Below are 56,152 nucleotides of genomic sequence, written 5' to 3'. Positions count from 1 at the left end.
TTCTTCGGCACCTCGCAGCTGAGCCAGTTCATGGATCAGAACAACCCGCTGGCGGGTCTGACCCATAAGCGTCGTCTCTCCGCGCTGGGACCTGGTGGCCTCTCTCGTGACCGCGCCGCGATGGAAGTCCGTGACGTGCACCCCTCGCACTACGGCCGCATGTGCCCGATCGAGACCCCGGAAGGCCCGAACATCGGCCTGATCGGTTCTCTGGCCTCCTATGCCCGCATCAACCCGTTCGGCTTCATCGAGACCCCGTACCGCAAGGTCGTCGACGGTGTCGTGACCGATGAGACGCAGTACCTGACCGCCGATGACGAACTCGACTTCAACATCGCTCAGGCCAACGCGCCGCTGACCGAAGACCAGCGCTTCGCCGAGGTCGAGGTCCTGGCCCGTCCGAAGGGCGGCGGCGGTGAGGCCGAGCTGGTCCAGGACGACCAGATCGACTTCATGGACGTCTCCGCACGCCAGATGGTGTCCGTGGCGTCGGCCCTGATCCCGTTCCTCGAGCACGACGATGCCAACCGTGCCCTCATGGGTGCGAACATGCAGCGTCAGGCCGTGCCGCTGGTGATGGCCGAATCGCCCGTCGTGGGCACCGGCATGGAATACCGTGCCGCCGTCGACGCCGGTGACGTCATCACCGCCGAGAAGCCCGGTGTCATCACCGAGGTCTCGGCCGACTTCGTCACGGTCCTCGCCGACGACGGAACCCAGCTGACCTACAAAGCGTCGAAGTTCAAGCGTTCGAACCACGGCACCTCGTACAACCAGCGCATCCTCGTCGACGAAGGCGATCGTGTCGAAGCCGGCACCGTCCTCGCCGACGGCCCGTCCACCGAGAACGGTGAGATGGCTCTGGGCAAGAACCTCCTCGTCGCGTTCATGTCCTGGGAAGGCTACAACTACGAGGATGCGATCATCCTCTCCCAGCGCCTCGTCCAGGACGATGTGCTGTCCTCGATCCACATCGAGGAGCACGAGGTCGACGCCCGCGACACCAAGCTCGGCGCCGAAGAGATCACCCGGGACATCCCGAACATCTCGCCCGATGCGCTGGCCGACCTCGACGATCGCGGCATCATCCGCATCGGCGCCGAGGTCACCGACGGTGACATCCTCGTCGGCAAGGTCACCCCGAAGGGTGAGACCGAGCTGACTCCCGAAGAGCGCCTGCTGCGCGCGATCTTCGGTGAGAAGTCCCGTGAGGTCCGCGACACCTCGCTGCGCGTTCCGCACGGTGAGATCGGCACCGTCATCGGAGTCCGCGTCTTCGACCGTGAGGATGACGACGAGCTCTCGCCCGGTGTCAACCAGATGGTCCGCGTCTACGTGGCTCAGCGCCGCAAGATCACCATCGGTGACAAGATGGCCGGCCGTCACGGCAACAAGGGCGTCATCTCGACGATCCTGCCGGTCGAGGACATGCCGTTCCTCGCCGACGGCACTCCCGTCGACGTCATCCTCAACCCGCACGGTGTTCCCCGTCGTATGAACATCGGGCAGGTCTTCGAAGTCCACCTCGGATGGATCTCGAAGCAGGGTTGGAAGATCGAAGGCAACCCCGAGTGGGCAGCCGAACTGCCGGAAGCGGCCCGCGAGGCTGAGGCCGGCACGAACCTGGCCACCCCCGTCTTCGACGGTGCACACGAGCAGGAGCTGCGCGGACTGCTGGATTCGACCACCCCGAACCGCGATGGGGACCGCCTCATCGATTCCTCGGGCAAGGCACAGCTGTTCGACGGACGCTCCGGCGAGCCGTTCCCGTACCCGATCTCGGTCGGCTACATGTACATGCTCAAGCTCCACCACCTCGTCGACGACAAGATCCACGCGCGTTCGACCGGACCGTACTCGATGATCACCCAGCAGCCGCTCGGTGGTAAGGCGCAGTTCGGTGGTCAGCGCTTCGGTGAGATGGAAGTCTGGGCCCTCGAGGCCTATGGCGCCGCCTACACGCTGCAGGAGCTTCTGACGATCAAGTCCGATGACATCCCGGGCCGTGTGAAGGTCTACGAAGCCATCGTCAAGGGTGAGAACCTGCCCGACCCGGGAATTCCCGAGTCGTTCAAGGTCCTCATCAAGGAGATGCAGTCCCTGTGCCTCAACGTCGAAGTTCTCTCTTCCGACGGCGGACATGTCGAGATGGGCGAATCGGAGGACGAGGTCTACCGTGCCGCCGAGGAACTCGGCATCGACCTCTCGCGCCGCGAAGCACAGACCGTAGAAGAAGTCTGAGGACTTTCACTTCAACCGACACAACTTTTTGGTGAACGATTCGTTCATCGCCAGGAAAGAGGATTTACGTGCCTGACGTCAATTTCTTTGATGAACTGCGCATCGGTCTTGCCACCGCAGAGAATATCCGCGGCTGGTCACACGGTGAGGTGAAAAAGCCTGAGACCATCAACTACCGCACCCTGAAGCCGGAGAAGGACGGACTCTTCTGCGAGAAGATCTTCGGGCCGACCCGCGACTGGGAGTGCGCCTGCGGAAAGTACAAGCGCGTCCGCTTCAAGGGCATCATCTGCGAACGCTGCGGCGTCGAGGTGACCCGTGCCAAGGTGCGTCGTGAGCGCATGGGCCACATCGAGCTCGCCGCTGCCGTGACCCATATCTGGTACTTCAAGGGTGTGCCCTCCCGTCTGGGATACCTGCTGGATCTGGCCCCGAAAGACCTGGAGAAGGTCATCTACTTCGCGGCCTACATGATCACCTCCGTCGACGAGGACTCCCGTCACCGTGATCTGCCCAGCCTGCAGAACAAGATCGACGTCGAGAAGCAGCAGATCGGCACCCGCCGTGACGCCGACATCGATCGTCGTGCCAAGAAGCTCGAAGAGGATCTCGCCGCACTCGAGGCCGACGGCGGCACAGCCCAGGCCAAGAAGAAGCTGCGCGACACCGCCGAGAAGGAAATGGACAAGCTGCGCAAGAACGCCGACCGCGAGGTCGACCGTATCGAGCAGGTGTGGGACCGTTTCAAGAACCTCAAGGTCAACGACCTCGAAGGCGACGAGAGCCTGTACCGCGAGATGTTCCACCGTTTCGGGCTCTACTTCACCGGAGCCATGGGCGCCGAGGCGATCCAGAAGCGCCTCATCGACTTCGACCTCGAGTCCGAAGCCGAGAAGCTGCGTGAGCTCATCGCCACCGGCAAGGGGCAGCGCAAGACCCGTGCGCTCAAGCGCCTCAAGGTCGTCAACGCGTTCCTGACCACCGACAACAACCCCGAGGGCATGGTCCTCGACGTCGTTCCGGTGATCCCTCCGGAACTGCGCCCGATGGTGCAGCTCGACGGCGGCCGGTTCGCCACCTCGGACCTCAACGACCTCTACCGTCGTGTCATCAACCGCAACAACCGTCTCAAGCGTCTGCTCGACCTCGGTGCTCCCGAGATCATCGTCAACAACGAGAAGCGGATGCTGCAGGAAGCTGTGGACTCGCTGTTCGACAACGGGCGTCGCGGACGTCCGGTGACCGGTCCGGGCAACCGCCCGCTGAAGTCGCTGTCGGACATGCTCAAGGGCAAGCAGGGACGTTTCCGTCAGAACCTGCTCGGTAAGCGTGTGGACTACTCGGGCCGTTCGGTCATCGTCGTCGGCCCGCAGCTGCACCTGCACCAGTGCGGTCTGCCCAAGACCATGGCTCTCGAACTGTTCAAACCGTTCGTGATGAAGCGCCTGGTCGATCTCAACCATGCACAGAACATCAAGTCGGCCAAGCGCATGGTCGAGCGCCAGCACCCGCAGGTGTGGGACGTCCTCGAAGAGGTCATCACCGAACATCCTGTGCTGCTCAACCGCGCACCGACTCTGCACCGTCTGGGCATCCAGGCGTTCGAACCCCAGCTCATCGAGGGTAAGGCGATCCAGCTGCACCCGCTCGTGTGCTCGGCGTTCAACGCTGACTTCGATGGTGACCAGATGGCTGTGCACCTGCCGCTGAGCCCCGAGGCGCAGGCCGAGGCCCGCGTCCTCATGCTCTCGGCCAACAACATCCTCAAGCCTTCGGACGGCAAGCCCGTGACGATGCCTTCGCAGGATATGATCATCGGTCTGTTCCACCTCACCTCCGAGCGCAAGGGACTGGCCGGCGAGGGACGTTCGTTCTCCGGTATGGGCGAAGCCATCATGGCATTCGACCGTGGGGAGCTCGACCTCGGTTCGCCGATCACCATCCGCCTGGAGGACGTGGTTCCCGGTGCGGACATCGAGGTGCCCGAAGGCTGGGAGGCCGGGGATCCGCTGGACGTGCAGACGACTCTGGGTCGGGCACAGTTCAATGAGTACCTGCCCGCCGACTACTCGTTCGTCAACTCGACGATCGACAAGAAAGCGCTGAGCCGGATCGTCAACCACCTCGCCGAGGAGTACCCGAAGGTCGAGGTCGCCCACACGCTGGACAACTTTAAGGCCGGCGGCTTCTACTGGGCCACCCGTTCGGGCATCACCATCGCGATGTCCGACGTCGTCTCGCCCGAGGCGAAGACGGAGATCCTCAACGAGGCCGAGGCCATCGACACGAAGGTTCAGCAGCAGTACGAACTCGGTGCGCTCACCGACGACGAGCGCCGCAACGAGCTCGTCAAGCTGTGGACCGAGACGACCGAGAAGGTCGACCAGGTCATGCGCACGAACTTCCCTGAGGAGAACTCGGTGCTGCGTCTGGTCGAGTCCGGAGCATCCGGTAACTGGATGCAGGTGCGTCAGCTGGCCGGTATGCGTGGTCTGGTGACGAACCCGAAGGGTGAGATCATCCCGCGTCCGATCGTGTCGAACTATCGCGAGGGCCTGGCAGTGCTCGAGTACTTCATCGCCTCGCACGGTGCTCGTAAGGGTCTGGCCGACACGGCTCTGCGTACTGCTGACTCCGGTTACCTGACCCGTCGTCTCGTCGACGTGTCGCAGGACGTCATCGTGCGCACCGCGGAAGCCGACTCGAACAAGGGCATCACCCTGCCGGTTGCCGAACGCGATCACGAGGGCAACCTCGTCCCGCACGAATTCGCGGAGACCAGCGTCTACGGTCGACTCACCGTCAACGACGTCACCGACGCCGATGGCAATGTCATCGTCCCGGCGAAGTCCGATGTCACCGCCGCCACTGTCGACGCCCTCGTGGCGGCCGGCATCGAGGAGCTCAAGGTCCATTCGGTGCTGACCGCGGACTCCGATACACAGATCTCCGCCGAGCACTACGGTCGCTCGATGGCGACCGGCAAGCTCGTCGACATCGGCGAGGCCATCGGCACCGTCGCTGCCCAGTCGATCGGTGAGCCGGGAACCCAGCTGACGATGCGTACGTTCCACACCGGTGGTGCGGCGGCCTCCTCGGGTGATATCACCCAGGGTCTGCCGCGTGTGACCGAGCTCTTCGAAGCTCGCACACCGAAGGGCTTCGCCCCCATCGCCGAGGCGACCGGTCGGGCGAAGGTCGACGACAGCCGCAAGACCCGCTTCGTCATCATCACCCCCGATGACGGCAGCGAGGAGATCGAGCATGCCGTGTCCAAGCGCGCCCGCCTCCTCGTCGAGGATGGTCAGCACGTCAAGGCCGGTGAGCAGCTCATCGTCGGTGCGGTCGATCCGAAGCAGGTGCTGCGCATCCGCGGTCGTCGTGAGGCCGAGCGTTTCCTCGTCGAGGAAGTCCAGAAGGTCTACCGTTCGCAGGGCGTGGGCATCCACGACAAGCACATCGAGGTCATCGTGCGGCAGATGCTGCGTCGCGTGACCGTCATCGAGTCGGGCGACACGAACCTGCTGCCCGGCGAGCTCGTCGACCGCGGCCGCTACCAGGCGGAGAACCGTCGTGTCGTCGCCGAAGGCGGACAGCCCGCATCGGCTCGTGACGAGCTGATGGGCATCACGAAGGCGTCGCTGGCCACCGAATCGTGGCTGTCGGCCGCATCCTTCCAGGAGACGACCCGCGTCCTCACCGAGGCGGCCATGGAAGGCAAGTCCGATACGCTCATGGGTCTCAAGGAGAACGTCATCCTCGGTAAGCTCATCCCTGCGGGCACCGGCCTGCAGAAGCACCGCAACCTTGTGGTGGAGCCGACCGAAGAGGCCAAGGCCGAGATGTTCACCAACAGCTACGGGGACTTCTACGCGGGCATCGGATCCGAATCCGGTTCCGCCATCCCGCTGGAGGACTACGACTACGGCGCGTTCAGCTGAGTCTCAACGGCTGAGCCGGGCCGGGCCGGGCGCGCACCGCACACAGCGGGCGCGGCCCGGGCCTCGTGCCCGACAGAGCTGACACAGAGGAGGGGCACTCACCATGCGGTGAGTGCCCCTCTTCTGTGTCTGCCTGGTCCTGAGCCCGTTGGGTGCTCAGCCGAAGAGCACCTGCGCTTCCTCCCACCGGTGCAGAGGCACGGACTTGAGACTGTGCACCGCCGATGACATCTCCACGGAGACGATATCGGTGCCCTTGAGGCTGGCCATCTTGCCCCAATGACCGTGCTGAGCGAGGTCGGCAGCCGCCATTCCCAGCCGGGTGGAGAGCACACGATCGTAGGCAGTGGGGGAGCCGCCTCGTTGCAGGTGCCCGAGGATCGTGGCCCGGGATTCGATTCCGGTGATCTCTTCGATCTTCGGTGCCAGATAGTTCGCAATCCCGCCGAGGCGGACTCGACCCTTGTTGTCCAGCCCCTGATCGGCGACCTGGGTGTCGAAACCCTCGGGGATGAAGCCTTCGGCGACGACGACGATGGGAGCGCGCCCGCGCTCCTTCGCCGAAGTCACCCAGTCGGCGATCTGATCGAAGGAGACGGGGAACTCGGGCATGAGGATCGCGTGCGCTCCGGCGGCCATGCCCGCGTGCAGTGCGATCCAGCCGACGTTTCGGCCCATGACCTCGATGACCATGCAGCGGTGGTGCGATTCGGCGGTGGTGCGCAGCCGGTCGATCGCCTCGGTGGCGATGGATTGGGCGGTGTCGAAGCCGAAGGTGTAGTCCGTGCTGCCAAGGTCGTTGTCGATGGTCTTCGGGACCCCGACGATGTGAAGACCTTCCTCGTTGACCAGGCGCGACGCCCCGGCCAATGTGCCTTCGCCGCCGATGGCGATGAGCGAATCGATGCCGTGGGCGGCCATGACTTCGCGCATCCGCTCCGGCCCGCCGTCCTCATAGGGATGGGTGCGGGAGGTGCCGAGGATGGTTCCGCCCCGACCGGACAGGCCGCGCACATCGAGCATGGTCATATCGAACATGTCGTCCTCGAGCAGTCCGCGCCATCCGTCGCGGATGCCGACGAAAGACGCCCCATGGGTGCGCATGCCCTTGCGGACGATGCCGCGGACGACAGCGTTGAGTCCCGGGCAGTCGCCGCCCGAGGTGAGTACACCGATCTTCATTCCAGCTGACCCTGATCCTTTGTTCGATAGCCTTTGGCGAGCCGGACATCGTGTCCGGCCATGAGAGAGAAGCCTTTGAGGATGACGGTGCCGTTCGACCCGTCGCCCCGCGCGGACTGGCGGACCTCGTTGCCCGCCATGATGTTGATCGTCTCGTCTCGGACGCGTACGCCCGGCGGGACATAGATGTCGTTGCCGGCCCACATCGCATAGGAGACCACTTCGACCGTCACTCCGGGCCCCATGACAGCGCACAGGTCGATGTTGTCCCCGCCCATGAGGGCGTAGGTGGTGACCTCCGCGGTGCCGGGTGGGACGTCGATCTCACGACCGGACATGATGGCCACAGAGCTCATCGGTCGGGCCGAGCCCGGTTCGGCGGTGGGCGAGAGTTCGGAGGGCCCGCGCCGTTGGAGGGCCGAACCCGGGACCGAGGAACCGGTGGCCGAGCCGTGGCCGGTCTGGCGGGCGAAACGGCGGTGGAGCTGTTCGCCCTCGGGCAGGTCGTCGAGGAGCGGCATGAGTTCGTCGACGAACTTCGCGGCGATCGCATCGTCTTGGCGCTCCGCAGTCTCCTCCGGGTCCAGCCGCCCGTTCGTGACCGCCTCGGTGATCACCGAGAGCGTATCATCACGGTCCTTGTCGGAGGCGCGAACGCGGCGTTGAGGAGGAGGGGAGTCATCATCGGCCATGCTCTCCAGTGTAGCGGGACTCGAAGCAGGGGACAGGTCGGTCTGCTGAGCGGATGAGTCCACAGCGGGACCACAGCAGCGACCAATCCGGGGCCCATGTGGTGCCGCGAAGGTGGAGGCTATGAGATACGAGACCGGCGCCCGGCGGCGAAACGGGGAATCAGACGTGAAATCATCTCCTGTTCTTGCAGCCGGCTGCTCAGGACCAGTCTTCGTGCCGGCTTCTCCGACGCACAGGGCCCCGGCTCCGTCTCCTCTGCGATCTCAGCGCGGAATGAGGGGGATAATCGACCTATGACATCGACAGCGGCGGCTCCGGCACGCATTCTCCTCGTCGACGACGAAGCGAACCTCACCGAACTGCTCGTCATGGCCTGCCATGTTCGGGGTTGGCAGGCCACAGGCGTCGGCACCGGACGGGAAGCGGTGGCGCTGGCGCGCAGTGAGCATTTCGATGCGATCGTCCTCGACGTGATGCTGCCCGACCTCGACGGGTTCGCTGTGATCGAGAAGCTCCGCGGGGAGGGGATCGAAACCCCGGTGGTGTTCCTCTCCGCCCGCGATGAGGTCGATGACCGACTCACGGGGCTCCGCCTCGGCGGGGATGACTATGTGACGAAGCCGTTCAACCTCGACGAGGTCATCGCCCGGATCGAGGCCCGTCTCCGCCGCAGCGTGACGAACGGTCCGGGCGACGAGGACGACGTGCTGCGGGTGGGGGACCTCGAACTCGACGAACGCTCGCACGAGGTCACCCGCGCCGGTCACCCGATCGAGCTGACGGCCCGCGAATACGAGGTGCTGCTGCTGTTCATGCGCAATCCGCGAGTCGTGCTGTCCAAAGCGCAGATCCTCGACCGCGTATGGGACTACGACTTCGGCGGCAACGGCAATATCGTCGAACTCTACGTCTCCTACCTGAGGAAGAAGATCGACGCTCCGTTCCCGGATCTGGAGAACCTCTTCCACACCAAACGCGGAGCCGGCTACATCATGCGAGCCGAATCATGAGACTGCGCCGGTGGCGGCTGCAGACGCGGCTGATCGTCCTCGCCGGACTCGTCCTCATGCTCGTCGGAGCCGGGATCGGCGCCGCCTCCTGGCTGAGTGTGCGCAGCTCCCTCATGGCGGACCTCGACGCACAGCTGACGTCGATGACCTCGCATGCGCGCTCGGCGGACGGTCCTGGTTCGGGCCGAGATGCGGCCGCAGGACCGGGCTCTGGCACCGGCACGGACGGCGGATCGTCCGCGGCCGTCGATTCGGCGCTGCGCTATCTCTTCCAGCCGGGCGTGGGAGACGGTGCGCTCGTCGTCGTTGATTCCGGCAGCGGGGGAGAAGGTCTGATCGCCGAGGCGGGGCTGACCCGACCGCGACCGCTGTCTGCTGAGGCGATCACTGCCCTTCTCGAGATCGAACCCGGCGACGAGGCCGCCCATGAGTCCGTGCGCGTGCCGGGGTTCGGCTCCTACCGGGTGGTCGCCTTCGCCGACGGCGACACCACCACCGTCTACGGTGTGCCGCAGGGCAGTGTCGACGAGGCACTCGACCGCACAGCCTGGACAACCGCGTTCGTCGTCCTCATCGGCGTACTCACCACTGCCGCGCTCATGGCAGTGATCATTCATCGTCAGCTGCGTGACCTCCGCGACGTCGCCCGCACCGCACGGGAGGTCACCGACCTCGAACTGGGGGCCGGCAAGCCCGAGCTCGCGCTGAGAGTGCCGAGCGAACTCGCCGTCCCCGGCACCGAAGTCGGTGATGTCGGGGCCTCGGTCAACCGGATGCTCGACCATGTCGGCTCCGCCCTGGAAGAACGGTATCGGGGCACGGAGCAGATGCGCCGGTTCGTCGCTGACGCCTCCCATGAGCTGCGTACCCCGATCGCGACGATCCGCGGGTGGGCCGACCTCACCCGCCCATACCGTGAGGAGCTTCCCGCCGAGGTAGCCACCTCCTTGGGCCGGATCGATTCCGGGGCGATGCGGATGTCGGTCCTGGTCGACGACCTTCTTCTGCTCGCCCGTCTCGAGGCCGGTCGGCAGCCGACGCGCAAGGACCCCGTCGATGTGTCCGCCCTGCTCATCGAACTCGTCGAGGACGCGCATGTGGTCAACCCCGACCATGCCATCGTCCTCGATGTGCCGCCCGAGGTCCTCGAAGTCCGTGGCGCTGTCGATCAGGTCCGACGCGTCGTGTCGATCGTGCTCACCAATGCGTGTGTGCACACGCCTCCGGGGACTCGAGTGCGTGTCGAAGCCTCAGCGCAGCGCAAACCGGTTGCCGGTCAGCTGCCCCGCGATGTCGTGGTGGTCCGCATCAGCGACGACGGTCCGGGCATACCCCCGGAGATCCGGGACCGGGTCTTCGACCGGTTTGTCCGCGGCGACCCGTCGAGGACTCGTCAGGACGGGGCGAAGGGCGGTTCCTCGGGCCTGGGCCTGGCCATCGCGTCTGGGCTCGTCGAGCTCATGCACGGCAGCATTTCGATGACGAGCACGGGAGAGGGCACGGCCTTCGAACTGCGGCTGCCGACCCCATGAACGGGGCTGTTGAGACGGACGCCTGACCCGGGTGGATCGCACAGCCCGAACACAGGGCCGGCCTGGGCGGACTGCAGTCCCGAGGCCGAGAGTGCCATCGGCCTCGCCGACCTCAACAGGAACGAATGATGACACGACGATGCCCCCACCGACTCCGGTGGGGGCATCGTCGTTGCGGGGCCGACTCAGTCGCAGACTCGAAGAGCCGTGGACCGACTCAGCAGCAGACCGGTCGAGTCACAGCTTCACTGCGGAGTCGCCTCGGCGGAGTCGATGATCATCTCAGCGGTGCAGATCGTAGCGATCGGCTTCGACGACCTTGGTCCAGGCCTTGACGAAGTCGGCGACGAACTTCGCGCCGGCATCGTCGGATCCGTAGACCTCCGCGATGGCGCGCAGCTCGGAGTTCGCACCGAAGAGCAGATCGACGCGGCTGCCGGTCCACAGCTTCTCGCCGGCAGGGGAGAAGCACTCGTAGAACTCGGCGGTTTCGGAGTCGCCGACCGGCTTCCACACGTTGCCGAGCTCGAGGAGGTTGACGAAGAAATCGTTCGTCAACTCGCCCGGTCGGTCGGTGAACACTCCGAGATCGGAGTCCTCGAAGTTCGCTCCGAGGACGCGCAGACCGCCGATGAGCACGGTCAGCTCCGGCGGGGTGAGCCCGAGCAGGCTGGCCTTGTCGAGCAGCAGGTACTCCGCCCGGAGCGGAAGATCCGCGGTCAGATGATTGCGGAACCCGTCATGGGTGGGCTCGAGGAAGCCGAAGGAATCCACATCCGTCTGCTCCTGTGTGGCATCCCCGCGACCGGTCGAGACCGGCACGGTGACCTCATGGCCGGCCGCCTTCGCAGCTGTCTCGACTCCGACGGCACCGGCGATGGCCAGCACATCGGCGAACGACGCACCGGTCGACTCGGCGATCTCCTCGAGGACTGGCAGAACCTGCGCGAGCTTGGTCGGCTCGTTGGCCTCCCAGCTGCGCTGCGGTTCGAGGCGGAGACGTCCGCCGTTGATTCCGCCGCGCATATCCGAGACCCGGTGGGAGGACGCCGCCGCCCACGTGGTCGACACCAGCTGGGACACCGTGAGACCCGAGTCGCGGACGGCGGCCTTCACGGCCTCCAGGCCGGCGGCGTCGAGCGGGGTGCCGGCGGGAATCGGATCCTGCCAGATGAGCTCCTCGGTGGGAACCTCGGGGCCGAGGTAGCGGGTGGCCGGTCCCATGTCACGGTGAGTGAGCTTGAACCAGGCGCGGGCGAAGGCATCTTGGAAGGCCTTCTGATCGTCCTTGAACCGGCGGGAGATCTCCCCGTAGATGGGATCGTAGCGCAGGGCCAGGTCGGTCGTGAGCATGCGGGGCTCACGGCGGCCGGTGCCCTGTGCCATCGGCACCATATCGTCGCCGCCGCCGTCGACGGGACGCCACTGGAGATGTCCGCCTTCGTTCTCGAAGACTTCCCACTCGTAGGCGAAGAGGATGTGGAAGAACTCGTTGTCCCAACGGGTCGGGTGGTAGGTCCAGGTGACCTCGATGCCGCTGCCGACGGTGTCGTTGCCCTGACCGGTTCCGTAGTCGCTGCGCCAGCCCAGGCCCTGCTCCTCGAGCGGCGCTGCCTCGGGGTCGGTGCCCTTGTGGGATTCGGGCGCCGCACCGTGGGTCTTGCCGAAGGTGTGGCCGCCGGCGATGAGGGCGACGGTCTCTTCGTCGTTCATCGCCATCCGTGCGAAGGTCTCACGGATCTCGAGCGCCGACTTCAGCGGATTCGGCTCGCCCTCGGGGCCCTCGGGGTTGACGTAGATGAGGCCCATGGTGGTCGCGGCCAGAGGCTTCTGCAGCTCTCCGTTGCCCACATAGCGCTTGTCGGTGCCCAGCCATTCGGACTCCGAGCCCCAGTACACGTCATTGTCCGGCTCCCACACATCGGCGCGGCCGCCGGCGAAGCCGAAGGGCTCGAAGCCCATCTGCTCGAGGGCGACGTTCCCGGCGAGGATGAACAGGTCGGCCCAGGAGATCTTCTTGCCGTACTTCTTCTTGACCGGCCACAGCAGACGGCGCGCCTTGTCGAGCAGGACATTGTCGGGCCAGGAGTTCAGGGGAGCGAAACGCTGCTGGCCTTCGCCTCCGCCGCCGCGACCGTCCTGGACGCGATAGGTTCCGGCCGAGTGCCAGGCCATACGGACCATGAACGGACCGTAGTTGCCGAAGTCCGCGGACCACCAGTCCTGGTTGTTCTTCTGCAGTGCTTCGATATCGGCTTTGAGCGCGAAGTAGTCGAGGCTGTTGAACTCGGCCGCGTAGTCGAAGTCGGGGTCCATGGGGTCGCGTGCCGGCTGGCCCTTGGCGAGGATCTTGAGGTTGAGGCGATTGGGCCACCACTGCGCATTGGCGTCGCCCTGGACGGGGTTGACCAGCTGTCGGGAATCCGGCGCCGCTGCCGGCTCTGTGGAGGTGTGGGCGACCGGGCAGCCGCCTGTGGTCGTCTGGGTCATCGTATTCCTTTCACAGTCGAGTCGACTTCGGCGACTCCGTTGAAGATAAGGGCTGACCTCGGAAAGAGGGCATAGGGGTGTCCTCGGAAGAAGACGGATGGAAATGAACAGAGCGTGGACTCACACGGCGGAACGACTGCCGACCTCGGGCCTCTCGGCACCGGAGTCCGCGCAGTCGGGACACAGGCCCCAGAAGGTGACTTCGGCCTGTTCGATGAGGAAGCCGGCATCGTGGGAGGGCGTCAGGCACGGTGCCTGACCGATCGTGCAGTCGACATCGACGATGAGATTGCATGACCGGCACACCAAGTGGTGGTGATTGTCTCCGATCCGCCGTTCGTACCGAGCAACCGAGCCGGATGGCTGGATGCAGCGGACGAGCCCGACCTCGGTGAGGGTGTGGAGCGAGTCGTACACGGCCTGGTGGGAGACCGCAGGCAGCGACTCGCGCACTGAGCGGATGACGGTGTCGGTGTCAGCATGCGGATGATCCCGCACGGCTTCGAGCACCGCGACCCGCTGTTTCGTCACGCGCAGAGACGTCTGCCGCAGAGCGGCGCCAGCCTCGTCGACGTGTTCTTGATTCGTCCCGTTCACACCACCAGAATGCACGCTTCTTTTGAATGAGTCAAGGAAACGATGAAAACCCCTCGCCGAGGCGGTCCGGCCCATCCGTGCCCCATTCACGGCGCGGATGTCGGTGGACGCCGTCGCGTCGAACCCGGGTGCCCGCAGGGCCGGGAGCCGAGGTCACAGGCGCGCCTCGCTGATTTCCGCGAGTTTGCAGGGTACCGTGGACGACCGTGATTTTGACCAGATGCCGAAGTGCGGGATATTCTGGTAAGCGACTGATTGTGTTATCTGCGTTGTCGAACGCTCCTGCCGAGTCTTCTGTGAGTTTCGGATCCCTTGTGAGAATTCGTCGATGCAGGCCGCCGAGACGTCGAACCTGCGCCGCAGCGCCCTTGCGACACACCCGAGCGCAGGGGTCGGTGACTCGCGTGGTTACTGGCATCGGGAGCCAAGCTTCACCCGGTGTGCAGTCGGATATGTCCCACGGTTCACAGACATGACTGCGGTCATGGCCGGTGTTGGGAATTAGGTCTATCGAGAAGCAAATGGAGAACGCTTAGTGCCGACAATCCAGCAGCTCGTCCGCAAGGGACGGCATGTCAATTCAGCAGGATCTGACGCTCCTGCCCTCAAGGGCAGCCCGCAGCGTCGTGGAGTGTGCACCCGTGTGTACACCACTACCCCCAAGAAGCCGAACTCGGCTCTTCGCAAGGTCGCTCGTGTCAAGCTTTCGAGCCAGATCGAAGTGACCGCCTACATCCCCGGCGAGGGACACAACCTGCAGGAGCACTCGATCGTGCTCGTGCGCGGTGGCCGCGTCAAGGATCTGCCCGGTGTGCGCTACCGGATCGTTCGCGGTTCGCTCGACACCCAGGGCGTCAAGGGTCGTCAGCAGGCTCGCAGCAAGTACGGTGCGAAGAGGGAGAAGAAGTAATGCCACGTAAAGGTCCTGCACCCAAGCGACCGATCGTCGTTGACCCGGTCTTCAGCTCACCGCTCGTCACGCAGCTGATCAACAAGATCCTGCTCGACGGCAAGCGTTCGACCGCAGAGCGCATCGTCTACGGTGCCCTCGAGGGCACCCGCGAGAAGAACGGCAACGATCCCGTTGTCAATCTGAAGAAGGCTCTCGACAACATCCGTCCGTCCCTCGAGGTCCGTTCCCGCCGCGTCGGCGGAGCGACCTACCAGGTGCCGGTCGATGTTCGCCCGAGTCGTTCGACCACCCTGGCTCTGCGTTGGCTGGTGGGCTACGCCCGTCAGCGCCGTGAGAAGACTATGACCGAACGACTCATGAACGAGATCCTCGATGCCGCCAACGGCCTCGGTGCAGCAGTCAAGCGCCGCGAGGACGTTCACAAGATGGCCGAGTCCAACAAGGCCTTCGCCCACTACCGCTGGTAATCGTTTTCCCAGCTGCCCGGCCGGCGGACAGCGTCCGCGCGAGCTGCCGACCGGGCCGCAGGGGAGTCGAGCAAATCATCGATTGAGAGAGAGATACCGTGGCACTTGACGTGCTCACCGACCTGAACAAGGTCCGCAATATCGGCATCATGGCCCACATCGATGCCGGTAAGACAACCACGACCGAACGCATCCTCTTCTACACCGGCGTGAACTACAAGATGGGCGAGACCCACGACGGCGCCGGCACGATGGACTGGATGGCGCAGGAGAAGGAACGCGGCATCACGATCACGTCGGCCGCGACGACCTGCTACTGGCACGACAACCAGATCAACATCATCGACACCCCGGGTCACGTCGACTTCACGGTCGAGGTTGAGCGCTCGCTGCGCGTCCTCGACGGTGCTGTCGCCGTGTTCGACGGCAAGGAAGGTGTCGAACCGCAGTCCGAGACCGTGTGGCGTCAGGCTGACAAGTACGACGTTCCGCGTGTCTGCTTCGTCAACAAGATGGACAAGCTCGGCGCAGACTTCTACTTCACCGTCCAGACGATCAAGGAGCGCCTCGGAGCCAAGCCGCTGGTCATTCAGCTGCCCATCGGTGCCGAGAGCGAATTCGCCGGTGTCGTCGACCTGCTTGACATGAAGGCCTACGTCTGGCCGGACGAGTCCAAGATGGGTCAGGACATGACCGAGATCGAGATCCCCGAGGATCTCAAGGAGAAGGCTGTCGAGTACCGTGCGCAGCTCGTCGAGGACGTCGCCGAGAGTTCGGAAGAGCTCATGGAGAAGTACCTCGAGGGCGAAGAGCTCACGACTGCCGACGTCAAGGCCGGAATCCGCGAGCTCGTCATCAAGTCGGAAGCCTTCCCGGTCATGTGCGGTTCCGCATACAAGAACAAGGGCGTCCAGCCCATGCTCAATGCGGTCATCGACTACCTGCCCTCGCCGCTCGATGTGCCTCCGATGATCGGACACAACCCGAGCAACGAGGAAGAGGACCTCACCCGCAAGCCCGCCAAGGACGAACCGTTCTCGGCACTGGCGTTCAAGGTCTCCACACACCCGTTCTTCGGATCGCTGACGTATGTCCGCGTGTACTCCGGTCATGTGAAGTCCGGTGAACAGGTGCTCAACACCACTTCGGGCAAGAAGGAACGCGTCGGCAAGCTCTTCCAGATGCACTCCAACAAGGAGAACCCCGTGGAAGAGGCCTTCGCCGGCCACATCTACGCCTTCATCGGTCTCAAGGAGACCACAACGGGTGACACGCTCAGCGATCCGGCCAATCCGATCGCGCTTGAGTCGATGACCTTCCCGGAGCCGGTGATCTCCGTGGCCATTGAGCCGAAGACGAAGAGCGACCAGGAGAAGCTGTCCTCGGCGATCCAGAAGTTCGTCAAGGAAGACCCGACCTACCAGGTCGAGCTCGACGAGGAGACCGGTCAGACGGTCATCCGCGGAATGGGCGAACTCCACCTCGACATCCTCGTCGACCGCATGCGTCGCGAGTTCAAGGTGGAGGCGAATGTGGGCAAGCCTCAGGTCGCCTACCGTGAGACCATCCGTCGCACTGTCGAGAAATACGATTACACCCACAAGAAGCAGACGGGTGGATCGGGACAGTTCGCGAAGGTCCAGGTCACCTTCGAACCTCTCGAGGTCGATGGCGATACGATCTACGAATTCGAGAATGCCATCACGGGCGGACGCGTTCCGCGCGAGTACATTCCGAGTGTCGATGCCGGAATCCAGGATGCCATGCAGCTTGGCACACTGGCCGGCTACCCGATGGTCGGTGTCAAGGCCACCCTGGTCGATGGCGCCTACCACGATGTCGACTCTTCGGAGATGGCATTCAAGATCGCCGGATCGATGGTCTTCAAGGAGGCCGTCAAGAAGGCGAGCCCGGTTCTTCTCGAACCGGTCATGGACGTCGAGGTGCGCACCCCTGAGGAATACATGGGTGACGTCATCGGCGACCTGAATTCCCGGCGTGGACAGATTCAGTCGATGGACGATGCTTCCGGTGTGAAGGTCGTCAAGGCTGTGGTCCCGCTCTCGGAGATGTTCGGTTACATCGGTGATCTGCGGTCGAAGACCCAGGGCCGTGCGGTGTACTCGATGACTTTCTCCAGCTATGCGGAGGTCCCGAAGGCTGTTGCCGAGGAGATCATCCAGAAGGTGCGCGGCGGAGAGTAATCTCCGGAATCCGGTCGCCCCGGTGACCAAGAACATGGTCATCGGAATGAAAGATAACCAACAAAAGGTCTAAGATATGTACCGCATATCTTTTGACAACCACGAGGAGGAACCCAGTGGCAAAGGCTAGTTTCGAACGGACTAAGCCGCACGTCAACATCGGCACCATCGGCCACGTTGACCACGGAAAGACCACCCTGACCGCCGCGATCACCAAGGTCCTGGCGGATCAGTACCCGGAGCTCAACGAAGCTCGCGCCTTCGATCAGGTCGACAACGCACCTGAGGAGAAGGAGCGCGGCATCACCATCAACGTCTCGCACGTTGAGTACCAGACGGAGAAGCGTCACTACGCTCACGTCGATGCCCCGGGCCACGCTGACTACGTGAAGAACATGATCACCGGTGCAGCTCAGATGGACGGTGCGATCCTCGTCGTGGCCGCTACCGACGGTCCGATGCCTCAGACCCGTGAGCACGTGCTGCTCGCGCGTCAGGTCGGTGTGCCCTACATCGTCTGCGCTCTGAACAAGTCCGACATGGTCGATGACGAAGAGCTCCTCGAGCTCGTCGAATTCGAGGTTCGCGACCTGCTCTCGAGCCAGGACTTCGATGGCGACAACGCACCGGTCATCCCGGTCTCCGCTCTCAAGGCGCTGGAAGGCGACGAGAAGTGGGTCAAGAGCGTGCAGGATCTCATGGCTGCCGTCGACGACAACGTTCCCGAGCCGGAGCGCGATGTCGACAAGCCGTTCCTCATGCCCGTCGAGGACGTCTTCACGATCACCGGTCGTGGAACCGTCGTCACCGGTCGTGTCGAGCGCGGTGTGCTCCTGCCGAACGACGAAATCGAAATCGTCGGCATCAAGGAGAAGTCGTCCAAGACGACCGTCACCGCTATCGAGATGTTCCGCAAGGTTCTGCCGGATGCTCGTGCAGGCGAGAACGTCGGTCTGCTCCTCCGCGGCACCAAGCGTGAGGACGTGGAGCGCGGTCAGGTCATCGTGAAGCCGGGTTCGATCACCCCGCACACCAAGTTCGAAGCTCAGGTCTACATCCTGAGCAAGGACGAGGGCGGACGTCACAACCCGTTCTACTCGAACTACCGTCCGCAGTTCTACTTCCGGACCACGGACGTCACCGGCGTCATCACGCTGCCCGAGGGCACCGAGATGGTCATGCCCGGCGACAACACCGACATGTCGGTCGAGCTCATCCAGCCGATCGCCATGGAGGACGGCCTCCGCTTCGCAATCCGCGAAGGTGGCCGCACCGTCGGCGCTGGTCGAGTCACGAAGATCAACGCCTGATCTGACTCACCGAGTACCACAGGCAGGGCCGCAGTCCTTCGGGACTGCGGCCCTTGCCGCATTCACCGGCCCGATCGGCCTGCGAAGACTCCGGTCGGAGCGCAGGGCGGCCTTGAGAGATCCCTCACAGGAGCGATGGCTGGAATTGCGCCTGTGAAGTGCTATGTGACAAGATAGTGAAGTTGCGTTTTGAGCGTTGACCCCTGCACTGCGGTAGAGATACCGCGAACAGCTCAGAACACTATCGGATCGATGAATCTGCAGCATGCGGGTTCGGACCGAGCAGCCAATGAGTAGAAGCGCCGTCGGCGGCTGATGGGCAGAAGTGAGAATTTCTCCGTCAGGAACAGCCGACACGCCCGACCTCGGGGGTCGGTCATGGTCAGCCGGCACAGACGGCAGTCACTTTCGGGTGCTGCGGGTTGATGGCCGGAAGTAACTAAAGAAAGAGACGACGCCATGGCGGGACAGAAGATCCGCATTCGGCTCAAGTCGTACGACCACGCTGTGATTGACAGTGCCGCGCGCAAGATCGTGGACACCGTCACTCGTGCTGGTGCGACTGTTGTGGGCCCCGTGCCGTTGCCGACGGAGAAGAACGTGTACTGCGTCATCCGTTCGCCGCACAAGTACAAGGACAGCCGTGAGCATTTCGAGATGCGCACGCACAAGCGTCTGATCGACATCGTCGACCCGACGCCGAAGGCCGTCGATTCGCTTATGCGTCTCGACCTCGCTGACGACGTCAACATCGAGATCAAGCTCTAAGGGAGGCAGCAATGGCGAACACTCGTTCATCGGCTCTCCCGACCACCCGCAAGGTCAAGGGCCTTCTGGGAACCAAGCTGGGCATGACCCAGGTGTGGGATGAGCAGAACAACCTCGTTCCGGTGACCGTCGTGGCCACCGGAAACAACGTCGTGACCCAGATCCGCAACGAGGAAACCGATGGTTACCCCGCCGTGCAGATCGCGTTCGGCGAGATCGATCCTCGTAAGGTCAACAAGCCGACTGCAGGCCACTTCGAGAAGGCCGGCGTGACCCCACGTCGTCACCTCGTCGAACTGCGCACCGCAGACGCTGCTGACTACGAGCTCGGCCAGGAACTCGGTGTCGACTCGTTCGAGTCCGGGATCAAGGTCGATGTGACCGCGAAGACCAAGGGCAAGGGAACCGCCGGTGTCATGAAGCGTCACGGCTTCGCCGGTGTCGGTGCCTCCCACGGTCAGCACCGCAACCACCGCAAGCCAGGTTCGATCGGCGGCGCCGCAACACCTGGTCGCGTGTTCAAGGGTATGCGCATGGCCGGCCGTATGGGCGCTGTCAAGCACACCACCCAGAACCTCACGATCCACGCCGTGGACAGCGAGAACAACTTCCTGCTCATCAAGGGTGCCGTTCCCGGCCCCAAGGGTGGAGTCGTCCTCGTTCGCTCGGCCGTGAAGGAGGCCTGAACGTAATGACTGATGTCAAGACAGTCGACGTCATCGATGCCGCTGGTGCCAAGTCCGGTTCCGTTGAGCTGCCCGCCGAAGTCTTCGGTGTGCCTGCAAACGTGCCGCTGATCCACCAGGTCGTCGTTGCGCAGCTCGCTGCGGCCCGTCAGGGCACACACAAGACGAAGACCCGTTCCGAGGTCCGCGGAGGTGGCCGCAAGCCGTACCGTCAGAAGGGAACCGGCAACGCCCGTCAGGGTTCGATCCGCGCTCCTCAGTACAACGGCGGCGGTATCGTGCACGGACCGGTTCCGCGCGACTACTCGCAGCGGACCCCCAAGAAGATGAAGGCTGCCGCACTGCGCGGTGCCCTGTCCGATCGTGCACGGCTCGATCAGGTCTTCGTCGTGAAGAATCTGGTCACCGGCGACGCACCGTCGACCAAGCAGGCGAAGGCCGCACTGGCCGGCCTGTCCGACCGTAAGAACACCCTTGTGGTGCTCGATCGCGACGACGAGCTCAACAACTTGAGCGTGCGCAACCTGCCGCATGTCCACGTGCTCACCTTCGATCAGCTCAACACCTACGATGTGCTGCTCGCCGATGACATCGTGTTCACCGAGGCAGCTCTGCAGTCGTTCCTGAGCGGCAACCGCAAATCGGAGGACGCATCATGAGTCTCAACTTCAAGGACCCGCGCGACATCATCGTCGCACCGGTCGTCTCGGAGAAGACGTACAGCCTGATGGACGAAGGAAAGTACACCTTCCTCGTCGACCAGGACTCGAACAAATCCGAGATCAAGCACGCCATTGAATCGATCTTCGATGTGCAGGTCGCCAAGGTCAACACCCTGAATCGCCAGGGCAAGCGCCGCCGTACCCGCACCGGTTGGGGAAAGCGCAAGGACACCAAGCGTGCCATTGTCGCCCTCAAGGACGGATCGATCGACATCTTCGGTGGATCGCTCTAAGCGATCCTTCGTCAAAGAAGGACAAGACTCATGGGAATCCGTAAGCACAAGCCGACGACCCCGGGCCGCCGTGGCTCGTCGGTCGCCGACTTCGTCGAAGTGACCCGGTCTACACCGGAGAAGTCGCTTCTGCGTCCGCTGCCCAAGCGCGGCGGCCGCAACAGCCAGGGACGCGTGACCACCCGCCACCAAGGCGGCGGTCACAAGCGCCAATACCGTGTCATCGACTTCCGCCGCCATGACAAAGATGGCGTTCCGGCGAAGGTCGCACACATCGAATATGACCCGAACCGTACGGCTCGCATCGCTCTGCTGCATTATGCAGACGGAGAGAAGCGCTACATCCTCGCCCCGCAGAACCTCAAGCAGGGTGCACAGGTGGAAGCCGGTCCGGGTGCAGACATCAAGCCGGGCAACAACCTTGCCCTGCGCAACATCCCGGTCGGTACCGTGCTGCACGCAGTTGAAATGCGTCCCGGCGGCGGTGCCAAGATCGCTCGTTCTGCCGGTTCGTCCGTGCAGCTCGTGGCGAAGTACGGCCGTTTCGCACAGCTGCGGATGCCTTCGGGCGAAATCCGCAATGTTGATGCGCGCTGCCGTGGCACGGTCGGCGAGGTCGGCAACGCCGAGCAGTCGAACATCAGCTGGGGCAAAGCAGGCCGCATGCGTTGGAAGGGCCATCGCCCGTCCGTCCGCGGTGTCGTGATGAACCCGATCGACCACCCGCATGGTGGTGGCGAGGGCCGTACTTCGGGTGGTCGTCACCCAGTCAGCCCGTGGGGTCAGTTGGAGGGCCGCACACGCCGGCCGAACAAAGAGAGCGACAAGTACATCGTGCGCCGTCGCCGGACCGGCAAGAAGCGCTGATTGGAGTACTGACTTATGCCTCGTAGCCTCAAAAAGGGTCCTTTCGTCGACGAGCACCTTTACCAGAAGGTCGCTCGCCAGAACGAGAAGAACACCAAAAATGTCATCAAAACATGGTCTCGTCGCTCGATGATCATCCCGGACTTCCTGGGACACACCATCGCGGTACATGACGGACGCAAGCATGTCCCCGTCTTCATCACTGAGTCGATGGTCGGACACAAGCTCGGCGAGTTCGCACCGACACGGACGTTCCGTGGCCACGAAAAGGACGATCGCAAGGGTCGCCGCCGCTGAGGCGGGGCACTCTTACGATCCTAGACAAGAGAGAAGGAAGCGATGGAAGCCAAGGCTAAGGCGCGTTACCTGCGCGTCACGCCTCGCAAGGCTCGGCGCGTCATCGACCTCATTCGTGGTCAGCAGGCGACCGAAGCACTTGCAGTGTTGAAGTTTGCAGAACAGTCGGCATCAGATCCGATTTACAAGCTCGTTGCCTCCGGCATCGCCAATGCGCGTGGCCGGGCCGACGAGGAAGGCGTTGCGTTCGACGAGAACGAACTGGTCATCTCCGAAGCATTCGTGGACGAGGGACCGACCATGAAGCGGTTCCGTCCGCGTGCCCAGGGTCGCGCTTTTCGCATCGAGAAGCGCACGAGCCACGTGACCGTGGTCCTGGCCAGCGGCGACGACCTGCCTCAGCGCAAGAGCCGGAAGGGGAACCGCTAATGGGCCAGAAGATCAATCCGAACGGATTCCGACTCGGAATCACCACGGATCACAAGTCGAAGTGGTTCGCTGACTCGACCAAGCCGGGGCAGCGCTACAAGGACTACGTGCTCGAGGATGTCAAGATCCGCGAGATGATGAACACCGGCCTCGAACGGGCTGGCATCTCGAAGGTCAACATCGAGCGCACGCGTGACCGTGTTCGCGTCGATATCCACACCGCACGTCCGGGCATCGTCATCGGACGTCGTGGAGCCGAAGCGGACCGCATCCGCGGTCAGCTCGAGAAGCTCACCGGCAAGCAGATTCAGCTCAATATCCTTGAGGTGAAGAACCCCGAGATCGACGCACAGCTCGTCGCTCAGGGAGTTGCCGAACAGCTCGCCAGCCGCGTGGCCTTCCGCCGCGCAATGCGCAAGGCGATCCAGAGCGCGCAGCGTGCCGGTGCCAAGGGCATCCGCGTGCAGTGCTCCGGCCGCCTCGGCGGTGCTGAGATGAGCCGGTCCGAGTTCTACCGCGAAGGCCGTGTGCCGCTGCACACCCTGCGTGCGAACATCGATTTCGGTCTCCACGAAGCACACACCACATTCGGACGCATCGGCGTCAAGGTGTGGATCTACAAGGGCGACATGACCGACAAGGAGCTTGCTGCCGAGCAGGCGAAGGCTCCTGCTGCTCGTGGCCCGCGTGGCCGTGGGCGCGGTCGTGGTGGCCGCGGACGTGGTCAGGAAGGCGCACCGCGCCGGGGTGACCAGGCCCGTAACACTGAGAACAATGCCGAAGCCCCCGCGGCTGAGGCCGGATCGGAGGGCTGAGATATGTTGATCCCTCGTCGAGTGAAATTCCGTAAGCAGCACCATCCCCGTCGGGGCGGCGCCGCCAAGGGAGGCACGACGGTGTCCTTCGGTGACTACGGCATCCAGGCTCTCGAGCCCGCCTACGTCACCAACCGGCAGATCGAGGCCGCACGTATTGCCATGACGCGCTACATCAAGCGCGGCGGCAAGGTGTGGATCAACATCTACCCCGACCACCCGCTGACGAAGAAGCCTGCCGAGACCCGTATGGGTTCCGGTAAGGGATCGCCTGAATGGTGGATCGCCAATGTCAAGCCGGGTCGGGTCATGTTCGAACTCGCCGGTGTGTCCGAGGAAGTTGCTCGCGAGGCTCTGCGCCTGGCGATCCACAAGCTTCCGCTGAAGGCCCGTATCGTGGCCCGCGAAGGTGGTGAGTGAGAATGGCAATCGGTTCGAAGAACCTTTCCATCGACGCACTGGACGGTTTCGACAACGAGCGTCTGCTCGAGGAGCTCAAGAAGGCCAAGGCCGAGCTGTTCAACCTGCGTTTCCAGTCGGCCACCGGCCAGCTGGAGAGCCACGGTCGCCTCAAGGCTGTGCGTCGCGACATCGCTCGTATCTACACCGTGCTCAACGAACGGGAGCTGGACATCCGTCCGAACCCCGCTGATGCTAAGGAAGAGGGCAAGTGATGGCGGAGACCGCGAACACTGAGGCCACTGCTGCGGAGCGGAACTCCCGCAAGACTGCACGTGGTTACGTCGTATCCGACAAAATGGACAAGACCATCGTCGTCGAGGTCGAGGAGCGCATGAAGCACCGCCTCTACGGCAAGGTCCTGCGCAAGTCGGTCAAGTACAAGGTTCACGATGAGGAGAACACCGCCGGTATCGGTGATTTCGTCCTCGTGGCCGAGACGCGGCCGCTTTCGGCCGCGAAGCGTTGGCGGCTCGTCGAGATCATCGAACGCGCTAAGTAACCAACGCCACCCCACCCACCCGGTCCCGCCCGCGGTCTCCTGGAGACTGCGGGCGGCTACCGGGAACGGGGTGAAATGTCAATGAATCCGTTCCGCAAGGCTCACGCCTGTGCGTGAGAACCAGCGCGACGACAGGAGAAAATAGTGATTCAGCAAGAGTCGCGACTCAAAGTCGCCGACAACACTGGCGCCAAGCAGATCCTGGCCATCAGGATCCTGGGTGGCTCCGGTCGGCGCTACGCCTCGATCGGTGACACCATCGTGGCAACCGTCAAGGACGCAATCCCCGGCGGAAACGTGAAGAAGGGTGACATCGTCAAGGCTGTCATCGTTCGCACCGCCAAGGAACGCCGTCGTCCCGACGGCTCCTACATCAAGTTCGACGAGAATGCAGCTGTCATCCTCAAGAACGATGAGGAGCCGCGCGGAACCCGCATCTTCGGGCCCGTGGGACGCGAACTCCGCGACAAGAAGTTCATGAAGATCGTCTCCCTGGCACCGGAGGTGTTGTGAGCATGGCGAACAAGCTCAAGATCAAGAAGGGCGATCTCGTCCAGGTGATCGCAGGCGCTCGGGAGTCACGCGGTGGCGATCGCGGGAAGCAGGGCAAGGTTCTTGCCGTCTACCCCGAACGCAACCGTGTGCTCGTCGAGGGCGTCAACCGCGTGATCAAGCACAAGAAGGCTACGCAGACTCAGGCCGGCGGCACCGCTGGTGGCCGTGAGACCCACGAAGCCCCCATCCACGTGTCCAACGTGGCGCTCGTTGATCCCAAGGACAACAAGCCCACCCGCGTCGGATACCGCGAAGAGAACGTCGAGCGCGATGGTCGCACCAAGACCGTTCGGGTTCGCTACTCGCGTCGCACCGGGGAGGAGATCTGATGACGGAAACAACCACCAGCCGTCCCGCACCGCGTCTCAAGCAGATTTACCGCAATGAGATCGTGGCGAAGATGCAGGAAGAGTTCAACTACGCCAACCCCATGCAGGTTCCCGGACTGACCAAGGTCGTCGTGAACATGGGTGTGGGTGACGCAGCACGCGATTCCAAGCTGATCGAAGGCGCCGTCAACGATCTGACTCTGATCACCGGTCAGAAGCCGGTCGTGACCCGGGCTCGGAAGTCCATCGCTCAGTTCAAGCTGCGCGAGGGCCAGCCCATCGGTGTCCACGTCACCATGCGTGGAGCACGGATGTGGGAGTTCATCGACCGCGTCATCACCCTGGCACTGCCGCGTATCCGCGACTTCCGCGGACTCTCGGATCGTCAGTTCGACGGACACGGCAACTATACCTTCGGTCTCACGGAGCAGTCGATGTTCCACGAGATCGACCAGGACCGGATCGACCGTGTCCGCGGTATGGATATCACCGTGGTCACCACTGCCACGACGGACGATGAGGGACGTGCACTGCTGCGTCACCTCGGGTTCCCGTTCAAGACAAAATAATCGCTACGTTGCAGGTCCAAGCACAGCATGTGGGCGGAAACCGTAACGAGGAAGGGCAAGTGCCCAAATGACAATGACTGATCCAGTCGCAGACATGCTCACGCGTCTGCGCAACGCCAACTCGGCTTATCACGAGGACGTCAGCATGCCGTTCTCGAAACTCAAGTCGAACATCGCCGAGATCCTCAAGACGGAGGGTTACATCACCGGCTGGAGCGTCGAAGACGCCGAGGTCGGAAAGACCCTGTTCCTGGACCTCAAGTTCGGACCCAACCGGGAACGTTCCATCGCCGGACTGCGTCGTGTGTCGAAGCCGGGACTGCGCGTCTACGCGAAGTCCACGAACCTGCCCAAGGTTCTCGGCGGACTCGGCATCGCCATCCTGTCGACCTCGTCAGGCCTCCTGACAGACCGCCAGGCCGCCAAGAAGGGTGTGGGTGGGGAAGTCCTCGCCTACGTCTGGTAAGGAAGGAGAGAAGAATATGTCACGTATTGGCAAGAACCCGATCTCCGTTCCCAGCGGCGTCGAGGTCAAGGTCGACGGCCAGGATGTTGCCGTCAAGGGACCCAAGGGCGAACTGTCTGTCACCATCGCCGAGCCGATCACCGTATCGCTCGAAGACGGTGTCGTCACCGTGGCGCGTCCGGACGAGGAGCGCGAATCGCGTTCCCTGCACGGACTGTCACGCACGCTCATCAACAACCTGATCGTCGGTGTGACCGAGGGCTACTCCAAGGGCCTCGAGATCGTCGGAACCGGTTACCGTGTGCAGGCCAAGGGATCGAACCTCGAGTTCGCCCTCGGCTACAGCCATCCCATCGTCGTCGAGCCGCCTGAGGGAATCTCCTTCAGCGTCGAGGGTCAGACGAAGGTCGGCGTCCACGGAATCGACAAGCAGCTGGTCGGTGAGACCGCTGCAAACATCCGGAAGCTGCGCAGGCCCGAACCCTACAAGGGCAAAGGTGTGCGCTACGCCGGCGAAATCGTCCGTCGCAAGGTCGGAAAGGCTGGTAAGTAAAGATGGCCTTTGGCAAGAAGGAAAGCTACGGCAAGGGCAGGGCTGCTGCTCGCAAGCGTCGTCACGCTCGTCTGCGCAAGCATGTGAGCGGTACGGCCGAGCGCCCGCGCCTCTCAGTGACTCGTTCCACGCGCCATGTCTTCGTCCAGGTCATCGACGACACCGTCGGCAAGACCCTGGTCTCGGCCTCCACCATGGAAGCCGATCTGCGGACATTCGAAGGCGACAAGACCGGCAAAGCCCGCAAGGTGGGCGAACTGGTTGCCCAGCGCGCCAAGGACGCCGGTATCGAAGCCGTCGTATTCGACCGTGGAGGCAACGCCTACCACGGCCGTGTGCAGGCAATCGCCGAAGGTGCCCGTGAAGGAGGATTGGCCCTATGAGCACTGAAGAGAACAAGGAACAGCAGGCGACTGCTGAGACGCGCACCGACAACAGCGGTGACCGTTCCTCCCGTGGCCGCGGCCAGGGTGGACAGGGCGGCCAGGGCCGCGGACGCGGCGAAGGCCGTGGGCGTGGCGGTCGCAACGATCGTGACGACAAGAACCAGTTCGTCGAGCACGTCATCACCATCAACCGCGTGTCGAAGGTCGTCAAGGGTGGACGTCGGTTCTCCTTCACGGCTCTCGTCGTGGTTGGCGACGGCGACGGCATGGTCGGCATGGGCTATGGCAAGGCGAAGGAAGTTCCTGCCGCCATCGCCAAGGGTGTTGAGGAAGCGAAGAAAAACTTCTTCCGTGTCCCCCGCATCCAGAAGACCATTCCGCACCCGGTCCAGGGCGAGGAAGCCGCAGGCGTTGTCCTGCTGCGTCCGGCCGCTCCCGGTACCGGTGTCATCGCCGGCGGACCCGTCCGTGCAGTCCTCGATGCCGCTGGCGTCCAGGATGTGCTGTCGAAGTCGCTGGGTTCGTCGAACGCGATCAACATCGTGCACGCTGCGATCACCGCGCTGAAGAGCCTCGAACGGCCCGAGGAAGTTGCGGCTCGCCGCGGCCTTCCCGTCGACGAGGTTGCTCCGCACGCATTGCTGCGAGCAGCTGCTGAAAGTGGGGCGAAGTCCTGATGGCAAAGCTCAAGATTACTCAGCGCAAGTCCGCTATCGGTTACCGTCAGAGCCAGCGCGATACGCTGCGTTCGCTCGGTCTCAAGCGGACCAACGACGTTGTGGTGCAGGATGATCGCCCGGAGATCCGGGGAATGATCAACGCTGTTCGCCACATCGTGACTGTGGAAGAGGTCGATTGATATGTCGAACAACGACTCGCTGAAGCTGCACGATCTGCACCCGGCCCCCGGAGCCAAGACCACCAAGACCCGTGTGGGTCGTGGTGAGGCTTCGAAGGGTAAGACCGCCGGTCGCGGAACCAAGGGCACGAAGGCCCGTTACCAGGTTCCGCACGGCTTCGAGGGCGGCCAGACACCGATGCACATGCGTCTGCCGAAGCTGCGTGGGTTCAAGAACCCGGCCAAGGTGACGTTCCAGGTTGTCAACCTCGACAAGCTGTCCGCCCTGTTCCCCGAGGGAGGAGACGTCACCGTCGCCGATCTCGTGGCTAAGGGTGCTGTGCGTCCCAAGCAGCCCGTCAAGGTTCTCGGCACCGGTGAGATCACCGTGGCTCTGAACATCACTGCAGACAAGTTCTCCGGCTCAGCGGCCGAGAAGATCAAGGCTGCAGGCGGAAGCGCCAGCGAAGCCTGATCGGATCCGTTGGAACGGGCCTGAGGCTTCAATGCTGAAAGAGGGGGCGGTCACTGCGGTGACCGCCCCCTTCTGCATGCCCGGCAATACCCCGGGAATCACTCCGAAACCAGTCTGTCGGGCCACTGACCGGTTTCAGTCTAGAGGTCATACCCTGATAGTCTTTTGCAGGTATTTGTCTCATTCGCCAGGTCGCGACCACGACTCTGACTTTTCATCCGCCAACGAGGAGGACGCTTGATCGGCGCAATCCGGAGGGCTTTCAGAACGCCCGACTTGAGGAACAAACTCCTCTTCACCCTGGGCATTCTTGTCATCTTCCGACTCGGCTCGTTCATTCCCTCGCCCGGCATCGATTACACCCAGGTGCAGGAGTGTGTGGCTTCGCCTCAGCTGAATGAGGGCGGATTCGCAATGATCAACCTCTTCAGCGGTGGCGCTCTGCTGCAGCTGTCGATCTTCGCTCTGGGCATCATGCCCTACATCACGGCGAGCATCATCGTGCAGCTCCTGCGCGTGGTCATCCCGCGCTTCGAATCCCTCCACAAGGAAGGGGCGTCCGGGCAGGCGAAGCTGACCCAGTACACTCGTTACCTCACCATCGGCCTGGCGATCCTCAACTCGACCACGCTCGTGGCCACTGTCCGTTCGGGTGCGCTCTTCGGCAGCGTCGAAGGCTGCACCGACCTCATCGCCAACGACACCTGGTGGGGCATCGCAGTCCTCGTGCTCACGCTCACCGCTGGTACCGGCCTCATCATGTGGCTGGGCGAGCAGATCACCGAGCACGGTGTCGGCAATGGTATGTCGCTGCTGATCTTCACCTCTGTCGCCTCGGCGTTCCCGTCCTCGCTCGGTGCGATCTTCCGCGAGCAGGGCGTCGACATCTTCCTCATCGTCTTGGCGGTCGGCCTGGTCCTCGTCGCGCTCGTCGTCTTCGTCGAACAGTCGCAGCGTCGCGTGCCCGTCCAGTACGCGAAGCGGATGGTCGGGCGTCGTATGTTCGGGGGCACCTCGACCTATATCCCGATCAAGGTGAACATGGCCGGAGTCATCCCCGTCATCTTCGCCTCCTCGGTGCTCTACCTGCCGAGCCTGATCTCGCAGTTCTTCGATCCCGAGTCGAAGTGGGTCGAATGGATCAACACCTACTTCACCCGCGGCGATCACCCGATCTACATCACCGTCTACGCTCTGCTGACGATCTTCTTCGCCTACTTCTACGTGGCGATCACCTTCAATCCCGAAGAGGTCGCGGACAACATGAAGAAGTACGGCGGGTTCATCCCCGGCATCCGCGCCGGTCGACCGACAGCCGAATACCTCAGCTTCGTGCTCAGCCGCATCAACTTCCCCGGTTCGCTCTACTTGGCCTTCGTCGCCCTCATTCCGCTCATCGCGCTGGTGCTCATCAACGCGAACCAGAACTTCCCGTTCGGCGGAACTTCGCTGCTCATCGTCGTGGGCGTCGGCCTTGAGACGGTCAAGCAGATCGATGCGCAGATGCAGCAGCGCCACTATGAAGGACTGTTGCGCTGATTTGACCTGACGCTGAGCTTCAGCGGACAACCATTGGAAGGACACCTTATGAGTTCACGCATTATCCTGATCGGCCCCCCGGGAGCCGGCAAGGGCACCCAGGCGGCTCGTCTGTCGGAGGCGCTCGGCGTCCCGGCGATCTCCACCGGAGACATCTTCCGGGCGAACGTGAAGGGTGAGACCGAGCTCGGCAAGCTCGCCAAGCGCTACATGGACGCCGGCGAGTACGTTCCCGACGAGGTCACGAACTCGATGGTCGCTGACCGTTTGGCTCAGGACGATGCGGCAGACGGGTTCCTGCTCGACGGCTACCCGCGCACCAGCGCCCAGGTCGAAGAACTCGATCGGATGCTCTCGGCCGAAGACAAGGCGATCGAACACGTCGTCGAACTCACTGCTGACACCGACGAAGTCGTCGCTCGTCTGCTCGCCCGCGCACAGACCGAGGGCCGCAGCGATGACAGCGAAGACGTCATCCGCCACCGCCTCGACGTCTACGAAGAGCAGACCCAGCCGCTGACCGACATCTACCGCAGCCGCGGTCTGCTGCGCCAGGTCGACGGCCTCGGAGAGGTCAACGACATCACTGACCGTATCCTGTCTTCCATTCGATGATCTTCGGACCACGGATCGAGCTCAAGACTCCTGCGGAGCTCGAGCTCATGCACCGGGCCGGGCAGCTGACACGCCAAGTGCTCTCAGCCGCCCGGTCCGCGGCCGTTCCCGGTGCCACGACCACCGAGGTGGACGCCGCGGCCGAAGCAGTCATCGATGCCGCCGACGCGCGGTCGAATTTCAAGGGATACCAGGGATTCCCCGCCGTGGTGTGCATCTCCGTGAATGAGGAGATCGTCCACGGCATCCCAGGCAGTCGTGTCCTCGCAGCAGGTGACATCGTCTCGATCGACGGCGGTGCCATCGTCGATGGCTTCCACGGAGATTCGGCACTGACGATGATCGTCGGCGGCGATGATGCCGGCACCGAAGCGGACCGTCTGCTCTCCGTCGCCACCGAGACGGCGATGTGGACCGGCATCGCCGCATTCGCCACCGGCACGAAGGTCAGCGACATCGGCGACGCCATCGACGACTTCGTGACTGAGAACCATCCGCATCTGGGTCTCGTCGAGGAATTCACCGGGCACGGCATCGGCACTGCCATGCACATGGCACCTGAAGTGCTCAACTACCGCGCCCGGTCGAACGGACCGAAGATCAAGGCGGGAATGTGCCTGGCGATCGAGCCGATGCTCACCACGGGAGGTGGGGACACCCGCACCCTCGCCGATGACTGGACGGTCGTGACGGCGGACGGTTCTCGGGCGAGTCACTGGGAGCACAGTGTGGCCCGCCACGACGGGGGAGTCTGGGTGCTGACCGCCGAGGATGGGGGAGCGGCCGGGTTGGCGCCGTTCGGAATCACACCTGTGCCTCCGAAGAGCGCCTGAGGGGAGAACTCAGGTCGTCAGCGCCTGCTTCTTCAGTGAAGCCCTGCCGACGAAATAGACGGCGGTGAAGGTTCCCGACGCCGCCATGAGTGCGAGAGCGAACATCCACGCCGCCGTCTCGACGATGTTGAATCCGGCCAACTGGAATGCGCAGAACGCGATGAATGCCGTGATTGCGCCGGCCAGCACACCGGCTGTGCGTGACATCTGATAGGCGCGCTGCTCGAGAGTGTACGTGTGGTCATCCATGTCGTGGCTCCTTAGACGCATCGTCGCGATCTCGGTCCTGTCGGCACCGATACTTGTGTTTTCACGGTAGGATCTCGCCATGGCGAGTGTCTACGATGTCCCGAAACGTCAGACAGATGTGGGCGATCGCTATCGGATGACACGGATCGCCTTCGACGTGATCTCCGCGTTCGGATGCCTTCAGGCCAGCGGTCTGCCGGGTCCGGTGATTGTCAGCATCCTCGGCGAACACGGGTATTCGTCCTCGAGCGTCCACAACCAGCTCGTGCGGATGGTCCGACGGGGGATCCTTTGCAGTGAACGGGTCGGACGGGTGTCCGTCTACCGGCTCAGCGCGCACATCCTCTCAGGCTTCACCGATATCGCCGGCGATCATGTCTTCCCCGAATACGAAGGTCGCTTTCACACCATCCTGTACTCGGTTCGCGAGGCCGCACGAGGCGTGCGTGACCGTCTGCAGTACATCGCCCGCAGTCTCGGCTACGGACAGCTGCGCCCGGGGATTCTCGTGGGTTTCTCCGACCGCAGTGCGCAGCTGGATGCGCGTCTGCCCGCGATCGCCGATCCCGGCTGGTATGAGACCGCCGTTCTGACTCCCGAGTCAGTGGAGGCGGCACGCAGGATGACCTCCCGAGCCTTCGGCCTCGACGCGGCCCTCGCCCAGCTGCCTGCGCTGGAAGAGCGGATGAACGCACTGAGCGCAAATGGTTCAGCGCCGGCTACCGGACGTGTGGGACTGAGTCTCAGCAGCTTCTTCGATCTGTACTTCGATGTTGCCCGGGATGTGATGGCCCACCCTCTGCTGCCCGAAGTGCTCGTCGAAGGCACACAGCCGGCCGTGAGGTTCCGGAAGCTGATGAATCAGTGCAACCTCGAGTACTACCTCAGATTCGACCAGAGGATCCTCGAATGTGCGGGGTCGTGCTCGTCCTATGACCTCATCGAATGGCTGCCGCAGCGATGACCCGGGTCGCAGCCCTCATGCATGGTCCGAAGAATCTCAGAGAATCCGAGCGATCCGTTCGACCGCCTCGGTGAGCAGGGGACGGGGGAGTGCGAAGTTGAACCGGATATGTCCGGCACCGACCTCACCGCACAGTCGTCCCTCGGTCACTGCCACCCCCGCGCGGAAATTGATCGTTTCGGCCAGTCCCGACTCGAGACCGTAGCCGCGCAGATCCAGCCACGCCAGGTACGTGCCCTCCGGCTGGATGTAGGCGGCGTTGGGCAGTAGCGAGGTGACGAGATCGGTGAACAGGTCGCGACTGCCTTTGAGGTAGCCGTTGACCTCGTCGAGCCAGTCGAGTGAACGGGTATAGGCAGCTGTGGTTGCGAGCATTCCGGGATTCGATGCCGCCCCGGAGACGAATTGACCCTTCTGCTTCCACGTTTCTCGATCGCTCGGGGAGGTCAGGATCAGCTGTGCGCATTTGAGGCCGGGGATGTTGAAGGCCTTCGACGCGGCCGTCGCGGTGGTGGTGTGGGCGGCGGTCGCCTCGGTGAGGGTGGCGTAGGGAATGTGCTTGGCGGGGTCGTAGACGACGGGGGCGTGGATTTCGTCAGAGAACACCCGGGCCTCCTCGGCCTCGACCACCTCGGCGAGGGCCAACAGCTCGTCTTCGGTGTAGACCTTGCCGATGGGGTTGTGAGGGTTGCACAGAACGAGGGTGGCGCCGGGGGTGAGCGCAGCGGCGATGGCGTCGAGATCGAGCGACCACCCGGTTTCCGAGCGCAGCATCGGCGCTTCGATGAGGCGGCGGCCGGTGACCCGGGCGACGTCGAAGAACGGCATGTACGCCGGGGTCGGGAGCACGATCGGGGTGTCGGCAGGTGTGAGGTGGGTGAGCACGCCGAGGAACGCCGCGAGCACATCGCTGGCCGGCTCGATGTGTTCGACGGGGATCTGCCACCCGTAGCGGTCGGCGCAGAATCCGGAGGTCGCGGCTCTGAGTTCGGCTGTGAGGTCGGCGGGAGCGTAGCCGTAGAGGTCACGGTCGTCGATCACCTGGAGGGATCGGCGCACGGCGGGAGCGACGCCGAAGTCCATCTCGGCGATGAATGCGCCGATCGAACCGGGGAAGGCAGACCATTTGCGGCCGCCCTTCGCAACCAGGGACTCCTGCGTGATGGCGTCGAACTCGGACATCGTCGTTCTCCTCTGCTGGACGATTCGGCGGTACCGGGCGGAGCGGTGTGCGCAATCGCTCCGACCGTGACTGCTGCCGTGGGACGGACGGGCGCTCGTCGCACACAGCCGCATGCGTCGGTGCCCGCCCGAATGAGTTTCTCACGCTAGCAGTCGAGACCATCGTCCGGTGCGCAGCCTGTCGTCGGGAGTCATAGGAGGGACCTGAATCGGCAGAGGGGAGCCGTGCCGGGCGGCTGCGGCACGGCGCGGACGGGATTGTAAGGGACTTCACGCGCAGAAGCGAACACCGTGTGGAAGATTCTTCGCACGTGGTGTAGGGTTGTGGATTGGTCTGTTCTCACTCAACTCACCCTTTTTCAGATGTGGGCGGCTTCTGCCATCCACGTCTTTTATGTGGTGACGAGAGCGACGGGCCATGGGGTCACCGGCATTGAGTCGGTGATACACGATTACGTCGAACGCGAAGGTTTCGCGGGAATACGAGGTTAGCGAGCGATATGGCCAAAAAAGAAGGGGTCATTGAGATCGAAGGCACCGTTGTCGAAGCTCTGCCGAACGCATCGTTTCGGGTTGAGCTGAGCAACGGGCACAAGGTGCTGGCACATATCTCCGGAAAGATGCGTCAGCACTACATCCGCATCCTTCCCGAGGACCGGGTCATTGTGGAGCTGTCTCCATACGATCTCTCGCGCGGACGAATCGTTTACCGCTACAAGTAAGGATCTTCGATCATTCGCGTCTTGCTCCCTTCAGGGCAAGGACCGAAAGAAGGAAAAACGATGAAGGTTAAGCCCAGCGTCAAGAAGATCTGCGAGAACTGCCAGATTACCCGCCGTCACGGTCGGGTCATCGTCATCTGCTCCAACCCGCGCCACAAGCAGCGCCAGGGTTGAGCAGCTCTTCGAGCAGATCGAAGCTCCTCTGAGGAGCTTCAGCAGCACCACACCCGCGCAAACCTCGCCATCTGCGCCCGGGCCCCTGTGAAGTGAGAACTTCTCAGGCGAAGGCACAGGACGATACCTCCGGTCGGGGGCCGGAGACCTTGGGGGACCAGGGACAGGTTTGCATCAGCACCTCCGAAACAACAACAGGAGACAGTACCTATGGCACGACTTGCCGGAGTCGACATCCCGCGTGAAAAGCGCGTGGAAGTCGCCTTGACTTACATCTATGGTGTGGGCCGCACCCGTGCGCGCCAGACCCTGACCGAAACGGGAATCAGCCCTGATACCCGTGTGAAGGACTTGAGCGACGCCGAGCTCGTCCAGCTGCGTGACTACATCGAGGGCACATTCCAGGTTGAGGGTGACCTCCGTCGTGAGGTGGCCGCCGATATCCGCCGCAAGGTCGAAATCGGAAGCTATGAAGGCCTGCGTCACCGCCGCGGTCTGCCGGTTCGCGGACAGCGGACCAAGACGAATGCGCGTACCCGCAAGGGCCCCAAGCGCACCGTGGCCGGTAAGAAGAAGTAATTCGCTCACCCCGGTTGGCTGCGGCCAACCACCTCGATCAGGAGTAGGAATCTATGCCTCCCAAGTCACGCGCCGCTACAGTGCGCAAGCCTCGCCGCAAGCTGAAGAAGAATATCGTCGCCGGCCAGGCTCACATCAAATCAACCTTCAACAACACCATCGTGTCGATCACTGATCCGAGCGGTGCTGTCATCTCCTGGGCCTCCTCAGGTGAGGTCGGCTTCAAGGGTTCGCGCAAGTCGACCCCGTACGCCGCACAGATGGCTGCCGAATCGGCTGCTCGTCGCGCGCAGGAACACGGCCTGAAGAAGGTCGACGTGTTCGTCAAGGGACCCGGCTCGGGTCGTGAGACCGCGATCCGTTCGCTGCAGGCCGCGGGCCTGGAACTGGGCACCATCCAGGATGTCACCCCGGTTCCGTTCAACGGCTGCCGTCCCCCCAAGCGCCGCCGCGGCTGATCCTTCCGTGGAACTGCAACGGATGACGGGCGGGAGCCCGGCATCGGTCGCAGAACGGATTCCCAGATAACCCGAACCGTTCTTCATGGCTCATGCCATGACGTGCAGTGCGAACGTCATATAGCGGATGTTCGCTGAAAGGAAGCCCACGTGCTCATTGCACAGCGCCCAACGCTCACGGAAGAAGTCGTCTCCGATAACCGCTCACGGTTCGCCATCGAACCGCTCGAGCCAGGATTCGGCTACACCCTCGGCAACTCGCTTCGCCGGACTCTGCTGTCATCGATTCCCGGTGCATCCGTCACGTCCATCAGGATCGACGGAGTTCTCCACGAGTTCAGCACCGTTCCGGGGGTCAAAGAGGATGTCACTGAGTTCATCCTCAACCTGAAGTCCCTGGTCGTGTCGTCCGAATTCGACGAACCGGTCGTCGCCTACCTGCGCAAGCAGGGTCCTGGCACTGTGACCGCTGCCGATGTCTCTGCTCCTGCTGGGGTCGAGATCCACAATCCGGACCTGCACATCGCCACGCTGAATGGTGAGGGGCGTCTGGACATGGAACTGACCATCGAACGCGGACGCGGATACGTTTCGAGCGCTCAGAACAAGAACGCGGATGCAGAGATCGGCCGGATCCCGGTCGATTCGATCTACTCCCCGGTTCTCAAGGTCACCTACAAGGTCGAAGCCACACGCGTCGAACAGCGCACTGACTTCGATCGTCTGGTCCTCGATGTTGAAACCAAGCCCTCGATGACTCCGCGCGACGCGATCGCGTCTGCGGGCAAGACCCTGGTCGAGCTCTTCGGCCTGGCTCGAGAGCTCAACGTCGAAGCCGAAGGCATCGAGATCGGACCCTCGCCTGTGGACGCGGCTCTGGCCGCCGATCTGGCGCTGGCCATCGAAGACCTCGACCTGACCGTGCGCTCCTACAACTGCCTCAAGCGCGAAGGCATCCACACCGTCGGTGAGCTCGTTGCTCGCAGCGAAGCCGACCTCATGGATATCCGCAACTTTGGTTCGAAGTCGATCGACGAGGTCAAGGCCAAGCTCAACGAGCTCGGTCTCAGCCTCAAGGACAGTCCTGCCGGATTCGATTCCGGTCTCGTTGATGAGGACCAGTCCTACGTCGAAGACGAACAGTACTGATTTAGACCTAGGAGTAACTCACAATGCCAACCCCAACCAAGGGCCCCCGCCTCGGCGGATCGCCCACACACGAGCGCCAGATGCTCAACAACATGGCTGCCCAGCTGTTCGAGCACAAGCAGATCACCACCACCGTGACCAAGGCCAAGCGTCTGCGTCCGGTCGCTGAGCGGATGATCACGAACGCGAAGAAGGGTGACCTGGCTGCACGTCGTCGCGTGCTCGGTCAGATCTCTGACAAGTCGGTCGTGCACGAGCTCTTCACCTCGATCGCCGAGGCCATGGCTGAGCGTCCCGGCGGTTACACCCGGATCACGAAGATCGGCCCCCGCCCCGGCGACAACGCCCCGATGGCCGTCATCGAACTAGTCCTCGAGCCCTACTCGCCCAAGCAGGCGACCGTGAAGGAAGCCGAACAGGCGACCGCCGCTGCCGCTCCTGCTGAGGAAGAGGCTCCGGTCGAGGCTGAGGTCGTCGATGAGGCTTCCGAGGAAGCCTCTGCCGAGGCCGACGCCGAGGCTGCCGAGGACAAGTAAGCTCCTCTTCCGACCGTCGGCTCCGCGGTTGCGGAGGCACGGCCGAACTTCTCAGGCGGGCACCCACCAGGGTGCCCGCCTGAAATGCATTCACTCCGCCGTCGGCCGCAACCGTGTTTGCCAACCGCGCATCGGCTTCTGCCGCCGATGAGCTGAGAGCGAAGACGCAGCGAAGGCCGGAGCATCATTGTGCTCCGGCCTTCGCTGGATCCGCCTTCAGACTCTGCCCTCAGCGGTTTCGCGCGAATGAGGACAAGTCATCGGTCGAGCATGTGCGCAGGGAGCGGCGCGGAGGCCGCCGTGTCGCGCTCACTTCGCCCGCGACAGCACCACTGACTCGTCGAATTCTCGGTCGGATTCCTCATCGTGCTTGTACGTCAGCTTGCTGACGACGACCGCAACGATGAGGTTGATCGCGAACCCGGGGATGATCTCGTAGACCGCGTCCGTCAGCGGTGTGCTCACCTGTCCCCACACGAAGGCGACGACCGCGCCGGACAGCAGCCCGGTCAGAGCGCCCCAATTGCTCAGGCGCTTCCAGAACAGGGTGAGGAGGACAATCGGACCGAACGATGCTCCGAAGCCGGCCCAGGCGAAGGCGACGAGGTCGAGGATGCTGTTCGACGGGGAGAGCGCCAGCACTACGGCGATGATCGCGACGACGAGGACACCGAGACGGCCGAGGAGCACATAGGTTTTGTCCTGCAGCGTGCGCGTGGACCCTGTTCGCAGAGCGACGATCTTGAACAGGTCCTCGATGAGTGCCGAGGAGGTCACGACCAGCTGCGAGGAGATCGTCGACATGATCGCGGCGAGGACCGCTGCCAGCACGAGTCCGGCGATGAACGGGTGGAACAGGATCTGCGCGAGATCGAGGAACACGGTCTCCGCGTCCGTCGGCTCCTGTGCGGCGTGTTCGGAGAAGTAGGAGATGCCGACGATCGCGGTGGCCACGGCGCCGAGTGCCGAAATCGCCATCCAGCTGACTCCGATGCGGCGGGCGACGGTGGCGTCAGCCGGGGTGCGCAGCGCCATGAAGCGCACGATGATGTGCGGCTGACCGAAGTAGCCCAGACCCCACGCGAGTGAGGAGACGATCGACATGATCGTAGCGAAAGTCCAGAAGTCGCCTGAGCCCAGAAGATTGAGCAGACCCGGGTCGATCTCCGAGACGTTCCTGATCACGGCCGCCGGTCCACCGGCATTGATGACTGCGACGATCGGTACGGCGACGAGGGCTGCGAACATCAGCAGTCCCTGGGCGACGTCTGTCAGCGTCGCACCGAGGAAGCCTCCGAAGAGAGTGTAGATCATGGTGATCGCGGCGACGAGGAGCATCCCCCCGATGTAGTTGAGCCCGAAGCTCGATTCGAAGAACTTTCCGGCAGCGACCATGCCTGAGGAGACATAGAAGGTGAAGAACACGAGGATGATGACGCCGCAGACGATGCGCAGCAGGCGGGTGCGGTCTTTCAACCGCTGTTCGAAGAAGCTGGGGATCGTGATCGAATCACCGGCCCGCTCCGTGAACGCTCGCAGACGCGGTGCCACGAACTTCCAGTTCACCCACGCACCGATCGTCAATCCGATGGCGATCCAGGCCTCGATGAGACCGGAGAGGTAAACGGCTCCGGGCAGTCCCATGAGCAGCCATCCGGACATATCCGATGCGCCGGCGCTCAGGGCCGCCACGCTCGGGCGCAGACCACGCCCGGCGAGCATATAGTCGTCGAGGTTGTTCCTGGTCCGGCGATAGGCGAACCATCCGATGGACAGCATCCCGACGAAATAGAGAACGATGGCAATCGTACGGAAAGTGGTTTCCGTCATCTGAGCTCAGCTCCTTCTGTAGACCGAGGCGACTTTACAGCAGGAGTGGTTCCGGGTGTGAATTCGCTGGCAATCTGCATGGCGCGAGCCTACACCTCCGTCGCCGCGTACGGGGGCGGTGTAGTCGAATCGCAATGCTTCGGTGACGTTGCCGAGGCGGCAGACGACGGTCGACCCCTACCGCGGGGACGTATGCGGGGTCAGCCGCGGGGACCGCGGCGCCGCGGTCGGCGATCATCCGACGGTGAACGCGGCGAGCGGGGGATCCGGAAGGGCTTCGCGGCAGGCTGTGTTTGCCTCAGTGAACTGCGCATCGGCCGGTTCCAGACGGCCTGACGGTGATGGAGGTCTGCAACCGAGAAGGTGGGCCATACGCCGGCGAGATGTTTGAAGAACGGGGGAAGGTGCTGATGAGATAGGTGTGGCCGGGATCGAAGTGGCGCATCGTGTCGAGGTTCTTCTCCAGGTTCGTTCGGGCCTGTGTTCTCCGGGCCCGTGTTCGTCACCATCGCGACCTTGGCCAGGGCCGGCCCGGCAGCCGCGCCGGATGGGTGCGAAGAAAGCGGTTGTGTCAGAAACACATCATCGGCCGCTTCCGGTGCGGCAGAGTCTCGCCGAGGCGGACCGGTCCGCTCTGGAACGGCGTGGCGACGGCCGAGCCATGACCTCGCCGAGGCGGGGTATCAGTTGAAGACGACCGTGCGATGTCCGTCCATAAGGACCCGCCCCTGAGCATGCCACGCGACCGCGCGGGCCAGCACCGCCGCCTCGACGTCCTGTCCGCGTTGGACGAAGTCGGCGATTGCGCGGCTGTGGTCGACGCGGGCGACATCCTGTTCGATGATCGGGCCTTCGTCGAGGTTGCTGGTGACGTAGTGGGCGGTGGCGCCGATGATCTTCACTCCGCGGGCATGCGCCTGGTGGTACGGTTTCGCACCCTTGAAGCTGGGCAGGAACGAGTGATGGATGTTGATGACTCGGCCTTCGAGGCGGTCGCAGAGTTCGGGGGAGAGGATCTGCATGTACCGGGCGAGCACGATGAGTTCGACGTCGAGCTCCTCGACGAGGGCGGACAGCCGCGCCTCGGCTTCGGGCTTCGTGTCCTTCGTGATCGGAATGTGGTGGAAGGTGTGCCCGTGGAATTCAGCCAACGACCGCAGATCGTCATGGTTGCCGACGACGCCGACGATGTCGATGGGCAGCTGAGACGACGAATGCTGGAACAGGAGGGTATTGAGGCAGTGCGCGGCTTTCGACACGAGGATGAGGGTCCTCGTCCTCTTCTCCGCCGGCTGCAGGCTCACGGTCATGGCGAACCGGTCGGCCACCTCGGCGAGTTCGGTTTCGAGGGCACCGGCGGTGACCTCGGCGGCGGTGGAGAACTGCAGGCGCAGGAAGAACTGTCGGGAATCGGGGGAGGAGAACTGCTGCGATTCGGTGATGTTTCCGCCGCGCCCTGCAAGGACTCCGGTCACGGCATGGACGACGCCGGTCGCATCTGGGCAGGTGACACTGAGGATCCATTCGCGGTTCATGGTCTCGATCCTAAACCGTGTGCCGGGTTCGCACCGACCCGGTGTCGGCATGCGGGTCCGTCGGATGGTCCGATCCGCCTCAGGCGGATGGTCGCGTTCCGACCGCCTCGAATCGGGTGTTCGGCAGGCGGTCGCCGCGGTGGGCGCGCGGACTTCGCTGTTAGCATGGTCTGCGGGTGTCCGCGGCGGCAGATCGCCCTGTTTCACCCTCTACATCGGATGCCACAGGAGAGTACTCATGACCGAAACCTCGATGCAGGCCTCGCTTGCAGACATCGATCCGCAGATCGCTGAGGTCCTCGACCTCGAGCTGGGCCGCCAGCGTTCAACTCTTGAGATGATCGCCTCGGAGAACTTCGTCCCCCGCGCCGTGCTCGAAGCACAGGGCTCGGTGCTGACGAACAAGTATGCAGAAGGATACCCCGGCAAGCGCTACTACGGGGGCTGCGAATACGTCGATGTCGCCGAGAACCTCGCCATCGACCGGGCCAAGAGCCTCTTCGGGGCCGAATATGCCAACGTCCAGCCCCATTCGGGTGCTTCGGCCAACGCTGCGGTCATGCACGCTCTGGCCCGTCAGGGCGACAAGATGCTCGGCCTGTCTCTGGCCCACGGCGGCCACCTCACTCACGGCATGAAGATCAATTTCTCCGGCCGCCTCTACGATGTCGCCTCCTACGAGGTCGACCCTGATACGTACCGCATCGACATGGACAAGGTGCGCGAGAAGGCTCTCGAGCATCGTCCGCAGGTCATCGTGGCCGGCTGGTCGGCCTATCCCCGCCAGCTCGACTTCCAGGCCTTCCGCGAGATCGCCGACGAAGTCGATGCGAAGCTGTGGGTGGACATGGCCCACTTCGCCGGACTCGTCGCCGCTGGTCTGCATCCGAATCCGGTGCCCTTCGCCGATGTCGTCTCCTCGACGGTGCACAAGACCATCGGCGGACCCCGCTCCGGGTTCATCCTCGGCAAGGAGGAGTTCGGCAAGAAACTCAACTCCGCAGTCTTCCCCGGCCAGCAGGGCGGACCGCTCATGCACGTCATCGCTGCGAAGGCTGTCGCCTTCAAACTCGCCGCGTCCGCCGAGTTCAAGGAACGTCAGGAACGCACTGTGCGCGGTGCCCAGATCCTCGCCGAACGTCTGCTCGCCGATGATGTCGCCGAGGCCGGCGCCACCGTGCTCACCGGTGGTACGGATGTCCATCTCGTGCTCGTCGACCTGCGCAATTCCGCACTCGACGGTCAGCAGGCCGAGGATCTCCTCCATTCGGTCGGCATCACCGTCAACCGCAACGCCGTGCCCTTCGACCCGCGCCCGCCGATGGTGACCTCGGGGCTGCGCATCGGCACCCCGGCCCTGGCCACCCGCGGTTTCGGTGACGAGGAATTCACCGAGGTCGCCGATGTCATCGCCGAGGCGCTCAAGCCCGGTGCCGATGTCGAGGCGCTCGCCGCCCGAATCGCGAAGCTCAGCGACTCCTTCCCACTCTACGAAGGGCTGGAACAGTACTGATGAGTGCACAGATCCTCGACGGCAGGGCCTGCGCCAAGCAGATCAAGGCCGAACTCACCGAGGCAGTGGCGGAACTGGCCGAGTCCGGGATCGTTCCCGGTCTCGGTACCGTCCTGGTCGGCGAAGACCCGGGCTCGAAGTGGTACGTCGCCGGCAAGCATCGTGACTGTGCGGAGGTGGGCATCCACTCGATCCGCCACGATCTTCCCGAAACGGTGTCTCAGGACGAGCTGCTGGCCGTCATCGACGAACTCAACCACGATGACGCGTGCACCGGGTACATCGTGCAGCTGCCGCTGCCGGCTCATATCGACACCGACACGATCCTCGAGGCCATCGATCCGGGCAAGGATGCCGACGGTCTGCATCCGACGAACCTCGGCCGGCTCGTGCTCAATGTGAATGCGGAGATCACGACCCCGCTGCCGTGCACCCCACGCGGTGTCATCGAGCTGATGACCCGCAACGGCATCGACCTGGCCGGCAAACATGTCGTCGTCATCGGTCGCGGAGTCACCGTGGGTCGGTCTATCGGTGCCCTGCTGACCAGGCGTGAGCACAATGCGACGGTGACGCTGACGCATACGGGTACGCGCAACCTCGATGAGCTGCTGGCTCAGGCCGATGTCATCGTCGCGGCCGCCGGTGCGGCGCGGATCGTCAAGCCCGGGTCGGTCAAGCTCGGCGCGATCGTCCTCGACGTGGGTGTGTCGCGAGAGACGGACCCGGAGACGGGGAAGTCGAAGATCGTCGGCGATGTGGATCCGGCAGTCGCCGAGGTGGCGTCCTGGGTGTCACCGAACCCCGGAGGCGTGGGACCGATGACCAGAGCTCTGCTGCTCAAGAACGTCGTCGACACCGCCCAGCGCACCACCACCCCAACCCCAGCCCCCTAATTGCTACGTGACGGCGGCCCAGCAACCTCGCGCGAGGTTGCTGGGCCGCCGTCAGGTAGTTCTGGGGAGGAGGAGGGGTGTGGGGTCAGTCCTCGGCCAGCTTGAGTTCGAAGAAGACTCGCGGATCGCCGTCACCGGCGTAGTCTTCGATGAGTTCGCCGCTGAAGCCCAGCGAGGAGTGGAATGAGATCGCACCCGAGGACTCGGGCAGCGTCGTCGCCTGCACCGAAGCCACTCCGAGCTTCCGAGCATGTTCGATGAAATGCTGGTAGAGATGACGACCGATTCCCTGGTGTCGGAAATCCGTACGTGCAGCGACCAAGTGGATGTAGGCCGGACCGTCATGGGGAATGACGCCGAGCAGATAGCCGACGATCTCCGAACGGTAGCGGGCCACCAGGCCGGACGTGACGAACTGGCGGAACCAGTAGGCGTCATGGTCGCGGCTGAGGTCGCGGTCTCCCCAGAAATTCTCCTGAGCACCCAGCAGGAACTCTCGCATCTCACGGGCGTCGACCTCATCGAGCTGTCGGATGCTCAGCTGCTCGAGATCGATCGTTTCGTCACCAGCCATGGCGCCTCCTGAAGTTTCTCATCATTGCTCACACTATATCGCCCTGTCCTGGATGGGTAGTGCGCTCATGTCATCATAGAACACATGATTCGGATTGCTTCAGTCAACGTCAACGGAGTCCGCGCAGCATGGAGGAAGGGGATGCCCACCTGGATAGATGCGGCGAAACCCGACTTCATCACCCTGCAGGAGGTGCGGGCCGCCAACGACATCGCCCACGGTGTCCTCGCCGACACCGGGTACACCACGATCAGCCATGACGCGGAGGCCAAGGGCCGTGCCGGGGTGGCGGTGATGGCCCGGACCGAGGCCGAAGCCAGCCGGGAGGGCCTCGGTGATGACGGCTACTTCGATCGTGCCGGACGGTGGGTGGAGACGGACTACCGCCTCGGTGACGGTTCGCTGCTGACCCTGGTCTCCGCCTACGTCCACTCCGGCGAGGTCGACACCCCCAAGCAGGAGGACAAGTACCGGTTCCTCGACCGCATGACCGAGCGGCTGCCGCAGCTGGCGAAGAGCTCGGACCATGTGCTCATCACCGGTGACCTCAACGTCTGCCACACCGAACGGGACCTGAAGAACTGGAAGGCCAACCGGAAGAAGGCGGGATTCCTGCCCGAGGAACGGGCCTACTTCGACGGCTTCTTCGGTGAGGTCGGCTATGTCGATGTCCACCGGAGGCTCAGCGGGGACGTCGACGGGCCCTACACCTGGTGGTCGATGCGGGGCAAGGCCTTCGACAACGACACCGGATGGCGCATTGACTATCAGATGGCGACTCCGGCCCTCGCCGAGGCGGCGGTGAAGGCCACCGTGGACAAGGCCGACAGCTGGGCGGAGCGGTGGTCGGACCACGCCCCTTTGGTCATCGACTACGACCTGCCCGCCCCGACCGCCTGAGCCTGCGGTCGAAAGACGGCAGCGAAGAAGCCCGGGTGCGCACGACTGCTCGTCGTCCGCACCCGGGCTTCTCATCCACTGAGTTCGCCGATCACCAGTCCCAGCTGTCTGTGCTGGGCCTGCCGATCAACAGCGTCAGCAGCAGCGGGCCTTCGGGTTGCGGTCCTGCTCATCGGTGAGATCGCGCCAGAACGCTTTCTCTTCCATCGCCCCTTCGCGCGTTCCGTGACGCCGTTCGTAGGATTCGAGGTAGTGGAGGTAGGCGTTCTCGCCCATGATCTCCTTGAGATACCAGTGCAGCCACGCACCACCTCGGCGCAGGGCTCCCCACGGGTCACGTGCGATGCGGCCGAGCGGATGTGCGGTGCTCATTGTCTCTGCCTTCCTGCGCGGTGGTCGTCCCACTGGGTCTGCAGCTCACGCTCGGGTTTGCGGGCGATGAGCCCGGACGGGGCGAACAGCTTCGTCTCGACGAAGGGCTCTTCCGAGGTCGGAAGCGCACCCTTCTGCAGAGCCTGGATGGACTTCCAGACTGCCATGATGACGACCATGGCGACAAGGAGTGCGAAGACGATGGACAGCGTTCCCTGGACGAAGGTGTTGCGCACGACCGCGCTCATCGCTTCGACGCCCTCGGTGTTGCCCAGCGAAGTCTCTCCCGATGCCAGAGCATCCTTGTAGGCGAAGTGCTGCGCCCAGTAGCCGAGCTTGGGATCGGAGGAGAAGATCTTCTGCCACGAGGCGGCCATCGTGACCACGAGATCCCAGACGAGTGGGATGCCGGGGATCCACGCCCACTTGGCCAAGCCCATCTTGCACACGATCGCGAACACGACGGCCAACGCGATCGCGGCCAGCAGCTGATTCGAGATGCCGAACAGCGGGAACAGGGTATTGATGCCGCCGAGGGGGTCGGTGACACCCATGAGCAGGATCGATCCCCAGGCGGCGACCATGATGGCGGTTGTCAGCCAGGCGCCCGGCGTCCACGAGGGATCCCGGAATCGCTTGGACAAGTTGCCGAGCGCATCGGAGAGCATGAAACGAGCAACGCGGGTTCCGGCATCGATCGTGGTGAGGATGAACAGAGCCTCGAACATCACAGCGAAGTGGTACCAGAAGGACATCCAGGCGGGCCCGCCGAAGACGTTGTGGAGGATGTGTGCCATCCCCATGGCGAGCGTCGGCGCACCGCCGGTACGGGAGATGATGCTCTCCTCACCGACATCCTTGGCCGCCTGTTCAAGCAGTTCGGGGCTCGTCTCGACTCCGGACATGCCCAGGGAATTGTTGATGAAGTCTGCCGCTCCCTGCGCCGTTCCGCCGGTCAGCGGTTCGGCAGCGTTCATCGCGAAGTAGAGACCTTTGTCGAGACAGATCGCAGCGACGAGCGCCATGATTGCGACGAAGGACTCCATGAGCATGCCGCCGTAGCCGATGAGCCGCGCCTGGGTCTCCTTCTCGATGAGCTTCGGGGTGGTGCCGGAGGAGATGAGGGCGTGGAAGCCCGACAACGCTCCACACGCGATCGTGATGAACAGGAAGGGGAACAGAGCACCGGCGAACGCCGGACCCTCGGAGTTGAACGCGAACTCGGTCAGAGCCGGCATCTGCACGGTCGGGTTGACGATGAGGATGCCCACAGCCAGGAGCACGATGGTGCCGATCTTCATGAATGTCGACAGGTAGTCACGCGGTGCCAGCAGCACCCACACCGGCAGCACAGCGGCGAGGAAGCCGTAGATCATCAGGCACCAAGCCAGGGTCACCTTGTCGAGGTGGAAGACCTCCGACCAGAAGGGTGAGCTGTGGACCCAGCCGCCGGCGATGATCGCGATGACGAGCAGCACGATGCCGATGACCGAGACCTCGATGACCTTGCCGGGACGCAGGTAGCGCATGTAGATGCCCATGAACACGGCGATCGGGATGGTCATGGCGATGGAGAACACGCCCCAGGGGCTCTCGGCGAGGGCATTGATGATGACGACGCCGAGGACTGCGATGAGGATGACCATGATGAGGATGATGCCGATGGAGGCGATGATGCCGCCGGTGCGACCGAGCTCATCGCGGGTCATCTGTCCCAGGGAGCGGCCGTTGCGGCGCATCGAGAAGAACAGCACCATGTAGTCCTGGACGCCGCCGGCGAGGATGACGCCGAAGACGATCCACAGCGTTCCGGGCAGGTACCCCATCTGGGCGGCGAGGATCGGTCCGACCAGAGGGCCGGCACCGGAGATCGCAGCGAAGTGGTGTCCGAACAGGACCCGACGGTCGGTGGGCGCGAAGTCACGGCCGTTGTCGTTGAGCTCTGCCGGAGTGGCCCGCTTCGGGTCAGGGCGGCAGATCTTCCATTCGATGAGCTTCGCGTAGAAGCGGAAGCCGATGAGATAGCTGCCGACGGCGGCGGCGACGAACCAGCTCGCCGACAGCTCCTCGCCGCGCACGAAGGCGATCATCGACCAGCCTGCGCCGGCGATGAGGGCAATAGCCACCCAGAGCACGATCTTCGCCGGTGTCCAGCGTGGCTTCTCGACCACGGCGACCGGCGGAAGGTCATCCTCGGTCTTGACGTATTCGACCGACATGGTCCTCCTCCTTGAGAGTGATGCTTTGGCATCGTTGTGTTGATCGCACAGTCATTCCCGCGCTGGACCCCGACCGTTGAGATGATCGGAAGATGTGAGACACCTTGGGAAGTCATGTGATCTGCAAGGTCACTATACCGTCAGACCGTGCCGTTTCGTGTCGGCGGTCACGTTGAGATTCCGGTCGTTCCGAACCGGTCCGCGTGATCCGGTCCGTCTCCGGACAAGGGGCGCCCTCGAGCGCGGGCTCGCCGTTTCGGATGAGGGACCAAGGTGCGGACCGGGCCGGCGAAGGTGGCATCATGGGACTATGACGATCTCTTCACAGCCGCGCACGGTCTCGGGTATCCAAGCCACCTCCGATTCTCTTCACCTCGGAAACTACATCGGAGCCCTGCAGCAGTTCGTGACACACCAGGAGTCGCACGACGCCTTCTACTTCATCGCGAACATGCACGCGATCACCGTCGAACAGGATCCGGCCGATCTGCGGGAGCGGACGCTGCGCACCGCCGCCCAATTCATAGCCGCCGGCATCGATCCGGAGAAGTCGACGGTCTTCGTCCAGTCGCAGGTGCCGGCCCATCCGCAGCTGTCGTGGGTCCTCGAATGCACGACCTCGATGGGGGAGGCGAGCCGGATGACCCAGTTCAAGGACAAGTCGACGAAGCAGCAGCATGTGTCCCTGGGCCTGCTCACCTATCCGGCGCTCATGGCCGCGGACATCCTGCTCTACAACCCGCAGCTCGTCCCCGTCGGTGAGGACCAGAGGCAGCACCTCGAGCTGACCCGCAACCTCGCCGAACGCTTCAACTACCGGTTCGGCGAGACCTTCACCGTCCCCGACGCGCAGATCCTCAAGGCGACTGCGAAGATCTATGATCTGCAGAACCCGGGCGCGAAGATGTCGAAGTCCCAGCCGAGCCCGCAGGGCCGCATCGACCTCCTCGACGATGCGAAGGCGCTGACGAAGAAGATCAAATCCGCCGTGACCGACGACGGCACCACGATCGCCTTCGACCCGGAGAACAAACCCGGCGTTTCGAATCTGCTGACCATCTACTCCTCCCTGACCTCCCGCCCGGTCGACGACATCGTCGCCGAGTATGAGGGCAAGATGTACGGACACCTCAAGGTCGACCTCGCCGAGGTGGCCGTGGAGACGCTCACACCGGTGCGGGAACGTACGCTCGAGCTGCTCGAGGACCGGGCTCAGCTGCAGACCATCCTCGACCGTGGGGCGGAGAAGGCGAGCACCATCGCCGAGGCGACCCTGCGCGAGGTCTACGACAAGATCGGCTTCATCTGATCGTGGCGAAGAAGAAGCCCGAGGAGGGTCCGCTCAACCTCACCCCCGACATGCTCCACACCGCTGCGCGAGTGGAGGATCGTTTCAACGGGTGGATCCAGAACCGGGCCACCGACCACAGCTACCAGCGCACGGTCATCGCCTACGACACGTACGGCGGCACCGGCTGGGTGCGCGTCCTCGGACGCCTCGTGCTCACGCCCAACGGGCAGCCGGCTGCCGACGTCCATGCCAGCATCCGCGGCTGGAAGTCCTTCGTCAGCGTCCCCCTGGCCAATGACACGGCGTGGGTGCGGGTCAACGACGAAGAGCACATGGTCACCTCGGACCGAGGCGGCATCATCGACACCGTGATCCCCGGCGATTTCGAACCGGGGGAGACGGAGATCGAACTGTGGACCGACGGTTCCCTCGTCGACTCCGCGGCCGTGCGGATCATCGGCGAAGACTCGACGTTCGGCATCATCTCCGATATCGATGACACCGTCATGGTCACCTCGCTGCCGCGTCCCTTCCTCGCCGCGTGGAACACCTTCGTGCTCAGCGAGCATGCTCGCTCGCCTGTTGCCGGCATGGCTGTCCTCTACGACCGGATCACGTTCATGCGTCCGGCCACTCCGATGATCTACCTGTCGACGGGGGCCTGGAACTCGGCGCTGACGATCAAACGCTTCCTCTCCCGCAACCTCTATCCGATGGGTCCTCTGCTGCTCACAGACTGGGGTCCGACGACGACGCGGGTGTTCCGGTCGGGCAAGGAGCACAAGCGCAATACACTCGAACGCCTGTCCCGGGAGTTCCCGTGGATGAAATGGCTGCTCATCGGCGACGACGGGCAGAAGGACGAAGAGGTGTACGGAGAGTTCGTCGAGAACCATCCGGAGAATGTCGCCGCCGTGGCCATCCGCCAGCTCACCGTCGGTGAGGCCGTCTGGGCGGGCGGCCGCTCGAAGCGGCACGGTCGCGGCCAGGGCGTACCGTGGATCTATGCTCCGGACGGGGCAGGGCTGGCCTCCCGCCTGACCGAGCGCGGGATCATCTCGACGATCTGATCGACATGACTCGTTGTTGTTTTGGATCGTGTCGAGTTTTGGTCTTCGGAGGTGAGGTTCTGATAGCTGCGTTCCGGCCGCAGAATTGGCGGCAGCCTTCGAGCTAGACGGTCGTGAGGATTGAAAAGACTCTGGTGACGATCGAGAAACGCACGGCGGGCTCAACTGTTGGTTGAGCCCGCCGTGTTCTGCGTCTGTGGACTGATCGGAGCGGATTCCGGCACGCTCGGCGCGTCAGTCTGAACCCGAACCCGCAATGACGAAGCCCTCCCTGCAGGTCCGCGGCGATGGGGTCTGCAGGGAGGGCACGTGGTCGGTCGGTTCAGCTCAGCTTGCTCCGCAGGTCCTGCTTCGCAGCCTCGAACTGGGCAGCGAAGGTCTCGACGAGCTCCGCGGTCGTCTGCTGGGTTCCGAGCGCCCCGATGCCCTGCCCGGAGCCCCAGATGTCGCGCCAGGCCTTGGCATCCGAATCCGGATCGGAACCGAAGTCCATCTTCGTCGGATCGGATTCGGGAAGATTGTCCGGGTCGAGGCCGGAGGCGACGATCGAGCCGCGCAGGTAGTTGCCCTTGACCCCGGTGAAATAGTTCGAGTAGACGACGTCCTCGGCCGCTGATTCGACGATCATCTTCCGGTAGTCCTCGACGACACTGGCCTCGGGCGTGGACAGGAATGCCGATCCGATATAGGCGAAGTCCGCTCCGGCCGCCAGTGCCGCCAGGATCGAACGGCCGTGGGCGATGGCGCCCGAGAGCAGCAGAGGACCGTCGAACCAGGACCGGATCTCCTGGACCAGCGCGAAGGGAGAGAGCGCTCCGGCGTGCCCGCCGGCGCCGGCCGCAACCGCGATGACGCCGTCGGCGCCCTTCTCGACGGCTTTGTGGGCGAATTTGTTGTTGATGACGTCGTGGAGGACGATGCCGCCGTAGGAATGGACGGCCTCATTGACCTCTTCCCGGGCACCCAGCGAGGTGATCACGATCGGCACCTGGTGGCGGACCACCTCGGCGAGGTCGGCCTCGAGACGATTGTTCGACCGATGGACGATGAGGTTGACCGCGAAAGGTGCGGCCGGACGGTCGGGATTGGCCGAGGTGTGGGCCGCGTTCGATTCTGTGATCTCGTCGAGCCAATCGGTGAGCATCGCTGCCGGACGGGCGTTGAGGGTGGGGAAGGCTCCGACGATGCCGGCCTGGCACTGGGCCTTGACCAGTTCGGGCCCGGAGGCGATGAACATGGGGGAGCCGATGGCAGGCAGGCGCAGCTGGGAACACAGATCGCTGAGTGAGGTCATGGTGCCTCCTTGAGTGGTTGAATGCATATCCTCACTTTAACTGAACGATTGTTAAATGCGATACAGGGCACATCTGTCCTCACTCGACGGCACAGAGATGTCCCGAAAGCGCCCGCCCCAGAAGGCCGAGGTGGTGTCGAAATCGATCGCCGAGGGCACGTGGAACCCGTCTCGCCGAGGTGGCGCACCGTGCCGTCGACGGGGCGCGGAGACGACGATGGCGCAGACCCCGGAAGAGTCTGCGCCATGACAGTCGGGCTCGTGAAGCTCAGGAATCCGTGAAGTTCGGGTCCCGCTTCTCGACGAAGGCGGCCATGCCCTCGGACTGGTCGTTCGTGGCCAGGGAGGAGTGGAAGAGCCGGCGCTCGTAGCGCAGTCCCTGCTCGAGCGTCGTCTCGAAAGCGGTGTTCACCGCTTCCTTGACCATCGCCGAGGCGATGCGGGACTTCGACGCGATCGTCTGCGCGATCTCATTGGCCGTGGTCAGCAGCTCTTCGGGCTCGACGACGCGAGCGACGAGACCGGAACGCTCGGCCTCCTCGGCGCCCATCATCCGACCGGTCAGGCACATGTCCATCGATTTGGCCTTGCCGACGGCGCGGGTCAGACGCTGGGATCCGCCCATGCCCGGCAGCACGCCGAGGTTGATCTCGGGCTGACCGAACTTCGCCTTCGTCGAGGCGATGAGGATGTCGCCCATCATCGCCAGTTCGCAGCCGCCGCCGAGGGCATAGCCGCCGACGGCGGTGATGACCGGCTTGCGCACATCGGTCAGTCGCGTCCAGCCGGCGAACCAGTCGGCCTTGTACGCGGTGGAGAAGTCGAGGCTCGACATCTCCTTGATGTCGGCTCCGGCGGCGAAGGCCTTCTCGCTGCCGGTGATGATGATCGCTTTGACGGCGTCGTCGGAGTCGAATGCGGTGGCGGCCTCGGTGATGTCCGTGAGCACCTGCAGGTTGAGTGCATTCAGCGCTTTGGGCCGGTTGATGGTGATGGTGGCGACACCGTCGGTGACATCGGTGAGGATGGTTTCGAAATCGTTCATGAGAACACCTTCTCTGCGTGATCGGTGGTGAGGATGGACTGGACCTGTGCGTCGCTGACTTCGGCCAGGGAAGCCGGGCTCCATTTCGGGTTCCGGTCCTTGTCGATGACCTGGGCGCGGATGCCCTCCTTGAGGTCGGGCAGCTCGGTCAGGGTCACGGCCACCCGGTAGTCCTGCTCCAGGACCTCTGCCAGCGTCATCGTCTCCGCATTGCGGACGGCGGCCAAGGTCACCTTCACCGAGGTGGGGGCCTTGGTTGCGATGAGCTCTGCGGCGGCCTGTGCGTCGGGGTTCTCGTGTGCGGCGAGAGCCGCGACGATGGCTTCGGCCTCATCGCCGGCGTAGCATTCGTTGATCCAGTCGGCTGCCTCGGCGAGTTCATCGGCCGGCGCTTCAGCGGTGTACTTGCCGATGACGGTGTCGAGGTCGCCCCCTGCGGTGAGATCGGCGATGAGGTCGGGGATCTGCGCGTCGGGAACGTAGTGGTCGGCCAGTCCCAGGGCGATCGCCGAACCGGCGCCGACGGGCTGTCCGGTCAGCGCTAGATGGGTGCCGAGCTCTCCCGGAGCGTTGGCGAGAAGATGCGTGCCGCCGACATCGGGGAAGAGTCCGATTCCGGTTTCGGGCATGCCGACCTTCGTCGAATCGGTGACGATGCGGTGCGAACCGTGACCGGAGATGCCGACCCCGCCGCCCATCGTGATGCCGTTCATGATCACGACATAGGGTTTGGGGAATTCGGAGATCGCGAAGTTCATCTTGTATTCGCGGTTCCAGAACTTCGCGTTCTCGTCGCTGCCGGCCACGATGTCGTTGTATACGGCCTTGATGTCTCCGCCGGCGCACAGTCCGCGTTCGCCGCGTCCGGTGACGAGGACGAGGGAGACCGTGTCGTCATCGCGCCAGGCTTGGAGCGCGTCATCGATGCGTGTGACCATGTCCTGGCTGAGCGCATTGATCAGCTTCGGTCGGTTGAGTTCGATGCGGCCCACCCCATTGGACACCGAGGTGATGACGGAATCGTCCGCCTGCTCTGTCGAAGGTTCTGTCATATCAGCCCACTCCTGTGCTCTTGCGCGAGATGATCACGCGCATGATTTCGTTGGTGCCTTCCAGAATCTGGTGGACGCGCAGGTCACGCACCAGCTTCTCAATTCCATACTCTGTCAGATAGCCGTAGCCGCCGTGCAACTGCAGTGCCCTGTTCGCGACTTCGAAGCCGGTGTCGGTGGCTTTGAGTTTCGCCATGGCGGACAGGAGGGAGGTGTTGGCATCGCCTGCATCGTAGGCGTTGGCCGCGCGCCACAGGAGGGAGCGTGCCCCTTCCAGATCGGCCTGCATCTGAGCGACTTCGAAGCGCAGCGCCTGGAATCCCGAGAGCTCGGTGCCGAAAGCCTGACGCTCACCCATGTAGGCGATGGCCTTCTCGAGTGCGGCCTGTCCGCCGCCGAGCGAGCAGGCACCGATATTCAGGCGTCCGCCGTCGAGGCCGGACATAGCGATCTTGAAGCCCTGACCCGGTTCGCCGAGCATGTTCTCCTTGGGCACTCGGACGTTTTCCATGATCACCTGACGAGTCGGCTGCGCGCGCCAGCCCATCTTCTGCTCGTTGGGGCCGAAGCTCAGTCCCTCCATGTCCTTCTCGAGGATGAAGGCGGAGATTCCACGAGCCCCTTCCTGACCGCTGCGGGCCATGACGAGGTAGGTTTCGGAGGTGCCGGCGCCGGAGATGAACTGCTTGGCACCGTTGAGGACGTAGTGGTCGCCGTCTTCGCGGGCGGAGGTGCGCAGGGCCGCGGCATCGGAGCCGGCGTTGGGTTCGGTCAGGCAGTAGCTGCCGAGGTGCTCCATGGAGACGAGGGGAGCGAGGTACTTGGCCTTCTGCTCGTCGTTGCCGAACTGGTCGATCATCCACGCGACCATGTTGTGGATGGAGATGTAGGCGGCCACGGACGGGCACCCGGTCGACATCGCTTCGAAGATCAGCGCCGCGTCCATCCGTCCCATTCCGGTTCCGCCGGCTTCTTCGCTGACGTAGATTCCGCCCATCCCGAGGTCAGCAGACTTCTTGATGACGTCGACGGGGAAGAAGTGATCGGCGTCCCATTCGAGGGCGTGCGGAGCGATCTCGGTATCGGCGAACTCGCGGACCATCCCGGAGACGGTCTGCTGTTCGTCGGTGAGACCGAAGGGGAGTGCAGCGGCTGTACTGTGGGACATGATTCCTCCAGTGGTCGGACAGGTTTGTGGTGATGGGCACCACGATACGTCCAAATTACTTGGACATCCAACTAATTTCGCCGAGGTGACCCTGGACAGGGTCGGGCAGAAGAGGTGACCGGCCGTGGCCGGGTGCAGGTCGGACCGGGACAGGTCGAGTCCGGATCCGAGGTCAGCTTCGGTTCTCGAGTCCTGAACGCAGGCTCTTCAGATGAGGCAGGAGCGAGTCGAGGTCGCTCCCGGCGAAGTCGGGGGAGGCGAAGACTTCGACGTTGAGGGCCGCGGTTGCCTGGGCGGCGAGCTCCCGGCCCGCCTCGGTGAGGTCGACCAGTGTCGTGCGGCGGTCATCGGGATGGCTGCGTCTGGCCACGAGGCCGGCTTTCTCGAGACGGTCGACCGAGTTCGTCGTCGACGTCGCATGCACCTGCATGCGCGCCGAGATCTTCGACATCGGCAGTGTTCCGGCTCGAGTGAAGGACAGGAGAGCGAGGACTTCGTAGCGGGAGAAGGTGAGTGCGAAGGGTTTGAGCGCGGCGTCGACCCGGGCGAGGAACAGCTGGTGGATCCTCATCACCGAGATCACCGTCGTCATGCCGTCGGCGGCATCGTGCCACCCGTGGGCCAGCCATTGCCGACGGGACTCTTCGATCGGGTCGAGTCTGCTGCCTGTATTCTCTTCTGCCGCCATTGTCGACAGTGTAGTGAAGTGAGAAGATGGGCGCATGTGCGGTCGACTCAATATGTCCCTCGATCCGGCTGATCTCGCCGACGAGCTGCGGTTGGACGTTGTGTCCTATGACTTCACCCCGCGCTACAACGTACCCCCGGGGGCCTTCGTGCCGATCGTCGTCGAACGCCTCGATGAGGAGGGGCAGCTGCACCGCCGTCTCGAAACGGCTTCATGGGGCTTGGTTCCCGGCTGGGCCAAGGACGTGAAGATCGGCTTCAAGGCCTTCAATGCTCGTTCGGAGACCGTGCTCGACAAGCCGATGTTCCGCCAGGCGATCAGGCGCCGTCGCTGTGCGCTGCCGATCCCGGGCTATTACGAGTGGGAGACCACCGAGGACGGCAAACAGCCGTGGATGATGAGCGCCGCCGGCGAGGATCCTCTGTTCATGGCGGGACTCTTCGAGTTCTGGAAGCAGCCTGACCAGACGTGGTTGGTCTCGACGACGATCCTCACGATGGAGTCGGCCGGACATCTCAGTGATGTCCACCACCGGATGCCGGTCTTCCTCGGCCGCGATCAGATCGATGACTGGATCGATCCCGGCGTTCTCAGCAGCGCGGTCCCGAACCTGCTGAGCGCAACTCTTGATCAGGTGGACCCGGCGAGCGTGACCCGGCACAAGGTCGGCAAGGCCGTCGGCAATGTCCGCAATGACTCCCCGGAACTCGTTCAGCCGGTCGCCTGAGGCCGTAGCCGCCGACGATCCGAGTCGGTGAGCGCTCGGCGTCTGAGCGCGGAGGATTCGGCTCGGACTCGGCGCCGGCGACACCGGTCTGGAGGCGCTGAGCGAGGCCGTTTTGCACACGGTCGAAGATGTGTGTAATGTTGATCCAGCTGCCGGGCCGCAAGGAACAGCAGCAGTCGCTCTCACCGGGAGTGATTCGGGTGAAACGAAGATGAACTTCGAGTTGCACGGATCCGAACAACCAGGTAGAGTAGACATCCGCTGGCACAGCGAATCGCAAGATGAAAAGTGCAAACAGAAACTGATGCCCCCAGTGAACACGCCCTTTTTGTTGGGTTGTGGTGATGGGTGAGTGTTTGTGGTTTGAGAATCCAATAGCGTGTTTGTTTGAACAAGTTGTGATGCCAGAAACATTATTTTTCTGGTGAGACAATCACACGGTCGAACAG

Annotated in this window: 60 protein-coding genes (1 of these 60 cut by a window edge); 44 read left to right on the top strand and 16 right to left on the bottom strand. The window is 63.5% G+C overall.

Going from position 1 to position 56,152, the window contains the following annotated elements:
* Together rpoB and EB836_RS00295 are read left to right on the top strand one after the other, a co-directional pair.
* A protein-coding gene (rpoB, locus tag EB836_RS00300; protein WP_135537139.1) for a DNA-directed RNA polymerase subunit beta crosses the window boundary here: on the top strand, positions 1–2,241 show its 3' portion. 1,239 nt of this gene lie to the left of the window's left edge; only the last 2,241 of its 3,480 coding nucleotides appear in the window; its start codon lies beyond the left edge, outside the window; the stop codon is at positions 2,239–2,241.
* Positions 2,242–2,309: 68 nt separating this feature from the next.
* On the top strand, positions 2,310–6,182 hold the full coding sequence (locus EB836_RS00295; RefSeq protein WP_135537138.1) for a DNA-directed RNA polymerase subunit beta': 3,873 nt from the start codon (positions 2,310–2,312) through the stop codon (positions 6,180–6,182).
* Positions 6,183–6,338: 156 nt separating this feature from the next.
* Here EB836_RS00295 and EB836_RS00290 read toward each other — a convergent pair whose 3' ends face one another.
* Positions 6,339–7,364 (bottom strand): ATP-dependent 6-phosphofructokinase, encoded by a 1,026-nt coding sequence (locus EB836_RS00290; RefSeq protein WP_135537137.1) that lies wholly within the window; start codon positions 7,362–7,364, stop codon positions 6,339–6,341.
* The gene (locus tag EB836_RS00285; RefSeq protein ID WP_135537136.1) at positions 7,361–8,056 is read right to left on the bottom strand and encodes a DUF1707 domain-containing protein; all 696 of its coding nucleotides are present in this window, start codon (positions 8,054–8,056) and stop codon (positions 7,361–7,363) included. Before EB836_RS00285 ends, EB836_RS00290 begins: the two co-directional genes overlap by 4 nt.
* 294 nt (positions 8,057–8,350) lie before the next feature.
* Here EB836_RS00285 and EB836_RS00280 point away from each other — a divergent pair, with 294 nt between their 5' ends.
* A complete protein-coding gene (locus EB836_RS00280) occupies positions 8,351–9,067 on the top strand; it encodes a response regulator transcription factor (protein ID WP_135537135.1) in 717 nt (238 codons plus the stop codon).
* Positions 9,064–10,599: a HAMP domain-containing sensor histidine kinase gene (locus EB836_RS00275; protein ID WP_135537134.1), complete on the top strand. Its 1,536-nt coding sequence runs from the start codon at positions 9,064–9,066 to the stop codon at positions 10,597–10,599. Before EB836_RS00280 ends, EB836_RS00275 begins: the two co-directional genes overlap by 4 nt.
* 282 nt (positions 10,600–10,881) lie before the next feature.
* Here the strand turns inward: EB836_RS00275 and katG are convergent, their stop codons facing one another.
* Complete coding sequence (gene katG / locus EB836_RS00270) at positions 10,882–13,089, bottom strand: catalase/peroxidase HPI (protein WP_135537133.1); 2,208 nt, start codon at positions 13,087–13,089, stop codon at positions 10,882–10,884.
* 120 nt (positions 13,090–13,209) lie between these two features.
* Positions 13,210–13,686 (bottom strand): Fur family transcriptional regulator, encoded by a 477-nt coding sequence (locus EB836_RS00265; RefSeq protein WP_205683260.1) that lies wholly within the window; start codon positions 13,684–13,686, stop codon positions 13,210–13,212.
* A gap of 535 nt (positions 13,687–14,221) precedes the next feature.
* Between EB836_RS00265 and rpsL the strand changes: the two genes are divergently transcribed.
* The 27 genes from rpsL (at position 14,222) to map (ending at position 31,516) form a co-directional block, all read left to right on the top strand.
* Entirely contained in the window at positions 14,222–14,596 is a 375-nt protein-coding gene (rpsL, locus tag EB836_RS00260; protein WP_092015674.1) for a 30S ribosomal protein S12, read from the top strand.
* A complete protein-coding gene (rpsG, locus tag EB836_RS00255) occupies positions 14,596–15,066 on the top strand; it encodes a 30S ribosomal protein S7 (protein WP_135537132.1) in 471 nt (156 codons plus the stop codon). Before rpsL ends, rpsG begins: the two co-directional genes overlap by 1 nt.
* A 98-nt stretch (positions 15,067–15,164) precedes the next feature.
* Complete coding sequence (gene fusA, locus EB836_RS00250) at positions 15,165–17,270, top strand: elongation factor G (RefSeq protein ID WP_135537131.1); 2,106 nt, start codon at positions 15,165–15,167, stop codon at positions 17,268–17,270.
* Between the two features lie 116 nt (positions 17,271–17,386).
* A complete protein-coding gene (gene tuf / locus EB836_RS00245) occupies positions 17,387–18,580 on the top strand; it encodes an elongation factor Tu (protein ID WP_135537130.1) in 1,194 nt (397 codons plus the stop codon).
* 459 nt (positions 18,581–19,039) lie between these two features.
* A complete protein-coding gene (gene rpsJ / locus EB836_RS00240) occupies positions 19,040–19,348 on the top strand; it encodes a 30S ribosomal protein S10 (protein WP_009379191.1) in 309 nt (102 codons plus the stop codon).
* Between the two features lie 11 nt (positions 19,349–19,359).
* Complete coding sequence (gene rplC / locus EB836_RS00235) at positions 19,360–20,034, top strand: 50S ribosomal protein L3 (RefSeq protein WP_135537129.1); 675 nt, start codon at positions 19,360–19,362, stop codon at positions 20,032–20,034.
* 5 nt (positions 20,035–20,039) lie between these two features.
* Positions 20,040–20,693, top strand: coding sequence for a 50S ribosomal protein L4 (rplD, locus tag EB836_RS00230; RefSeq protein WP_135537128.1), 654 nt, complete (start codon positions 20,040–20,042; stop codon positions 20,691–20,693).
* Entirely contained in the window at positions 20,690–20,989 is a 300-nt protein-coding gene (rplW, locus tag EB836_RS00225; RefSeq protein WP_135537127.1) for a 50S ribosomal protein L23, read from the top strand. The genes rplD and rplW overlap by 4 nt, the downstream gene beginning before the upstream one ends.
* Before the next feature lie 30 nt (positions 20,990–21,019).
* Entirely contained in the window at positions 21,020–21,856 is an 837-nt protein-coding gene (gene rplB, locus EB836_RS00220) for a 50S ribosomal protein L2 (protein WP_135537126.1), read from the top strand.
* Positions 21,857–21,871: 15 nt separating this feature from the next.
* Positions 21,872–22,153, top strand: a complete 282-nt coding sequence (rpsS, locus tag EB836_RS00215) for a 30S ribosomal protein S19 (RefSeq protein ID WP_135537125.1) — start codon at positions 21,872–21,874, stop codon at positions 22,151–22,153.
* A 42-nt stretch (positions 22,154–22,195) separates the two neighbouring features.
* Positions 22,196–22,582 (top strand): 50S ribosomal protein L22, encoded by a 387-nt coding sequence (rplV, locus tag EB836_RS00210; RefSeq protein WP_135537124.1) that lies wholly within the window; start codon positions 22,196–22,198, stop codon positions 22,580–22,582.
* The gene (gene rpsC, locus EB836_RS00205; RefSeq protein ID WP_135537123.1) at positions 22,582–23,397 is read left to right on the top strand and encodes a 30S ribosomal protein S3; all 816 of its coding nucleotides are present in this window, start codon (positions 22,582–22,584) and stop codon (positions 23,395–23,397) included. The genes rplV and rpsC overlap by 1 nt, the downstream gene beginning before the upstream one ends.
* Positions 23,398–23,400: 3 nt before the next feature.
* On the top strand, positions 23,401–23,817 hold the full coding sequence (gene rplP, locus EB836_RS00200) for a 50S ribosomal protein L16 (RefSeq protein WP_135537122.1): 417 nt from the start codon (positions 23,401–23,403) through the stop codon (positions 23,815–23,817).
* A 2-nt stretch (positions 23,818–23,819) separates the two neighbouring features.
* The gene (rpmC, locus tag EB836_RS00195) at positions 23,820–24,071 is read left to right on the top strand and encodes a 50S ribosomal protein L29 (RefSeq protein ID WP_135537474.1); all 252 of its coding nucleotides are present in this window, start codon (positions 23,820–23,822) and stop codon (positions 24,069–24,071) included.
* Complete coding sequence (gene rpsQ / locus EB836_RS00190; protein ID WP_135537121.1) at positions 24,071–24,358, top strand: 30S ribosomal protein S17; 288 nt, start codon at positions 24,071–24,073, stop codon at positions 24,356–24,358. The genes rpmC and rpsQ overlap by 1 nt, the downstream gene beginning before the upstream one ends.
* A gap of 144 nt (positions 24,359–24,502) precedes the next feature.
* Positions 24,503–24,871 carry a 50S ribosomal protein L14 gene (gene rplN, locus EB836_RS00185; RefSeq protein WP_135537120.1) on the top strand — a complete coding sequence of 123 codons (369 nt, stop codon included), beginning with the start codon at positions 24,503–24,505 and terminating at the stop codon, positions 24,869–24,871.
* A 2-nt stretch (positions 24,872–24,873) separates the two neighbouring features.
* The gene (rplX, locus tag EB836_RS00180; RefSeq protein ID WP_135537119.1) at positions 24,874–25,242 is read left to right on the top strand and encodes a 50S ribosomal protein L24; all 369 of its coding nucleotides are present in this window, start codon (positions 24,874–24,876) and stop codon (positions 25,240–25,242) included.
* Positions 25,242–25,811, top strand: a complete 570-nt coding sequence (gene rplE, locus EB836_RS00175; RefSeq protein WP_135537118.1) for a 50S ribosomal protein L5 — start codon at positions 25,242–25,244, stop codon at positions 25,809–25,811. Before rplX ends, rplE begins: the two co-directional genes overlap by 1 nt.
* 67 nt (positions 25,812–25,878) lie before the next feature.
* Positions 25,879–26,277 (top strand): 30S ribosomal protein S8, encoded by a 399-nt coding sequence (gene rpsH / locus EB836_RS00170; RefSeq protein WP_135537117.1) that lies wholly within the window; start codon positions 25,879–25,881, stop codon positions 26,275–26,277.
* Between the two features lie 16 nt (positions 26,278–26,293).
* Complete coding sequence (gene rplF / locus EB836_RS00165; RefSeq protein WP_135537116.1) at positions 26,294–26,830, top strand: 50S ribosomal protein L6; 537 nt, start codon at positions 26,294–26,296, stop codon at positions 26,828–26,830.
* A gap of 2 nt (positions 26,831–26,832) precedes the next feature.
* Entirely contained in the window at positions 26,833–27,213 is a 381-nt protein-coding gene (gene rplR, locus EB836_RS00160) for a 50S ribosomal protein L18 (RefSeq protein WP_135537115.1), read from the top strand.
* Positions 27,210–27,893 carry a 30S ribosomal protein S5 gene (rpsE, locus tag EB836_RS00155; RefSeq protein ID WP_135537114.1) on the top strand — a complete coding sequence of 228 codons (684 nt, stop codon included), beginning with the start codon at positions 27,210–27,212 and terminating at the stop codon, positions 27,891–27,893. The genes rplR and rpsE overlap by 4 nt, the downstream gene beginning before the upstream one ends.
* Positions 27,893–28,075, top strand: coding sequence for a 50S ribosomal protein L30 (gene rpmD / locus EB836_RS00150; RefSeq protein WP_135537113.1), 183 nt, complete (start codon positions 27,893–27,895; stop codon positions 28,073–28,075). Before rpsE ends, rpmD begins: the two co-directional genes overlap by 1 nt.
* Before the next feature lies 1 nt (position 28,076).
* Positions 28,077–28,529 carry a 50S ribosomal protein L15 gene (gene rplO / locus EB836_RS00145; RefSeq protein WP_135537112.1) on the top strand — a complete coding sequence of 151 codons (453 nt, stop codon included), beginning with the start codon at positions 28,077–28,079 and terminating at the stop codon, positions 28,527–28,529.
* A gap of 237 nt (positions 28,530–28,766) precedes the next feature.
* A complete protein-coding gene (gene secY / locus EB836_RS00140) occupies positions 28,767–30,068 on the top strand; it encodes a preprotein translocase subunit SecY (RefSeq protein WP_135537111.1) in 1,302 nt (433 codons plus the stop codon).
* 48 nt (positions 30,069–30,116) lie between these two features.
* The gene (locus EB836_RS00135; RefSeq protein WP_135537110.1) at positions 30,117–30,683 is read left to right on the top strand and encodes an adenylate kinase; all 567 of its coding nucleotides are present in this window, start codon (positions 30,117–30,119) and stop codon (positions 30,681–30,683) included.
* Positions 30,680–31,516, top strand: a complete 837-nt coding sequence (gene map, locus EB836_RS00130) for a type I methionyl aminopeptidase (RefSeq protein ID WP_135537109.1) — start codon at positions 30,680–30,682, stop codon at positions 31,514–31,516. Before EB836_RS00135 ends, map begins: the two co-directional genes overlap by 4 nt.
* A gap of 9 nt (positions 31,517–31,525) precedes the next feature.
* On the opposite strand, the gene EB836_RS00125 is transcribed toward map, so the two are convergent.
* Positions 31,526–31,765, bottom strand: coding sequence for a hypothetical protein (locus tag EB836_RS00125; protein WP_135537108.1), 240 nt, complete (start codon positions 31,763–31,765; stop codon positions 31,526–31,528).
* A gap of 79 nt (positions 31,766–31,844) precedes the next feature.
* Between EB836_RS00125 and EB836_RS00120 the strand changes: the two genes are divergently transcribed.
* Complete coding sequence (locus tag EB836_RS00120; protein ID WP_135537107.1) at positions 31,845–32,729, top strand: PaaX family transcriptional regulator; 885 nt, start codon at positions 31,845–31,847, stop codon at positions 32,727–32,729.
* A 36-nt stretch (positions 32,730–32,765) separates the two neighbouring features.
* Here the strand turns inward: EB836_RS00120 and EB836_RS00115 are convergent, their stop codons facing one another.
* Complete coding sequence (locus EB836_RS00115) at positions 32,766–33,911, bottom strand: aminotransferase class I/II-fold pyridoxal phosphate-dependent enzyme (protein ID WP_135537106.1); 1,146 nt, start codon at positions 33,909–33,911, stop codon at positions 32,766–32,768.
* Positions 33,912–34,411: 500 nt separating this feature from the next.
* Between EB836_RS00115 and infA the strand changes: the two genes are divergently transcribed.
* The 6 genes from infA to rplQ all read left to right on the top strand — a co-directional run bounded on the left by infA (position 34,412) and on the right by rplQ (position 37,529).
* The gene (gene infA, locus EB836_RS00110) at positions 34,412–34,633 is read left to right on the top strand and encodes a translation initiation factor IF-1 (protein WP_009379245.1); all 222 of its coding nucleotides are present in this window, start codon (positions 34,412–34,414) and stop codon (positions 34,631–34,633) included.
* Positions 34,634–34,693: 60 nt separating this feature from the next.
* Positions 34,694–34,807 (top strand): 50S ribosomal protein L36, encoded by a 114-nt coding sequence (gene rpmJ, locus EB836_RS00105; protein ID WP_009884960.1) that lies wholly within the window; start codon positions 34,694–34,696, stop codon positions 34,805–34,807.
* Between the two features lie 210 nt (positions 34,808–35,017).
* Complete coding sequence (rpsM, locus tag EB836_RS00100; RefSeq protein WP_025777905.1) at positions 35,018–35,386, top strand: 30S ribosomal protein S13; 369 nt, start codon at positions 35,018–35,020, stop codon at positions 35,384–35,386.
* A 53-nt stretch (positions 35,387–35,439) separates the two neighbouring features.
* Positions 35,440–35,844, top strand: a complete 405-nt coding sequence (rpsK, locus tag EB836_RS00095) for a 30S ribosomal protein S11 (protein ID WP_135537105.1) — start codon at positions 35,440–35,442, stop codon at positions 35,842–35,844.
* A gap of 150 nt (positions 35,845–35,994) precedes the next feature.
* Positions 35,995–36,993, top strand: a complete 999-nt coding sequence (locus tag EB836_RS00090) for a DNA-directed RNA polymerase subunit alpha (protein ID WP_135537104.1) — start codon at positions 35,995–35,997, stop codon at positions 36,991–36,993.
* A gap of 23 nt (positions 36,994–37,016) precedes the next feature.
* A complete protein-coding gene (rplQ, locus tag EB836_RS00085; RefSeq protein WP_135537103.1) occupies positions 37,017–37,529 on the top strand; it encodes a 50S ribosomal protein L17 in 513 nt (170 codons plus the stop codon).
* Positions 37,530–37,838: 309 nt separating this feature from the next.
* Here rplQ and putP read toward each other — a convergent pair whose 3' ends face one another.
* Positions 37,839–39,359, bottom strand: a complete 1,521-nt coding sequence (gene putP / locus EB836_RS00080; protein ID WP_135537102.1) for a sodium/proline symporter PutP — start codon at positions 39,357–39,359, stop codon at positions 37,839–37,841.
* A gap of 683 nt (positions 39,360–40,042) precedes the next feature.
* On the bottom strand, positions 40,043–40,894 hold the full coding sequence (gene purU / locus EB836_RS00075) for a formyltetrahydrofolate deformylase (protein ID WP_135537101.1): 852 nt from the start codon (positions 40,892–40,894) through the stop codon (positions 40,043–40,045).
* A gap of 238 nt (positions 40,895–41,132) precedes the next feature.
* Here purU and glyA point away from each other — a divergent pair, with 238 nt between their 5' ends.
* A complete protein-coding gene (gene glyA / locus EB836_RS00070; RefSeq protein WP_135537100.1) occupies positions 41,133–42,407 on the top strand; it encodes a serine hydroxymethyltransferase in 1,275 nt (424 codons plus the stop codon).
* Positions 42,407–43,303: a bifunctional methylenetetrahydrofolate dehydrogenase/methenyltetrahydrofolate cyclohydrolase gene (locus tag EB836_RS00065; protein WP_135537099.1), complete on the top strand. Its 897-nt coding sequence runs from the start codon at positions 42,407–42,409 to the stop codon at positions 43,301–43,303. Before glyA ends, EB836_RS00065 begins: the two co-directional genes overlap by 1 nt.
* Positions 43,304–43,388: 85 nt before the next feature.
* Here the strand turns inward: EB836_RS00065 and EB836_RS00060 are convergent, their stop codons facing one another.
* Positions 43,389–43,877, bottom strand: a complete 489-nt coding sequence (locus tag EB836_RS00060; RefSeq protein ID WP_135537098.1) for a GNAT family N-acetyltransferase — start codon at positions 43,875–43,877, stop codon at positions 43,389–43,391.
* Between the two features lie 84 nt (positions 43,878–43,961).
* On the opposite strand from EB836_RS00060, the gene EB836_RS00055 reads away from it, so the two are divergent.
* Positions 43,962–44,777 carry an exodeoxyribonuclease III gene (locus EB836_RS00055; RefSeq protein ID WP_205683259.1) on the top strand — a complete coding sequence of 272 codons (816 nt, stop codon included), beginning with the start codon at positions 43,962–43,964 and terminating at the stop codon, positions 44,775–44,777.
* Between the two features lie 135 nt (positions 44,778–44,912).
* Here the strand turns inward: EB836_RS00055 and EB836_RS00050 are convergent, their stop codons facing one another.
* Both EB836_RS00050 and EB836_RS00045 read right to left on the bottom strand, forming a co-directional pair.
* The gene (locus tag EB836_RS00050; protein ID WP_135537096.1) at positions 44,913–45,149 is read right to left on the bottom strand and encodes a YbdD/YjiX family protein; all 237 of its coding nucleotides are present in this window, start codon (positions 45,147–45,149) and stop codon (positions 44,913–44,915) included.
* Complete coding sequence (locus tag EB836_RS00045; protein WP_135537095.1) at positions 45,146–47,368, bottom strand: carbon starvation CstA family protein; 2,223 nt, start codon at positions 47,366–47,368, stop codon at positions 45,146–45,148. Before EB836_RS00045 ends, EB836_RS00050 begins: the two co-directional genes overlap by 4 nt.
* Positions 47,369–47,678: 310 nt before the next feature.
* On the opposite strand from EB836_RS00045, the gene trpS reads away from it, so the two are divergent.
* Together trpS and EB836_RS00035 are read left to right on the top strand one after the other, a co-directional pair.
* Complete coding sequence (gene trpS, locus EB836_RS00040; RefSeq protein WP_135537094.1) at positions 47,679–48,677, top strand: tryptophan--tRNA ligase; 999 nt, start codon at positions 47,679–47,681, stop codon at positions 48,675–48,677.
* 2 nt (positions 48,678–48,679) lie between these two features.
* Positions 48,680–49,729, top strand: coding sequence for a phosphatase domain-containing protein (locus tag EB836_RS00035; protein WP_135537093.1), 1,050 nt, complete (start codon positions 48,680–48,682; stop codon positions 49,727–49,729).
* 322 nt (positions 49,730–50,051) lie between these two features.
* Here EB836_RS00035 and EB836_RS00030 read toward each other — a convergent pair whose 3' ends face one another.
* From EB836_RS00030 to EB836_RS00010, 5 genes are all read right to left on the bottom strand, one after another.
* Entirely contained in the window at positions 50,052–51,023 is a 972-nt protein-coding gene (locus EB836_RS00030; RefSeq protein ID WP_135537092.1) for a nitronate monooxygenase family protein, read from the bottom strand.
* 268 nt (positions 51,024–51,291) lie between these two features.
* A complete protein-coding gene (locus tag EB836_RS00025; RefSeq protein ID WP_135537091.1) occupies positions 51,292–52,068 on the bottom strand; it encodes an enoyl-CoA hydratase in 777 nt (258 codons plus the stop codon).
* Positions 52,065–53,120 (bottom strand): enoyl-CoA hydratase/isomerase family protein, encoded by a 1,056-nt coding sequence (locus tag EB836_RS00020; protein WP_135537090.1) that lies wholly within the window; start codon positions 53,118–53,120, stop codon positions 52,065–52,067. The genes EB836_RS00025 and EB836_RS00020 overlap by 4 nt, the downstream gene beginning before the upstream one ends.
* 1 nt (position 53,121) lies before the next feature.
* Positions 53,122–54,288, bottom strand: coding sequence for an acyl-CoA dehydrogenase family protein (locus EB836_RS00015; RefSeq protein WP_135537089.1), 1,167 nt, complete (start codon positions 54,286–54,288; stop codon positions 53,122–53,124).
* A gap of 172 nt (positions 54,289–54,460) precedes the next feature.
* Entirely contained in the window at positions 54,461–54,976 is a 516-nt protein-coding gene (locus tag EB836_RS00010; RefSeq protein ID WP_135537088.1) for a MarR family transcriptional regulator, read from the bottom strand.
* Between the two features lie 34 nt (positions 54,977–55,010).
* Here EB836_RS00010 and EB836_RS00005 point away from each other — a divergent pair, with 34 nt between their 5' ends.
* Positions 55,011–55,703: an SOS response-associated peptidase gene (locus EB836_RS00005; protein ID WP_135537087.1), complete on the top strand. Its 693-nt coding sequence runs from the start codon at positions 55,011–55,013 to the stop codon at positions 55,701–55,703.
* The last annotated feature ends 449 nt before the right edge of the window (positions 55,704–56,152 follow it).

Source organism: Brevibacterium sp. S111, from assembly GCF_004745075.1.
Lineage (GTDB): Bacteria > Actinomycetota > Actinomycetes > Actinomycetales > Brevibacteriaceae > Brevibacterium.
This window is presented reverse-complemented; position numbering and strand designations above follow the sequence as displayed.

Excerpts from the sequence above, each read along its gene's own strand:
- EB836_RS00050 (WP_135537096.1), bottom strand. The coding sequence starts at position 45,149 with ATGAGCACCGCACATCCGCTCGGCCGCATCGCACGTGACCCGTGGGGA.
- rpsG (WP_135537132.1), top strand. The coding sequence starts at position 14,596 with ATGCCACGTAAAGGTCCTGCACCCAAGCGACCGATCGTCGTTGACCCG.
- rpmD (WP_135537113.1), top strand. The coding sequence starts at position 27,893 with ATGGCAAAGCTCAAGATTACTCAGCGCAAGTCCGCTATCGGTTACCGT.
- EB836_RS00280 (WP_135537135.1), top strand. The coding sequence starts at position 8,351 with ATGACATCGACAGCGGCGGCTCCGGCACGCATTCTCCTCGTCGACGAC.
- EB836_RS00135 (WP_135537110.1), top strand. The coding sequence starts at position 30,117 with ATGAGTTCACGCATTATCCTGATCGGCCCCCCGGGAGCCGGCAAGGGC.
- rplW (WP_135537127.1), top strand. The coding sequence starts at position 20,690 with ATGAGTCTCAACTTCAAGGACCCGCGCGACATCATCGTCGCACCGGTC.
- katG (WP_135537133.1), bottom strand. The coding sequence starts at position 13,089 with ATGACCCAGACGACCACAGGCGGCTGCCCGGTCGCCCACACCTCCACA.
- EB836_RS00060 (WP_135537098.1), bottom strand. The coding sequence starts at position 43,877 with ATGGCTGGTGACGAAACGATCGATCTCGAGCAGCTGAGCATCCGACAG.
- EB836_RS00030 (WP_135537092.1), bottom strand. The coding sequence starts at position 51,023 with ATGACCTCACTCAGCGATCTGTGTTCCCAGCTGCGCCTGCCTGCCATC.
- rplD (WP_135537128.1), top strand. The coding sequence starts at position 20,040 with ATGACTGATGTCAAGACAGTCGACGTCATCGATGCCGCTGGTGCCAAG.
- rplR (WP_135537115.1), top strand. The coding sequence starts at position 26,833 with ATGGCCTTTGGCAAGAAGGAAAGCTACGGCAAGGGCAGGGCTGCTGCT.
- rplP (WP_135537122.1), top strand. The coding sequence starts at position 23,401 with ATGTTGATCCCTCGTCGAGTGAAATTCCGTAAGCAGCACCATCCCCGT.
- EB836_RS00010 (WP_135537088.1), bottom strand. The coding sequence starts at position 54,976 with ATGGCGGCAGAAGAGAATACAGGCAGCAGACTCGACCCGATCGAAGAG.
- EB836_RS00065 (WP_135537099.1), top strand. The coding sequence starts at position 42,407 with ATGAGTGCACAGATCCTCGACGGCAGGGCCTGCGCCAAGCAGATCAAG.
- rplV (WP_135537124.1), top strand. The coding sequence starts at position 22,196 with ATGGAAGCCAAGGCTAAGGCGCGTTACCTGCGCGTCACGCCTCGCAAG.
- EB836_RS00125 (WP_135537108.1), bottom strand. The coding sequence starts at position 31,765 with ATGGATGACCACACGTACACTCTCGAGCAGCGCGCCTATCAGATGTCA.
- rplB (WP_135537126.1), top strand. The coding sequence starts at position 21,020 with ATGGGAATCCGTAAGCACAAGCCGACGACCCCGGGCCGCCGTGGCTCG.
- rplO (WP_135537112.1), top strand. The coding sequence starts at position 28,077 with ATGTCGAACAACGACTCGCTGAAGCTGCACGATCTGCACCCGGCCCCC.
- rplC (WP_135537129.1), top strand. The coding sequence starts at position 19,360 with ATGGCGAACACTCGTTCATCGGCTCTCCCGACCACCCGCAAGGTCAAG.
- rplQ (WP_135537103.1), top strand. The coding sequence starts at position 37,017 with ATGCCAACCCCAACCAAGGGCCCCCGCCTCGGCGGATCGCCCACACAC.
- infA (WP_009379245.1), top strand. The coding sequence starts at position 34,412 with ATGGCCAAAAAAGAAGGGGTCATTGAGATCGAAGGCACCGTTGTCGAA.
- purU (WP_135537101.1), bottom strand. The coding sequence starts at position 40,894 with ATGAACCGCGAATGGATCCTCAGTGTCACCTGCCCAGATGCGACCGGC.
- trpS (WP_135537094.1), top strand. The coding sequence starts at position 47,679 with ATGACGATCTCTTCACAGCCGCGCACGGTCTCGGGTATCCAAGCCACC.
- rpsC (WP_135537123.1), top strand. The coding sequence starts at position 22,582 with ATGGGCCAGAAGATCAATCCGAACGGATTCCGACTCGGAATCACCACG.
- rpsS (WP_135537125.1), top strand. The coding sequence starts at position 21,872 with ATGCCTCGTAGCCTCAAAAAGGGTCCTTTCGTCGACGAGCACCTTTAC.
- rpsJ (WP_009379191.1), top strand. The coding sequence starts at position 19,040 with ATGGCGGGACAGAAGATCCGCATTCGGCTCAAGTCGTACGACCACGCT.
- rpmJ (WP_009884960.1), top strand. The coding sequence starts at position 34,694 with ATGAAGGTTAAGCCCAGCGTCAAGAAGATCTGCGAGAACTGCCAGATT.
- EB836_RS00120 (WP_135537107.1), top strand. The coding sequence starts at position 31,845 with ATGGCGAGTGTCTACGATGTCCCGAAACGTCAGACAGATGTGGGCGAT.
- glyA (WP_135537100.1), top strand. The coding sequence starts at position 41,133 with ATGACCGAAACCTCGATGCAGGCCTCGCTTGCAGACATCGATCCGCAG.
- EB836_RS00025 (WP_135537091.1), bottom strand. The coding sequence starts at position 52,068 with ATGAACGATTTCGAAACCATCCTCACCGATGTCACCGACGGTGTCGCC.
- map (WP_135537109.1), top strand. The coding sequence starts at position 30,680 with ATGATCTTCGGACCACGGATCGAGCTCAAGACTCCTGCGGAGCTCGAG.
- EB836_RS00290 (WP_135537137.1), bottom strand. The coding sequence starts at position 7,364 with ATGAAGATCGGTGTACTCACCTCGGGCGGCGACTGCCCGGGACTCAAC.
- rpsQ (WP_135537121.1), top strand. The coding sequence starts at position 24,071 with ATGGCGGAGACCGCGAACACTGAGGCCACTGCTGCGGAGCGGAACTCC.
- EB836_RS00115 (WP_135537106.1), bottom strand. The coding sequence starts at position 33,911 with ATGTCCGAGTTCGACGCCATCACGCAGGAGTCCCTGGTTGCGAAGGGC.
- EB836_RS00020 (WP_135537090.1), bottom strand. The coding sequence starts at position 53,120 with ATGACAGAACCTTCGACAGAGCAGGCGGACGATTCCGTCATCACCTCG.
- EB836_RS00015 (WP_135537089.1), bottom strand. The coding sequence starts at position 54,288 with ATGTCCCACAGTACAGCCGCTGCACTCCCCTTCGGTCTCACCGACGAA.
- EB836_RS00275 (WP_135537134.1), top strand. The coding sequence starts at position 9,064 with ATGAGACTGCGCCGGTGGCGGCTGCAGACGCGGCTGATCGTCCTCGCC.
- rplX (WP_135537119.1), top strand. The coding sequence starts at position 24,874 with ATGGCGAACAAGCTCAAGATCAAGAAGGGCGATCTCGTCCAGGTGATC.
- EB836_RS00045 (WP_135537095.1), bottom strand. The coding sequence starts at position 47,368 with ATGTCGGTCGAATACGTCAAGACCGAGGATGACCTTCCGCCGGTCGCC.
- EB836_RS00285 (WP_135537136.1), bottom strand. The coding sequence starts at position 8,056 with ATGGCCGATGATGACTCCCCTCCTCCTCAACGCCGCGTTCGCGCCTCC.
- rpsE (WP_135537114.1), top strand. The coding sequence starts at position 27,210 with ATGAGCACTGAAGAGAACAAGGAACAGCAGGCGACTGCTGAGACGCGC.
- rplE (WP_135537118.1), top strand. The coding sequence starts at position 25,242 with ATGACGGAAACAACCACCAGCCGTCCCGCACCGCGTCTCAAGCAGATT.
- rpsK (WP_135537105.1), top strand. The coding sequence starts at position 35,440 with ATGCCTCCCAAGTCACGCGCCGCTACAGTGCGCAAGCCTCGCCGCAAG.
- putP (WP_135537102.1), bottom strand. The coding sequence starts at position 39,359 with ATGACGGAAACCACTTTCCGTACGATTGCCATCGTTCTCTATTTCGTC.
- rplF (WP_135537116.1), top strand. The coding sequence starts at position 26,294 with ATGTCACGTATTGGCAAGAACCCGATCTCCGTTCCCAGCGGCGTCGAG.
- EB836_RS00055 (WP_205683259.1), top strand. The coding sequence starts at position 43,962 with ATGATTCGGATTGCTTCAGTCAACGTCAACGGAGTCCGCGCAGCATGG.
- rpsH (WP_135537117.1), top strand. The coding sequence starts at position 25,879 with ATGACAATGACTGATCCAGTCGCAGACATGCTCACGCGTCTGCGCAAC.
- rpsM (WP_025777905.1), top strand. The coding sequence starts at position 35,018 with ATGGCACGACTTGCCGGAGTCGACATCCCGCGTGAAAAGCGCGTGGAA.
- EB836_RS00005 (WP_135537087.1), top strand. The coding sequence starts at position 55,011 with ATGTGCGGTCGACTCAATATGTCCCTCGATCCGGCTGATCTCGCCGAC.
- rpmC (WP_135537474.1), top strand. The coding sequence starts at position 23,820 with ATGGCAATCGGTTCGAAGAACCTTTCCATCGACGCACTGGACGGTTTC.